The 55,958-nt window shown below is 69.1% G+C and carries 58 protein-coding genes, 2 pseudogenes and 2 riboswitches (2 of these 62 only partly in view); of the genes and pseudogenes, 36 read left to right on the top strand and 24 right to left on the bottom strand.

Annotated elements, in window-relative coordinates; genetic code table 11:
* From ABD655_RS11900 to ABD655_RS11885, 4 genes are all read left to right on the top strand, one after another.
* On the top strand, positions 1–806 hold the 3' portion of the coding sequence (locus ABD655_RS11900) for a D-arabinono-1,4-lactone oxidase (RefSeq protein ID WP_344714188.1). Its footprint begins 505 nt before the window's first position; 806 of the gene's 1,311 nt are visible here — the last part of the coding sequence; its start codon lies off the left edge, out of view; its stop codon occupies positions 804–806.
* Positions 807–892: 86 nt separating this feature from the next.
* Positions 893–1,462 (top strand): LemA family protein, encoded by a 570-nt coding sequence (locus ABD655_RS11895; protein WP_257522847.1) that lies wholly within the window; start codon positions 893–895, stop codon positions 1,460–1,462.
* Positions 1,463–1,566: 104 nt separating this feature from the next.
* Positions 1,567–2,457 (top strand): M48 family metalloprotease, encoded by an 891-nt coding sequence (locus ABD655_RS11890; protein ID WP_344714184.1) that lies wholly within the window; start codon positions 1,567–1,569, stop codon positions 2,455–2,457.
* A gap of 51 nt (positions 2,458–2,508) precedes the next feature.
* Positions 2,509–3,603, top strand: coding sequence for a DNA glycosylase AlkZ-like family protein (locus ABD655_RS11885; RefSeq protein WP_344714183.1), 1,095 nt, complete (start codon positions 2,509–2,511; stop codon positions 3,601–3,603).
* Positions 3,604–3,631: 28 nt separating this feature from the next.
* On the opposite strand, the gene ABD655_RS11880 is transcribed toward ABD655_RS11885, so the two are convergent.
* On the bottom strand, positions 3,632–4,564 hold the full coding sequence (locus ABD655_RS11880) for a hypothetical protein (protein WP_344714182.1): 933 nt from the start codon (positions 4,562–4,564) through the stop codon (positions 3,632–3,634).
* Complete coding sequence (locus ABD655_RS11875; RefSeq protein ID WP_344714180.1) at positions 4,561–5,868, bottom strand: winged helix-turn-helix domain-containing protein; 1,308 nt, start codon at positions 5,866–5,868, stop codon at positions 4,561–4,563. The genes ABD655_RS11880 and ABD655_RS11875 overlap by 4 nt, the downstream gene beginning before the upstream one ends.
* A gap of 143 nt (positions 5,869–6,011) precedes the next feature.
* Between ABD655_RS11875 and ABD655_RS11870 the strand changes: the two genes are divergently transcribed.
* Positions 6,012–7,205: an AI-2E family transporter gene (locus ABD655_RS11870; protein WP_344714178.1), complete on the top strand. Its 1,194-nt coding sequence runs from the start codon at positions 6,012–6,014 to the stop codon at positions 7,203–7,205.
* Positions 7,202–8,428 carry a threonine ammonia-lyase gene (ilvA, locus tag ABD655_RS11865; protein ID WP_344714177.1) on the top strand — a complete coding sequence of 409 codons (1,227 nt, stop codon included), beginning with the start codon at positions 7,202–7,204 and terminating at the stop codon, positions 8,426–8,428. Before ABD655_RS11870 ends, ilvA begins: the two co-directional genes overlap by 4 nt.
* Positions 8,429–8,451: 23 nt before the next feature.
* Here the strand turns inward: ilvA and greA are convergent, their stop codons facing one another.
* Entirely contained in the window at positions 8,452–8,943 is a 492-nt protein-coding gene (greA, locus tag ABD655_RS11860; RefSeq protein ID WP_344714175.1) for a transcription elongation factor GreA, read from the bottom strand.
* A gap of 84 nt (positions 8,944–9,027) precedes the next feature.
* Complete coding sequence (locus ABD655_RS11855) at positions 9,028–9,420, bottom strand: DUF4307 domain-containing protein (protein WP_344714173.1); 393 nt, start codon at positions 9,418–9,420, stop codon at positions 9,028–9,030.
* An 87-nt stretch (positions 9,421–9,507) separates the two neighbouring features.
* On the opposite strand from ABD655_RS11855, the gene ABD655_RS11850 reads away from it, so the two are divergent.
* Positions 9,508–9,846 (top strand): hypothetical protein, encoded by a 339-nt coding sequence (locus ABD655_RS11850; RefSeq protein WP_344714171.1) that lies wholly within the window; start codon positions 9,508–9,510, stop codon positions 9,844–9,846.
* 32 nt (positions 9,847–9,878) lie between these two features.
* Here ABD655_RS11850 and trhA read toward each other — a convergent pair whose 3' ends face one another.
* The gene (trhA, locus tag ABD655_RS11845) at positions 9,879–10,568 is read right to left on the bottom strand and encodes a PAQR family membrane homeostasis protein TrhA (protein WP_344715836.1); all 690 of its coding nucleotides are present in this window, start codon (positions 10,566–10,568) and stop codon (positions 9,879–9,881) included.
* A 130-nt stretch (positions 10,569–10,698) separates the two neighbouring features.
* Here trhA and ABD655_RS11840 point away from each other — a divergent pair, with 130 nt between their 5' ends.
* The 5 genes and pseudogenes from ABD655_RS11840 to ABD655_RS11820 all read left to right on the top strand — a co-directional run bounded on the left by ABD655_RS11840 (position 10,699) and on the right by ABD655_RS11820 (position 15,218).
* Positions 10,699–11,478, top strand: a complete 780-nt coding sequence (locus ABD655_RS11840; RefSeq protein WP_344714169.1) for an isoprenyl transferase — start codon at positions 10,699–10,701, stop codon at positions 11,476–11,478.
* A gap of 24 nt (positions 11,479–11,502) precedes the next feature.
* Positions 11,503–11,601: pseudogene (locus ABD655_RS11835) on the top strand (isoprenyl transferase); the annotation flags it as partial.
* 177 nt (positions 11,602–11,778) lie between these two features.
* Positions 11,779–12,906 (top strand): aminotransferase class V-fold PLP-dependent enzyme, encoded by a 1,128-nt coding sequence (locus tag ABD655_RS11830; protein WP_344714168.1) that lies wholly within the window; start codon positions 11,779–11,781, stop codon positions 12,904–12,906.
* Between the two features lie 195 nt (positions 12,907–13,101).
* Positions 13,102–14,457, top strand: a complete 1,356-nt coding sequence (gene phoH2 / locus ABD655_RS11825) for an RNA 5'-3' helicase PhoH2 (protein WP_378721086.1) — start codon at positions 13,102–13,104, stop codon at positions 14,455–14,457.
* 155 nt (positions 14,458–14,612) lie between these two features.
* On the top strand, positions 14,613–15,218 hold the full coding sequence (locus ABD655_RS11820; protein ID WP_344714166.1) for a hypothetical protein: 606 nt from the start codon (positions 14,613–14,615) through the stop codon (positions 15,216–15,218).
* A gap of 92 nt (positions 15,219–15,310) precedes the next feature.
* On the opposite strand, the gene ABD655_RS11815 is transcribed toward ABD655_RS11820, so the two are convergent.
* Genes ABD655_RS11815 through xseA form a run of 7 tightly spaced genes read right to left on the bottom strand, consistent with a single transcriptional unit; the run spans position 15,311 to position 21,834 of the window.
* The gene (locus tag ABD655_RS11815) at positions 15,311–15,967 is read right to left on the bottom strand and encodes a response regulator transcription factor (RefSeq protein WP_344714165.1); all 657 of its coding nucleotides are present in this window, start codon (positions 15,965–15,967) and stop codon (positions 15,311–15,313) included.
* Positions 15,964–17,481 (bottom strand): sensor histidine kinase, encoded by a 1,518-nt coding sequence (locus ABD655_RS11810; RefSeq protein ID WP_344714163.1) that lies wholly within the window; start codon positions 17,479–17,481, stop codon positions 15,964–15,966. The genes ABD655_RS11815 and ABD655_RS11810 overlap by 4 nt, the downstream gene beginning before the upstream one ends.
* A gap of 47 nt (positions 17,482–17,528) precedes the next feature.
* Positions 17,529–18,923, bottom strand: a complete 1,395-nt coding sequence (locus ABD655_RS11805; protein ID WP_344714162.1) for a class II fumarate hydratase — start codon at positions 18,921–18,923, stop codon at positions 17,529–17,531.
* Positions 18,924–18,953: 30 nt separating this feature from the next.
* Positions 18,954–19,568 (bottom strand): carbonic anhydrase, encoded by a 615-nt coding sequence (locus ABD655_RS11800; RefSeq protein WP_344715830.1) that lies wholly within the window; start codon positions 19,566–19,568, stop codon positions 18,954–18,956.
* Positions 19,569–19,600: 32 nt separating this feature from the next.
* Complete coding sequence (locus tag ABD655_RS11795; RefSeq protein WP_344714161.1) at positions 19,601–20,257, bottom strand: DUF4245 family protein; 657 nt, start codon at positions 20,255–20,257, stop codon at positions 19,601–19,603.
* A 13-nt stretch (positions 20,258–20,270) separates the two neighbouring features.
* Entirely contained in the window at positions 20,271–20,507 is a 237-nt protein-coding gene (locus tag ABD655_RS11790; RefSeq protein ID WP_344714160.1) for an exodeoxyribonuclease VII small subunit, read from the bottom strand.
* A gap of 52 nt (positions 20,508–20,559) precedes the next feature.
* Positions 20,560–21,834, bottom strand: a complete 1,275-nt coding sequence (xseA, locus tag ABD655_RS11785) for an exodeoxyribonuclease VII large subunit (protein WP_344714159.1) — start codon at positions 21,832–21,834, stop codon at positions 20,560–20,562.
* A 117-nt stretch (positions 21,835–21,951) separates the two neighbouring features.
* On the opposite strand from xseA, the gene ABD655_RS11780 reads away from it, so the two are divergent.
* The 3 genes from ABD655_RS11780 to ABD655_RS11770 all read left to right on the top strand — a co-directional run bounded on the left by ABD655_RS11780 (position 21,952) and on the right by ABD655_RS11770 (position 24,310).
* A complete protein-coding gene (locus ABD655_RS11780) occupies positions 21,952–22,992 on the top strand; it encodes a 4-hydroxy-3-methylbut-2-enyl diphosphate reductase (protein ID WP_344715828.1) in 1,041 nt (346 codons plus the stop codon).
* The gene (locus tag ABD655_RS11775; RefSeq protein ID WP_344714158.1) at positions 22,989–23,642 is read left to right on the top strand and encodes a DUF6264 family protein; all 654 of its coding nucleotides are present in this window, start codon (positions 22,989–22,991) and stop codon (positions 23,640–23,642) included. Before ABD655_RS11780 ends, ABD655_RS11775 begins: the two co-directional genes overlap by 4 nt.
* Before the next feature lie 119 nt (positions 23,643–23,761).
* Positions 23,762–24,310, top strand: a complete 549-nt coding sequence (locus tag ABD655_RS11770) for an MOSC domain-containing protein (RefSeq protein ID WP_344714156.1) — start codon at positions 23,762–23,764, stop codon at positions 24,308–24,310.
* A gap of 15 nt (positions 24,311–24,325) precedes the next feature.
* Here the strand turns inward: ABD655_RS11770 and fbaA are convergent, their stop codons facing one another.
* Positions 24,326–25,354, bottom strand: a complete 1,029-nt coding sequence (fbaA, locus tag ABD655_RS11765) for a class II fructose-bisphosphate aldolase (RefSeq protein ID WP_344714154.1) — start codon at positions 25,352–25,354, stop codon at positions 24,326–24,328.
* A gap of 182 nt (positions 25,355–25,536) precedes the next feature.
* Between fbaA and glpX the strand changes: the two genes are divergently transcribed.
* Positions 25,537–26,526, top strand: coding sequence for a class II fructose-bisphosphatase (glpX, locus tag ABD655_RS11760; RefSeq protein ID WP_344714153.1), 990 nt, complete (start codon positions 25,537–25,539; stop codon positions 26,524–26,526).
* A gap of 197 nt (positions 26,527–26,723) precedes the next feature.
* Positions 26,724–26,933, top strand: coding sequence for a UDP-N-acetylmuramyl pentapeptide phosphotransferase (locus ABD655_RS11755; protein ID WP_257502382.1), 210 nt, complete (start codon positions 26,724–26,726; stop codon positions 26,931–26,933).
* Here ABD655_RS11755 and ABD655_RS11750 read toward each other — a convergent pair.
* The gene (locus ABD655_RS11750) at positions 26,904–28,274 is read right to left on the bottom strand and encodes a DNA recombination protein RmuC (RefSeq protein ID WP_344714150.1); all 1,371 of its coding nucleotides are present in this window, start codon (positions 28,272–28,274) and stop codon (positions 26,904–26,906) included. The genes ABD655_RS11755 and ABD655_RS11750 overlap by 30 nt on opposite strands.
* Before the next feature lie 53 nt (positions 28,275–28,327).
* Here ABD655_RS11750 and ABD655_RS11745 point away from each other — a divergent pair, with 53 nt between their 5' ends.
* Both ABD655_RS11745 and ABD655_RS11740 read left to right on the top strand, forming a co-directional pair.
* Complete coding sequence (locus ABD655_RS11745) at positions 28,328–28,768, top strand: helix-turn-helix transcriptional regulator (protein ID WP_344714148.1); 441 nt, start codon at positions 28,328–28,330, stop codon at positions 28,766–28,768.
* A 10-nt stretch (positions 28,769–28,778) separates the two neighbouring features.
* Positions 28,779–29,189 (top strand): VOC family protein, encoded by a 411-nt coding sequence (locus ABD655_RS11740; RefSeq protein WP_344714146.1) that lies wholly within the window; start codon positions 28,779–28,781, stop codon positions 29,187–29,189.
* A 141-nt stretch (positions 29,190–29,330) separates the two neighbouring features.
* Here ABD655_RS11740 and ABD655_RS11735 read toward each other — a convergent pair whose 3' ends face one another.
* On the bottom strand, positions 29,331–29,972 hold the full coding sequence (locus ABD655_RS11735) for a 3'-5' exonuclease (protein WP_344714145.1): 642 nt from the start codon (positions 29,970–29,972) through the stop codon (positions 29,331–29,333).
* A gap of 135 nt (positions 29,973–30,107) precedes the next feature.
* Here ABD655_RS11735 and ABD655_RS11730 point away from each other — a divergent pair, with 135 nt between their 5' ends.
* The 10 genes and pseudogenes from ABD655_RS11730 (at position 30,108) to ABD655_RS11685 (ending at position 39,224) form a co-directional block, all read left to right on the top strand.
* Positions 30,108–30,857 carry a class I SAM-dependent methyltransferase gene (locus ABD655_RS11730; protein WP_344714143.1) on the top strand — a complete coding sequence of 250 codons (750 nt, stop codon included), beginning with the start codon at positions 30,108–30,110 and terminating at the stop codon, positions 30,855–30,857.
* Positions 30,858–30,902: 45 nt separating this feature from the next.
* Positions 30,903–31,976: a redox-regulated ATPase YchF gene (gene ychF, locus ABD655_RS11725; RefSeq protein WP_344714141.1), complete on the top strand. Its 1,074-nt coding sequence runs from the start codon at positions 30,903–30,905 to the stop codon at positions 31,974–31,976.
* Positions 31,977–32,090: 114 nt separating this feature from the next.
* A complete protein-coding gene (locus tag ABD655_RS11720) occupies positions 32,091–32,303 on the top strand; it encodes a hypothetical protein (protein WP_344714140.1) in 213 nt (70 codons plus the stop codon).
* On the top strand, positions 32,300–32,863 hold the full coding sequence (locus ABD655_RS11715; RefSeq protein ID WP_344714138.1) for an alpha/beta fold hydrolase: 564 nt from the start codon (positions 32,300–32,302) through the stop codon (positions 32,861–32,863). Before ABD655_RS11720 ends, ABD655_RS11715 begins: the two co-directional genes overlap by 4 nt.
* An 84-nt stretch (positions 32,864–32,947) precedes the next feature.
* Positions 32,948–34,597 (top strand): ABC-F family ATP-binding cassette domain-containing protein, encoded by a 1,650-nt coding sequence (locus ABD655_RS11710; RefSeq protein ID WP_344714136.1) that lies wholly within the window; start codon positions 32,948–32,950, stop codon positions 34,595–34,597.
* Positions 34,598–34,954: 357 nt separating this feature from the next.
* Positions 34,955–35,959 (top strand): AI-2E family transporter, encoded by a 1,005-nt coding sequence (locus ABD655_RS11705; RefSeq protein WP_344714135.1) that lies wholly within the window; start codon positions 34,955–34,957, stop codon positions 35,957–35,959.
* Between the two features lie 206 nt (positions 35,960–36,165).
* Positions 36,166–36,570: a RidA family protein gene (locus tag ABD655_RS11700; RefSeq protein ID WP_344714133.1), complete on the top strand. Its 405-nt coding sequence runs from the start codon at positions 36,166–36,168 to the stop codon at positions 36,568–36,570.
* A gap of 151 nt (positions 36,571–36,721) precedes the next feature.
* Positions 36,722–38,068, top strand: a complete 1,347-nt coding sequence (gdhA, locus tag ABD655_RS11695; protein ID WP_344714132.1) for an NADP-specific glutamate dehydrogenase — start codon at positions 36,722–36,724, stop codon at positions 38,066–38,068.
* Positions 38,067–38,207: pseudogene (locus ABD655_RS11690) on the top strand (metallophosphoesterase family protein); the annotation flags it as partial. The gene gdhA and the pseudogene ABD655_RS11690, both read left to right, overlap by 2 nt.
* Before the next feature lie 93 nt (positions 38,208–38,300).
* Entirely contained in the window at positions 38,301–39,224 is a 924-nt protein-coding gene (locus ABD655_RS11685; RefSeq protein ID WP_344714131.1) for a S1C family serine protease, read from the top strand.
* Between the two features lie 12 nt (positions 39,225–39,236).
* On the opposite strand, the gene ABD655_RS11680 is transcribed toward ABD655_RS11685, so the two are convergent.
* The gene (locus ABD655_RS11680) at positions 39,237–39,572 is read right to left on the bottom strand and encodes a hypothetical protein (RefSeq protein ID WP_344714130.1); all 336 of its coding nucleotides are present in this window, start codon (positions 39,570–39,572) and stop codon (positions 39,237–39,239) included.
* A 135-nt stretch (positions 39,573–39,707) separates the two neighbouring features.
* Between ABD655_RS11680 and ABD655_RS11675 the strand changes: the two genes are divergently transcribed.
* The 3 genes from ABD655_RS11675 to ABD655_RS11665 all read left to right on the top strand — a co-directional run bounded on the left by ABD655_RS11675 (position 39,708) and on the right by ABD655_RS11665 (position 41,316).
* Positions 39,708–40,556, top strand: a complete 849-nt coding sequence (locus ABD655_RS11675; protein ID WP_344714129.1) for an Fpg/Nei family DNA glycosylase — start codon at positions 39,708–39,710, stop codon at positions 40,554–40,556.
* Positions 40,557–40,593: 37 nt separating this feature from the next.
* Positions 40,594–40,719 carry a hypothetical protein gene (locus tag ABD655_RS11670; protein WP_344714128.1) on the top strand — a complete coding sequence of 42 codons (126 nt, stop codon included), beginning with the start codon at positions 40,594–40,596 and terminating at the stop codon, positions 40,717–40,719.
* A gap of 84 nt (positions 40,720–40,803) precedes the next feature.
* The gene (locus tag ABD655_RS11665) at positions 40,804–41,316 is read left to right on the top strand and encodes a hypothetical protein (RefSeq protein ID WP_344714127.1); all 513 of its coding nucleotides are present in this window, start codon (positions 40,804–40,806) and stop codon (positions 41,314–41,316) included.
* A gap of 21 nt (positions 41,317–41,337) precedes the next feature.
* Here the strand turns inward: ABD655_RS11665 and ABD655_RS11660 are convergent, their stop codons facing one another.
* Positions 41,338–41,916 carry a carboxymuconolactone decarboxylase family protein gene (locus ABD655_RS11660; protein ID WP_344714126.1) on the bottom strand — a complete coding sequence of 193 codons (579 nt, stop codon included), beginning with the start codon at positions 41,914–41,916 and terminating at the stop codon, positions 41,338–41,340.
* 116 nt (positions 41,917–42,032) lie between these two features.
* Positions 42,033–43,553: a DHA2 family efflux MFS transporter permease subunit gene (locus tag ABD655_RS11655; protein WP_344714124.1), complete on the bottom strand. Its 1,521-nt coding sequence runs from the start codon at positions 43,551–43,553 to the stop codon at positions 42,033–42,035.
* 129 nt (positions 43,554–43,682) lie between these two features.
* On the opposite strand from ABD655_RS11655, the gene ABD655_RS11650 reads away from it, so the two are divergent.
* Complete coding sequence (locus ABD655_RS11650; RefSeq protein WP_344714122.1) at positions 43,683–44,324, top strand: DUF1345 domain-containing protein; 642 nt, start codon at positions 43,683–43,685, stop codon at positions 44,322–44,324.
* 49 nt (positions 44,325–44,373) lie between these two features.
* A complete protein-coding gene (locus tag ABD655_RS11645) occupies positions 44,374–46,437 on the top strand; it encodes an ABC transporter ATP-binding protein (protein WP_344715827.1) in 2,064 nt (687 codons plus the stop codon).
* 9 nt (positions 46,438–46,446) lie between these two features.
* On the opposite strand, the gene ABD655_RS11640 is transcribed toward ABD655_RS11645, so the two are convergent.
* The 6 genes from ABD655_RS11640 to ABD655_RS11615 are packed head-to-tail and all read right to left on the bottom strand — an operon-like array spanning position 46,447 to position 53,285.
* Entirely contained in the window at positions 46,447–47,412 is a 966-nt protein-coding gene (locus ABD655_RS11640) for a glycosyltransferase family 2 protein (protein WP_344714120.1), read from the bottom strand.
* A complete protein-coding gene (locus ABD655_RS11635; protein WP_344715826.1) occupies positions 47,409–48,560 on the bottom strand; it encodes a cysteine desulfurase family protein in 1,152 nt (383 codons plus the stop codon). Before ABD655_RS11635 ends, ABD655_RS11640 begins: the two co-directional genes overlap by 4 nt.
* Positions 48,561–48,574: 14 nt before the next feature.
* Positions 48,575–49,426, bottom strand: a complete 852-nt coding sequence (gene nadC, locus ABD655_RS11630; RefSeq protein WP_344714118.1) for a carboxylating nicotinate-nucleotide diphosphorylase — start codon at positions 49,424–49,426, stop codon at positions 48,575–48,577.
* Positions 49,426–51,189, bottom strand: a complete 1,764-nt coding sequence (locus tag ABD655_RS11625; RefSeq protein ID WP_344714116.1) for an L-aspartate oxidase — start codon at positions 51,187–51,189, stop codon at positions 49,426–49,428. Before ABD655_RS11625 ends, nadC begins: the two co-directional genes overlap by 1 nt.
* Positions 51,189–52,538, bottom strand: a complete 1,350-nt coding sequence (gene nadA, locus ABD655_RS11620) for a quinolinate synthase NadA (protein ID WP_344714114.1) — start codon at positions 52,536–52,538, stop codon at positions 51,189–51,191. The genes ABD655_RS11625 and nadA overlap by 1 nt, the downstream gene beginning before the upstream one ends.
* Before the next feature lie 27 nt (positions 52,539–52,565).
* Entirely contained in the window at positions 52,566–53,285 is a 720-nt protein-coding gene (locus tag ABD655_RS11615; RefSeq protein WP_378721206.1) for an NUDIX hydrolase, read from the bottom strand.
* Positions 53,286–53,428: 143 nt separating this feature from the next.
* On the opposite strand from ABD655_RS11615, the gene ABD655_RS11610 reads away from it, so the two are divergent.
* Positions 53,429–54,613, top strand: a complete 1,185-nt coding sequence (locus ABD655_RS11610) for a MarP family serine protease (protein WP_344714112.1) — start codon at positions 53,429–53,431, stop codon at positions 54,611–54,613.
* Positions 54,614–54,663: 50 nt separating this feature from the next.
* A riboswitch (glycine riboswitch) is annotated at positions 54,664–54,760 on the top strand.
* A riboswitch (glycine riboswitch) is annotated at positions 54,761–54,874 on the top strand.
* A 45-nt stretch (positions 54,875–54,919) separates the two neighbouring features.
* A protein-coding gene (gcvT, locus tag ABD655_RS11605) for a glycine cleavage system aminomethyltransferase GcvT (protein WP_344714110.1) crosses the window boundary here: on the top strand, positions 54,920–55,958 show its 5' portion. Its footprint extends 74 nt past the window's final position; 1,039 of the gene's 1,113 nt are visible here — the first part of the coding sequence; its start codon is at positions 54,920–54,922; the stop codon falls past the right edge of the window.

Genomic DNA, 55,958 nt, shown 5'->3' with positions numbered 1-55,958 from the left:
TCGGCGCGCTGGGCATCCTCGTGGAAGTGACGCTCCAGTGTGTCCCCGCCTTCCTGCTGCACGCGGTGGAACGCCCCGATCCGCTGGATGCGGTCCTGGACTCCCTGGACGCCCTGGTCGCGGCATCCGATCACTTCGAGTTCTACTGGTTTCCGCACACCGATCGGGCGATGACCAAGACGCACACCCGCCTGCCCGAGAGCGCCGTGCGCGACCGGCTGCCACCGCTGCGCAAATGGGTCGACGACGTCGCGCTCGGCGGTGTCGCCCACCAGGTCGCCTGCAGTATCGCGCGGACCGTGCCGGCCACCGCGCCGGCGATCAACCGGCTCTCGTCCAAGGTGTGGAGCGACCGCGAGTTCACCGATGCGTCGTCCCGCGTCTTCGCGACGGAGCGACTCGTCCGCTTCCGCGAGATGGAATTCGCGCTGGCTGCCGAGAACGTCCGACCCGCGTTCGATGCGGTGCGGACGCTGATCGAGGACCGGGCGTGGCGCATCGCCTTTCCCGTCGAGGTCCGTTTCGCCGCAGCCGATGACCTCTGGATGTCCACCGCGCATGGGCGCGCCTCCGGCTACATCGCGGTGCACCGCTACTGGCGAGACGATCACACGGAGTATTTCGATGCGGTGGAGCAGATCATGGTCGGGTTCGACGGCCGCCCGCACTGGGGCAAGCTGCACTCGATGGATGCCGCATCGCTGCGCGGCCGCTATCCCCGGTTCGACGAGTTCGCAGCGCTCCGCGATCGTCTGGATCCGAACCGGATGTTCCGCAACCCGTACCTCGAGCGTGTGCTGGGGTGAGTATGGGCTGGGAGTCGTGAGACGGCTCTCATGATGCGCGGTGTGCGTCGCTAGGATGAGAAAAACCTCGAACGGAGTCGCACGCTATGTGGGAATGGTTGATCCCTGTACTGATCGTGGTGGCGCTGGTCGTCATCGTCGGCATCTACTTGTGGGCGACGTACAACTCGCTCGTCGCGCTGAACGTGCGCGTCGACGAGGCGTGGAGTGACATCACGGTGCAACTCAAACGTCGAGCCGACCTTCTGCCCAACCTCATCGAGGCGGTGAAGGGCTATGCGGCCCATGAGAAGGCCGTTTTCGAGAATGTCACGCGTGCACGCGCAGAGACGCTCACGGCGGGTGGCCCTGCCGAGGCCGGCGTGGCCGAAGGCCACATGCAACAGGCGCTGAAGTCCCTCTTCGCGGTCGCAGAGGCGTATCCCCAGCTGCAGGCGAGCCAGAACTTCCTCCAGCTCCAGCAGTCGATCGTCGACACCGAAGACAAGATCCAGGCGTCGCGCCGCTTCTACAACGGCGGCGTGCGCGAGCTGAACACGAAGATCAAGGTCTTCCCGAACAATCTCTTCGCACGCAACCTCGGTTTCCACGAGCGCGAGTTCTTCGAGGTCGTGGACGGCGCGGCGATCTCAGAGCCGCCTCGAGTTCAGTTCTGAGGCGAGCCGGATCACTGCGGGCGAAGCCCGCATTGATGCGGCTCCGCCTCAGGGTCGAGTAGGCCGCGAAGCGGCCGTATCGAGACCTCTGGAGAGCGTGACAGATGTATAGCGCGATAGCCCGCAACAAGCGCAACACCTGGTTCATCCTGATCGCCTTCGTGCTCCTTCTGGGGGCGATCGGCGTGCTGGCGGGGTGGCTGGCCGGGAACAACTGGTGGATCACCGCGTTCATCCTCGTGTTCGCAGCGGGGTACGCGACCTTCCAGTACTTCTTCGCCGACCGGGAGGCCCTCGCGATGGCGGGCGCCGTCGAGGTGGACCGCGCCGACGCGCCCCGCTACTACCGGATCGTGGAGAACCTGTGCATCGCGACGGGCACCGTGATGCCGAAGCTGTACGTGGTCGACGACCCGGCACCCAACGCCTTTGCGACGGGTCGCAAGCCCGAAGAGGCCTCGATCACCGTGACGACGGGTCTGTTCGAACTGATGACCGACCGTGAACTGGAGGGCGTGCTCGGACACGAGCTGGGGCACATCCGCAATTACGACATTCGCGTCTCTCTGATCGTCTTCGGCCTCGTCGTCGCGGTGGGCCTCCTGGCCGATCTGTTCCTCCGCTTCGCCTTCTTCGGCGGTGCTCGCCGCAGCGGCGGCAACGCCCAGGCGCAGCTTCTCTTCGTCATCTTCGGCATCGTCGCGGCACTGATCGCGCCGCTGCTGGCCGGTGCGGTTCAGGCTGCCATCTCACGCCAGCGGGAGTACCTCGCCGACGCGACGAGCGCGATGACCACACGGGATCCCGACGGGCTCGCCTCAGCACTGGGCAAGCTTGCCGAGTACGGTCGCCCCCTGAAGAAGGCCAACACGTCGATGGCGCACCTGTGGATCGCGGATCCGCTCAGGCCGAATGCGCTGGCACGGATGTTCGCGACCCATCCGCCGATTCCGGACCGGATCGAACGGCTGAAGACCATGGGCGGGACGTTCTAGGTCGACGGCCCCTTTCCTCGCCAGGTCGGCGCCGCCCGCTAATCTCCATCCATGCATCGCCTCACCCGTGAAGAGGGACGCCGCGTGGCGCTGTGCGCACAGCTGCTCACCGCTGATCGTCCGGGAGGGATCGTCGAGGCCGTCGACGGGTTGACCCTGGTGAACATCGACCAGACCGCGGCCGTGGCTCCCAGCGCCGATCACATTCTGTGGAGCCGGGTCGGATGGCCATACCAGGCCGCGGATCTCGCGCGGGCCGTGGAGGAGGACCGCGCGATCTTCGAGTGGGCGGGCTTCTACCGGCCGATGGCCGACCTGCCGCTCTACCGGCCGCTCATGCGGGCGTGGCCACCGTACCGGCAGCACCGGGAGTGGCTGGCCGCGAACGATGGCTTCCGCCATGACGTGGTCGCACGGCTGATCAGCGAGGGGCCGCTGCGCACAGGCGAGATCCCGGACACCAGCCAGGTGGCTTGGAAGTCCACGGGGTGGACGAACAACCGCAACGTGGCCCAGATGCTCGACTTCCTGGTGATATGCGGCGAGGTGGCGATTTCCGGGCGGCAGGGCAACGAACGACTGTGGGACGTCGCGGAGCGCGTTTACCCGACCGAGACCGTGGAGCTCTCCGCGGACGATGCCGCCCGCCTCCGCGCCGAGCGGAGGCTCGGCTACCTCGGGCTCGCGCGTGCGAAGGCGCCGAGCCAACCGGTCGAGCCTCTGGACGTCGGGGCGGTGGGGGAGGAGGCGCTCGTGGACGGCGTCGACGGCAGCTGGCGTGTCGATCCGACGTTGCTGGATCCGGCCGGGCGTTTCGAGCCCCGCACCGCGCTGCTGTCGCCGTTCGACCGGCTGGTCTTCGACCGCGCGCGTGCGCACGACCTGTTCGGCTTCGAGTACGTCGTCGAGATGTACAAGCCGGCCGCCCAGCGCCGCTGGGGGTACTTCGCGCTGCCGATCCTGCACGGCGATCGCCTGATCGGGAAGCTGGATGCCGCGGCCGACCGCAAGGCGGGCCTGTTCCGCGTCGCGGCCATACATGAAGACGAGCCGTTCCCGGCCGAGGTCGCCGAGGCCGTCAACCTCGAGGTGCGGGATCTGGCCGCCTGGCTCGGGCTGGAGGTGACCGGCATCCCGGGATCCTGACTTCGGCGACGCGAGACCGCCGATTGAGTCAGCCGACCGCGAGCAGCATCTCGTCGCCCTGGAAGGTCACCGTCCCGCGCAGCGCCCAGTCGTCCGCGCGGTAGGTGAAGGTCGCCGTCTCACCGTCGGGCGTGACGCCGGTGGCCGTGGCGATCACGACGCCACCGGTTGCGGCGAACGTGCGATGGTCTGCGGCGAAGGTGAGCACGGGCACCTGTTCGACCCGGAAGACGAGCGAGCCGAGCATGGCGAGGTCGGCCGCCCACGGTATCCGCAGGCCGCAGTTCAGCGGCACGGTCGGCGCCGGCTGTGTGCACGCGGCCGCGTACGCGTCCAGCTCCTTCTGCCCCGCCGCGCTCGCCTCGGGGGTGAGGGACGCTTCGATGCGAATGGTGATGGCCCCGTCGGTGCTGAGCGGAACGGATGCCGCCCCGGTCAGCAGTCCGCGCGGCGCCGCGTGAACCGGGTACTCCGCGGGAAGAAGCAACACGGAACTGCCGGTCGGCGCAAGGGCGTCTCCGACCCACACGGAGTCGCCGAGCGGAGCGTCCGTGCCGGCCAGGACCGTCACCTCGAGCGAGGCGAGGTAATCGCCGGTCAGCTTCCACGTGCCGCCGTCGTCTCGCAGCGCGAACGACACATCGCGGCGCTCCCCGGCGATCAGCGCCGACGCGCGCACCTTCGTCATCTCGGCGTCGGGTGCGATGTCCTCGACGCGGGGCTCCGCAACGAACGCGTCGGCACCCGCGAACGCGTCGGTCAGGATCCGCTCCGCATCCTCGTCCAGGTCCGTGCCGCGCATCGCGTCGATCGCGGCGAAGTCACCCGCGGAGAGGGCGGCGAGGTAATCGCGAGCGGCATCCTCCACGCTGGGCGGTCGGGTGAGCGCCCACCACGCGATCGCGCCGACCAGCGCGACGGCGACGCCGGCGGCGATGCCGACAACCGCGGTGCGCTTCACGAACCCACGCTAGCCCCCACCCGCTCGTCCGGAGCCGGTTCGTCCTGAGCGAGAGCGATCGGTGCCGCGGCACCGGCCTCGTGACGACGAGCGTGCGGCATCGCGCCGGCCAGATCGTCGGTCGCGTCCCCCCACCGTGATACCGAGACCGCATCCAGCCCCTGCCATCGCGCGGCATCGCGCAGCACCGCGGCCAGGCGTTCCGCGGCATCCGGCGGGCGGCCAGGCTCCCACCACGCGGACTGGACCAGCAGCGTCGACGCGGAGCGATCTGCCTTCAGGTCCACGCGTCCGACGATGTCATCGCCGATCAGCACCGGGAGCGAGTAGTACCCGTACCGCCGACGCGGGGCAGGAGTGTAGATCTCGATGCGGTACTCGAAGTCGAAGAGGCGCTCCGCGCGGTCACGAAACCAGACGACCGGATCGAACGGTGTCAGAACCGCCGCGGCGTCCACACGCCGCGGCACGGACGCGCTGCGGTGGATCCATGCCTTGGCGGGTCGTCCCGCTGTGTGCCATCCCTGCACGGTGACAGGTCGCAGAACACCGGCGTCCTCGAGGTCGTGGATCGCGGTCATCACGGCGCGGCGATCCTTCACCCGCCAATAGTCGGCCAGGTCCGATGCCGTGGCCACCCCGTAGGCCTTGGCCGCCCGCGCCATCAGTTCGGAGATGGCTTCATCGCGCGGGACGGATACGGCGAGCACATCGGCGGGCACGACGTCCTCGGCCAGGCCGTAGCGGCGCTCGAAACCCCGGCGTCCGGCGATCGCCACCTCGCCGAAGAGCCAGAGGTATTCCAGTGCGTTCTTCACCACATCCCAGTCCCACCACGGTCCGCGGGCCGTCGCCTTGGCATCGTGCTCGATCTGCGCCGGCCGGAGGGGGCCACGGTCGGCCAGCTCGGCACGAACCCAATCCACGATCTCAGTGTGGTTCTGGTACCAGCCGTCACGGCCGCTCCCGTATTTCGCGCGCATGTCGTCCATCCGGAACCGGAACAGACTCCAGTCGGCGGCGGGGATGAACGACGCGACGTGCGCCCAGTATTCGACGTACGGCGGCCGCCGGGAGAACAGCAACCTGTCCAGCGCGGCGGTGTCGTACGGTCCCAGACGCGAGAACAGCGGCATGTAGTGGGAGCGGGCGAAGACGTTGACCGAGTCGATCTGCAGTGTGGCCATCCGCGCCAGCGCGAGATTCAGCTGCCGCGTTCCGGCCACCGCAGGCGGCCTCTGAGCGAAACCCTGCGCGGCGAGGGCGATGCGGCGTGCCTCCGGCCGGCTCAGCGTCTCCTTCACGGCGCCCAGCCTACTGGCGGCATCCGACATGCCGACCGGGGTCGGTTCGCGTCGCCGTCCGGGGCGATATCGATACGGCCGCTGTGCGGCCCGAGTCGTGATCTCGATACGGCATCGACCCGGCTCGACTCTAGACTGGCGGGATGAGCGGCCCTGAAAATCAGCCTCGAGGATCGCTCTTCGATGCGCTGCGCGACCGCAATCGGGTCGTCACGTCGGAGCTGGCGGGCACCATCCCCCGGGGGCTTCGGGTGGCCACGGCGTACGCGTGGCGTTTCCTCGTGGTGGCGGCGGCCGTGGGCGTCGCGATCTGGCTGGTCATCCAGCTGAAGCTGCTGGTCATCCCGCTGCTGATCGCCATCCTCGTGACCGCGCTGCTGTGGCCGGTGTTCGCGTGGATGCTGCGACACCGTGTACCCCGCTGGCTTGCGATCACGATCTCGGTCCTCGGAACGCTGGCCATCGTCGCGGGACTGCTGTGGCTGGTGATCTGGCAGGTGACGCGGCAGTGGTCTTCGGTGCAGACTCGCACCGTCGAGGCTATCGAGCAGTTCCGTCAGTACCTGATCGAAGGACCGCTGCATCTCACGGCGCCTCAGATCGACGATCTGCTCGGGCAGTCGCTGACCCTGGTCCAGGAGCAGGCGGAGCTGCTGCTGTCGGGGGCGCTTGCGCTCGGCACGACGCTCGGTCACGTCGCCGTCGGTGCCCTGCTTTCCGTGTTCATCCTCCTGTGCCTGCTCGCAGACGGCGGGGGAATCTGGCGGTGGACCACCCGGCTGTTCCCACGGCGGAGTCGAGCGGCCGTGGACGGCGCCGCACGGGCCGGCTGGGTCATGGTCGTCAACTATGCGCGTACCCAGCTTCTCGTGGCGACCATCGATGCGATCGGCATCGGCCTGGGGGCCTTTCTGCTCGGTGTGCCGCTGGCCATCCCCGTCGCGGTGCTGGTATTCCTCGGAGCCTTCGTTCCCATCGTCGGTGCCGTGGTGACCGGCGCGCTGGCCGTGTTCCTCGCACTGGTCTACAACGGTGCATGGATCGCGTTGTGGATGCTGGTGGTCGTCCTGGCCGTGCAGCAGATCGAAGGCCACGTGCTGCAGCCCCTTCTGATGGGCTCGGCCGTCAAGGTCCACCCCCTGGCGGTCGTGCTGGTCGTGGCGGGCGGCGCGCTGATCGCCGGCATCCCGGGCGCCCTGTTCGCCGTCCCGCTGGCCGCTTTCGTCAATGTCTTCGCCGTCTACATCACCGGTCGAGCGTGGGAGGGCGGCGGGCGTCCGTCATCCGATGACCTGATCTGGACGACCGTGCCACGCCCAAGGAAGGTTCGTTCGTGAGTATCCCCACGCTGGCGGAGTTCGAGGACGCCGCCGCCTTCCTCGATGGTGTGATCACCCGCACGCCCATCGACCAGTCGCTGCACCTGTCGGAGCTGATGGGCGTCCCGGTGCACCTCAAGCTGGAGAATCTGCAGCGGACGGGGTCCTTCAAGATCCGTGGCGCGACCTACCGGCTGTCCCGGCTGACCGCCGAAGAGCGCGCGCGCGGAGTCGTGGCGGCATCCGCCGGCAATCACGCGCAGGGCGTGGCCCTGGCAGCGCAGGCACTGGGCATCTCGGCGACGATCTTCATGCCGCTGGGCGTGCCCGTCCCCAAACTCCTGGCAACCCGCGGTTACGGCGCCGACGTGATCCTGGAAGGGGCCACCGTCGAGACGCCGCTGCGCCTGGCCGCGGAGTTCGCCGAGCGCACGGGCGCCGTGCTCATCCCGCCGTACGACCATCGCGACATCATCGTCGGCCAGGGCACGCTGGGTCTGGAACTGTTCGACGAGGTCCCCGGTCTTGACACCGTGCTGCTCGGCATCGGGGGAGGGGGCCTGATCGCTGGAGTCGCAGCCGCGGTCAAAGCCCGTGCGGCCGCGGTCGGCCGCACCGTGCGGATCATCGGCGTGCAGGCGGAGAACTCCGCCGCGTACCCGGCGTCGCTCGCGGCCGGGCATCCGGTCGAGGTCAAGACGCTGCCGACCATCGCCGACGGGATCGCGGTCGCCCGACCGGGTGATATCCCGTTCGAGATCATCCGCCAGCTCGTCGACGAAGTGGTCACGGTCACCGACGATGACATCGCCCGCGCCCTGCTCATGCTGCTCGAGCGCGCGAAGCAGGTCGTCGAGCCCGCAGGCGCGGTCGGGGTGGCGGCCATCCTGGCCGGCAAGGTGAAGCCGGCCGGCCCGACCGTGTCGGTGCTTTCCGGCGGCAACATCGACCCCCTGCTTCTGCAGCGGGTCGTCTCCCACGGACTCGCGGCATCCGGTCGTTACATGAGCCTGCGGATCCCGCTGCCCGATCGCCCCGGGCAGCTCGCGCGCGTGTCCGAACTGCTCGCTCAAGCCGGGGCCAACGTGATCGAGGTCATGCACACCCGGCACGGTCAAGGACTGCAGATCAGCGAGGTGATCCTGCAGCTGAGCGTCGAGACCCGTGGCGAGGAGCACCGCGCGCACGTCATCGCGGTCCTGTCCGGTGCGGGTTTCGCTCCGGTCGTCGTGCCGGACTGAGGTCCCGACGGCCGGCGCGGGCCCTACTGGCCCGTGTACGTGTCGACCTTGACAACCTCGACGGCGATCTCACGGCCGTTCGGCGCGGTGTACGACGTCTTCGCGCCCTCCTTCAGACCGAGGATCGCCGCACCGAGGGGCGAAGCCTCGCTGTACACGTCGAGTTCGGAGTCGACCGCGATCTCGCGGTTGCCGAGCAGGAAGATCTCCTCGCCGCCGGCGACGAGGGCTGTCACGACGGTGCCGGGCTCAACGACGCCGTTGCTCTCAGGCGCCTCGCTGACCGTGGCCGTCTTGAGCAGGTGCTGAAGGGTGCGGATGCGGGCCTCCTGCTTTCCCTGCTCGTCCTTGGCTGCGTGATAGCCGCCGTTCTCCTTGAGGTCGCCCTCTTCGCGTGCAGACTCGATGCGCTTGGCGATCTCCTCGCGACCCGTCGTCGAGAGTCGCTCGAGTTCGGCGACGAGGCGGTCGTATGCGTCCTGGGTCAGGAACGTCACCGGTGCGTCGTTGGACACGTATGTCTCCTTCGGTCAGCGGGGCCGGTATGGCAAAACGCCCCGGCTCCGGCCAGGGCGTATGTCAACTTCGGTCAGGTCAGACTACGTCACCCAGCAGGAGTTGACCAAACCTGTCGTGGACGGCGCGGTCGTCGGGATCGTCTCGTGGAAGGCCCGCGAACGCAGCTCGGAGGCGGGGTATTCGACGATCTTCCACCCCACCACGCCATGCTCCTCGTCCTGTGCCTCCAGCGCGCACGCGATCGAACGTCCCTCGGGCGCCGTGATCTGGAACGCGATCTCGACCGCGTGCGAATCCACCACGGTGAAGCCTGTCGTGTCCGCGCGCACGTCATCGATGGTGCTCGCCACCGTCATCCACGCGAAAAGGCCGACGAGGGTGGCGCCGATCGCGGCGACGATGCCGATCGTCCAGAGCCTGCGGGGTGATCGCGTGCGCCCGTAGCGCTCGTCGAGCATGTCCTGCGTGGTCATCGGAGCCCTGTCGAAGATCGTGCGTCGCCGTGAAGATTAGGCTGGAGTCTCCAGGCTATGCGCTCTCGCGCGGAACGAGGACACCCCATGCTCGAAGCGTTCACCGCCCTCGCATCCATGGCCCTTTCATCGACCGCCACACCGACGCCGGAGCCGACGGTCGATCCCGCGCTCGTGACACCCGGGCCGTGGGGCTTCGTGGTGATCGCGCTGCTCGCGTTCGCGGTGGTCGCGCTGATCTGGGACATGATGCGCCGCATCCGCCGGGGTCGCGTGCGTGCCGACATCACCGCAGAACTGGATGCCGAAGAGCAGGCCGCCGACGCGGTCCGCGCCACCGATGTCGACGACCAGGACATCGACTTCGGCGCACCGGGGGAGGACGCCACCGAAGGACCGTCCGCCCCGAAGCCGCCGCAGGCCTGAGCCGCGGCATCCGCATCTCTCAGCGCCGGGAATCAGCCGTGGTAGGCCGGGTTCACCGCGATGAGCAGGCAGGCCGTCCAATGGCAGAGGAATGCCAGCACGGTGCACAGGTGGAAGATCTCGTGGAAGCCGAAGTGCCCGGGCCACGGATTGGGGCGCTTGAGCGCGTAGACGACCGCCCCACCGGTGTAGAGCACTCCGCCGACGAGAACCAGCGTCATCATGGCGGCGTTGGCCTGGAACAGGTCGATCATGTACATCACGGCCGCCCAGCCCAGCACCAGGTACAGGGCCACGTAGAGCCACCGAGGCGCGTCGATCCAGAACACGCGGAACAGGATGCCGAGGATCGCCCCGCCCCATACCAGCGAGAGCAGGATGATCGCCTTGTCGGTGGGAAGGGCAAGCACGGCGATCGGCGTGTAGGTGCCGGCGATCAGCAGCAGGATGTTCGCGTGATCGATCCGCTTGAGGACGGCCAGGGTCCTCGGTCCCCAGTCGAAGCGGTGATAGAGCGCCGAGTTGCCGAACAGCAGCAACGACGTCGCCATGAACACGGCGCACGCCCATTTCGCCGGGGCGCCCTGGGCAAGGACGATCAGGACGATGCCCGCGGCGATCGCGACCGGGAAGGTCGCCGCATGGAGCCAGCCCCGCCACGTGGGGCGGATCTCCATCGTCGCGTCGACCGTGGCGGCCTCGAGAAGGGGGAGCTGCGGCATGTCGGCGCCCTCGTCCGCGGGCGCGACAGCGCTCGCGTCGGATCTCTTGCGTCGGGCCACATTCCGAGCCTACGCGCCGCCGCATGCCGCACTCGGCACGTGCGCCGCACGCGGCGGGTAGCGTAGGCGTGTGACCGCGTCGAGCGAAGGCAGAGGGCCTCTCTACCGGCTGTACATCAATCGGCTGCGCAGGCAACTCGCGGCGGCCCCGGTGCCCCGCCATGTCGCCATGATGATCGACGGCAACCGCCGTTGGGCGCGCCAGCTCGGTTACGAGTCCGCTGCCCACGGCCATCGGGCGGGTGCCGCGAAGATGCGCGACTTCCTCGAATGGTGCGATGACGTCGGCGTCCAGGTCGTCTCGCTCTATCTGCTCTCGACGGACAATCTGCGCAAGCGGGATACGCAGGAGCTGGCGGATCTGATCGACATCATCGCCGAGCTGGCCGACGGACTTTCGCACGAGCGGGATTGGCGGGTCCAGCACATGGGCCGATCGCACCTGCTGCCGCCGGATCTGGCCGGCGTGCTCGCCGCTGCCGAGGAGCGGACCAAGAATCACACCGGTCTCCACGTCAACCTGGCGGTGGGATACGGCGGGCGCGGCGAGATCGTCGATGCGGTCCGCAGCATCATCGCCAAGCACGACGAGGACGGCGGGTCGCTCGAGGAGCTCGCGGCCAGCCTCACCCCAGAGCAGATCGGCGAGCACCTGTACACCGGGGGACAGCCCGACCCCGACCTGGTGATCCGCACGTCGGGGGAGCAGCGGCTGAGCGATTTCCTGCTGTGGCAGTCCGCGCACAGTGAGTTCTATTTCGTCGAGGCGCTGGGGCCGGACCTGCGTGAAGTCGACTTCCTCCGTGCGATCCGTGATTATGCGACGCGGGATCGCCGGTACGGCAGCTGACCGCCGGCACTCTCACACAGTGAGTTCTCTTTCGTCGAGGCGCTGGGCCCGGACCTGCGTGAAGTCGACTTCCTCCGTGCGATCCGTGACTATGCGACGCGGGATCGCCGGTACGGCAGCTGACCGCCGGCACTCTCACACAGTGAGCTTCTCTTTCGTCGAGGCGCTGGGCCCGGACCTGCGTGAAGTCGACTTCCTCCGTGCGATCCGTGATTATGCGACGCGGGATCGCCGGTACGGCAGCTGACCGCCGGCACCCCGGGTGCAGGTGGACCCGCTTACACGTGCCAGAATGTGACGGTGACGGTGACGGACCTGGACTCTTTCGTGGCCTCGTTCGACGCCGAACCCGGGTATCTGGATTGGGCCGCCTACGGGCCTTTGGCTCCGGCGGTGCGCGACGAGGTCCGCGCCGACGCAGAGCTGCTCGGCTCGGGACGACGCGCCGGATTCGACCTTGTCGGTGAGCATCTTCTGCAGGCGCGCGAACTGGCCGCGGCCCTGCTCGATGCCGACGTCGAACAGGTCGTCCTGCAGCCATCCACGACGCACGGCCTGATGCACGCCATCTACGGCCTCTCGGGTGGGCTGATGCTCTCGCGGGCGGAGTTCCCGAGCCTCACCGTCACCGCGACGCGTGCCGCTGACGCGCTCGGCTCGCTCAGCCTGCAATGGCTCGAGCCGGCCGACGGGTTCGTCACGCCGGAGGTCGTCCGCGACGCGCTCACGGACGACACGCGCGCGCTCGCGGTCAGCCTGGTCGATTTCCGCACCGGCTACCGCACGGATCTCACCGCGCTTCGCGAGGTGATCGGCGACCGACTGCTCATCGTCGACGCGATGCAGGGTTTCGGGGTTGTCGAGGCCGACTACGCCGCGGCGGACGTGGTCTGCGTCAACGGGTACAAGTGGCTGCGCGCGGGCCGCGGCGCTGCGTTCGCCTGGTACGGCGAACGCGCGCTCGAGCGGATCGCCCCCGTTCTCTCCGGCTGGGCGGGAGTCGACGGCGACCTGCCGCTGGACGTTGTGCCTCAGCCCGCGGCATCCGCCCAAGCGTTCTCCGTCAGCCGTCCCGACCCGCTGGCCGCGTCGCGTCTGGCGACGGCGCTTCGCCACGTGAGCGGCGTGGGCCTCGAGCGCATCGCTGGACAGCTCTCGGAGCGCGCCGGCGACATCATCTTCTTCGCCGACCGCTACGACATCCCGGTCATCACGCCGCGGGACCCCCAGCGCCGCGCGGGCATCGTGACACTCGCGCCTGCGCCGCAGGACGTCGGCCCGCTGGCCGCCTCCCTCGCGAACCACGGCATCACCGTCACGGTCCGATCCGGTCAGATTCGCGTCTCCCCGCACGTGGGCACGGGGGCGGACACGCTCCGCCTGTTCGGCGACGCCCTGGCCGCGTTCTCATCCGCGCGCGTGTGGTGAGCTACTGCACGTCCATGGGAAATTCACCGGGCCGCAACATCGCCCCAGCGTGTCGGTGACGTGACTGTCGTTCGCCGGTCGTAGCGTTCAGTCATCGGGCAAGGTGCCCGGTCGGGTCGGCCTCACGGATCGCGACTCGTGACCCCTGGTCGACTCGTGACTGCCGGGTGATCCCACCCGGGTCGGGAGTGGGTTGTGACCACACGAGCACCAGACCAGCAGCACCGTCAGGACATCGACGAGGTCGTCCAGCAGTCGACAGACCTGCGCACGTACGTCCTTGACACATCCGTGCTGCTGAGCGATCCGAGGGCGTTCTTCCGCTTCGCCGAGCACAATGTCGTGATCCCCGTCGTGGTGATCACCGAACTCGAGGGAAAGCGGCATGACCCTGAGATCGGCTACTTCGCGCGCCAGGCGCTGCGGCACCTGGACGAGCTGCGCGTGGAACACGGCAGGCTCGACTTCCCGGTCCCGGTCGGAGAAGACGGCACCCTGCGCGTTGAACTGAACAACACCGACGCCGGAGTGCTGCCCTCCGGTATGCGGCTCGGCGACAACGACAGCCGCATCCTGGCCGTCGCGATGCACCTGGCCCAGGACGGGCAGGACGTCACGATCGTCTCCAAGGACCTGCCGATGCGGGTGAAGGCGGCCTCGCTCGGGATCACCGCGGAAGAGTATCTGGCCGAGCAGGCCGTCGACTCCGGCTGGACCGGAATCGCCACCATCGATGTGACCGGCGACGACATCAGCGACCTGTACGAGACCGAGATCGCGTCGGGCGACGAGGTGCGCGGGCTTCCGGTCAACACCGGCCTGATCATCCACTCCGAGCGCGGCTCAGCCCTGGGGCGCGTCATCGGAGAGGGTCAGTATCGGCTCGTGCGGGGGGACCGCGACGTCTTCGGATTGCATGGGCGTTCCGCCGAGCAGCGGATCGCGATCGATCTGCTGCTGGACCCGGAGGTGGGCATCATCTCGCTCGGCGGCCGAGCGGGCACCGGCAAGTCGGCCCTCGCCCTGTGCGCCGGGCTGGAATCCGTCCTGGAACGGCAGCAGCAGCGCAAGGTCGTCGTCTTCCGACCGCTGTACGCGGTCGGAGGGCAGGAACTGGGATACCTCCCCGGAGACCAGGGGGAGAAGATGAACCCGTGGGGTCAGGCCGTCTTCGACACCCTGGGATCGGTCGTTTCCAGCAACGTCGTCGACGAGGTCATCGAGCGCGGACTCCTCGAGGTCATGCCGCTGACGCACATCCGTGGTCGCTCCCTGCACGACTCCTTCGTGATCGTCGACGAGGCCCAGTCGCTGGAGCGCAACGTCCTGCTGACGGTTCTGAGCCGGATAGGTCAGAACTCCCGTGTCGTGCTCACTCACGACGTGGGACAGCGCGACAACCTCCGCGTGGGCCGTCACGATGGGGTCGCATCGGTGATCGAAACGCTCAAGGGGCACGGGCTTTTCGGCCACGTCACGCTCGTCCGCTCGGAGCGCTCGGCCATCGCCGCCCTGGTCACCGACCTGCTCGAGGCAGGGGAGCTCGCCTGACCCCCTGACCGGCGACGCAGACATGTGAGAGGCCGGGATACCGCATCCCGGCCTCTCACATGAGAAGAGTCTCATGCGTATCTCCTCTTCTGCTCATCCGCGTCTGTCACCATTGAAGAGGGCGCGAATATCGCGACGGGACCGGAGGATTGCACGTGGACGGTCGGACGCGGCTTGCGATCGGTGGCATGGCCACCGTCGCTGCGAGCGTGGCCGTCGTGTGCCTGGTCGCCATGAGCAACGCGGTCGCCTTGGCGGATTCCGCCGGAGCGCCCATCGGTGCGCGTCCCGTCATCGTGCCCTTGGCAGCGGCCATGCCCACCCCCGGCCCCAGCGCGTCTTCAGCTCCCTCCACCACCGCGGGCACAGTGTCTGTGGAGCCGGAGACGGTCCCGGCGCCGGATCCTCAGGACGTCGCGAGCCCGCAGATTCCGCAGACACCCGCCGGCGAGCCGTCGGTGCTGCTCGAGGACCAGCTGGCCGCCGAGGTCGCGGCATCCGGATCGTGGGATTCCGTGCGTGCCTGGGCAGAGCTGCGCGGGTGGACTCCTGCGCGCGTCGAGGCGTGGATCGCCCAGCTCGCGGCCAGGATAGAGAGCGAACGAGGCGTCGCCCCCGACCGACAGAACCGCCCGGATTCGAGCTACGGTGCTCACTGGGACCACCAGATTCCCGTTCGATCGGATAATCCGTCCGGAGACGACCTTTCTGGGTCGATGTCCGGATTGAAGAGAGAGCAATCGCGCGTTCCCCCAGGCTGACGCGATTGCCTGGTCGGCTTCCCCCAAGCCGGTCTCTCCTCCCAGCCCCCGGTGTCCCCCAACACCGGGGGCTTCTTCGCGCTCGGCAGAGGTCACTCCCAGCGGTAACCTGCGCCGCGGACCGTGACGATGTGCGCGGCGCCGAGCTTGCCTCGCAGATATCGCACGTACACGTCCACGACGTTGGAGCCGGGGTCGAAATCCAGGCCCCACACACTGCTCAGGAGCTGCTCACGGCTGAGCACGCGACCGGGGCTGCGCAGGAACTGCTCGGCCAGCGCGAACTCCCGCGCGGACAGCTCGACCTCGCGGCCGCCGACCGTGGCGCGGCGGGCGAGGATGTCGAGCGCGACGTCGCCGTGCGAAACGGCCACTCCGGCAGAGGTCGTGCTCTCGCGCAGCCGGGAGCGCACGCGGGCGAGCAGTTCCTCGAACGGGAACGGTTTGGACACGTAGTCGTTCGCCCCGGCATCCAATCCCTCGACCGTGTCGCGGGTGCTCGAACGGGCCGTCAGCATGATCACCGGAACGCCGGAACCCTGCGCCCGCATCTGGCGGAGCACCTCGAAGCCGTCCATCGTGGGCAGACCGACGTCGAGGAGCACCAGGTCGATGTCGCCGACGAGGCTCCGCTCGAGCGCCTCGGCGCCGTCCTCGACGATCAGGGTCGTGTACCCCGCGGATTCCAGACCGCGGCTGACGAAGTCGGCGATGCGCGGCTCGTCCTCGACGATGAGGATCTTCTTCATCCTGCCGCCTCCCGTTGCAGCACCACATCGCCCGCGCGAATCGGCGCCGGCAGTTCGGTCGTGGGCAGAGGCAGCGAGATCGTGAAGGTCGCACCGCCACCGGGAGTGTCCGTGACCGCGCACAAGCCGCCGTGCCCCTTCGCGATCGCGTCGACGATGGCAAGCCCCAGTCCCGACCCGCCCACCGACCGCTTGCCGTGGGCCCGATCGAAGCGGCGGAAGATGCGATGGCGCAATGCGGGAGGGATGCCGGGGCCGTGGTCGGCGACCCACAGCTGAGCGCCCGACTCGTCCAGGCGACTGCCGAGCTCGATGGGTGAGCCCGCCGGCGTGTACTTCGCCGCGTTGTCGGCCAGCTGCAGCCACGCCTGCAGCAGACGATCCCGGTCGCCGTGGATATGCCCCTCGGCATAGGCTGCGACGCTCCACACGTGGTCCGGGATGACGGATACGAGCCCGCCGACACGGGCGGTGAGGGCGGCGAGGTCTATGTCGGTCATGGTGAGGCCATCGCCCTCGACCGCCGCGAGCAGGTCGATGTCATCGACCAGGCGGGTCAGCCGGTCAAGCTCGGCCATGCTGATCTGCCGAGTGCTGGCGACGTCAGCCGCGTCCCCGGGGTTCATCAGCTCGAGGTGCCCGCGCACGATCGTGATGGGCGTCTTCAGCTCGTGCCGCACGTCGTCCAGCAGCTGGCGCTGCACGTCGACAGAGCCTTCGAGACGATCGAGCATCGAGTTGACGGTGCGGGTGAGGTCGGAGATATCGTCGTTGCCCTGCGGTGACAGTCGTGCCGACAGGTCATCGAGGGTGACCGCATCGGCCGCATCCCGCAGATCCCGGATCGGGGACAGCAGGCGCCCCGCGACGAACCAGCCCACCACCCCGATCGCGATGAGGACGGCGACCGCTGCGATCGAGTAGGTGGCGATGGCTGCCGTGACGGGGGCGAGCTCCGCACCGAGGTCGACAGCACGGACATAGATACCCGTCTGCGTGTCGCCGGCCATCGTCACGGGGATCGCGATGTATCGGAGCGACCCCTGGTCGGTCGCGACCGTGCCGATCACGGTCTCGCCCTCGCGCTCGACATCGTCGACCACCCGTTGGATCAGCTGCTCGTTCTTGGAGATGTCGAAGCCCGACAGCGTCGACGGCTTGAACCGGGCTTTCCCGTCCACGATGGCGACCGCGCCTTCGTTGCGGGCGGGGACCAGGCGCGCCACCGCCGCGTGCAGGTACTCCTCGACCGAGGCGAAGGCGTCGATATCGAGCGGTTCGCTTGCTGTCGCGGTGCCGGAGCCGCCGGCATCCGCGGCGCCCGCATCGTCATCCGCCACGGTATGCAGCCGCGCCACCTGCGCGGTGAGGCGATCCCGCACCTCCCCGAGCACCCTCTCGCGCTGCACGAGGAAGGTCACACTGCCCACGACCGCCAGCCCGATACAGGCGACAGCAAGGATCGCACCCAGGATCCGGGTGCGGGCCGAGAGCGGTCGGGTCGCGCGAGCCACCCCCCGATTATCGCGCCGAAGCGGCACTTACGGGGGTCTTCGCCGAATCAGCCAGGATGGGTCATCGAGAGCAGGTCGAGTTTCTCGTCCAGCTGCTCCAGGGTCAGCTCGCCGCGATCGACATATCCGAGCTCGATGACCGCCTCACGGACGGTGATCCCGTTCGCCACGGAGTGCTTGGCGATCTTCGCGGAAGCCTCGTAGCCGATGAGCTTGTTGAGCGGGGTGACGATCGACGGGGACATGCCCGCGTATGCCGCGGCGCGCTCGACGTTGGCCTCGAGCCCGTCGATGGTCTTGTCGGCCAGCACTCGCATGGTGTTCGCCAGCAGACGGATGGACTCCAGGACAGCGGTGCCCATCACCGGGATCGCGACGTTCAGCTCGAACGACCCCGATGCGCCCGCCCACGCCACGGTGGCGTCGTTTCCGATCACGCGTGCGCACACCATCAGTGCGGCCTCGGGAACCACCGGGTTGACCTTGCCCGGCATGATCGACGAGCCCGGCTGCAGATCGGGGATGTGCAGCTCACCCAGACCGGTGTTCGGGCCTGAACCCATCCAGCGGATGTCGTTGTTGATCTTGGTCAGCGACACGGCGATCGTGCGGAGCGCACCGGATGCCTCGACCAGACCATCGCGATTGGCCTGCGCCTCGAAGTGATCCTTCGCCTCCGTGATCGGCAGCTCCGTATCGGCCACGATGAGTTCGATCACGCGCTGCGGGAAGCCCAGAGGCGTGTTGATACCGGTTCCGACGGCGGTGCCGCCCAGGGGCACCTCGGCGACGCGGGGGAGGACGGACTGGACGCGTTCGATGCCGAGCCGCATCTGTCGCGCGTACCCGCCGAACTCCTGACCGAGCGTGACCGGCGTCGCATCCATGAGGTGCGTGCGGCCGGACTTGACGACCTCTCTCCAGGCCTCGGCCTTCGTCTCGAGCGCGACGGCGAGGTGGTCCAAGGCCGGGATCAGGTCGTCGATGAGCTCCTGGGTGACAGCGAGGTGCACCGACGTCGGGAAGACATCGTTGGACGACTGCGACGCGTTCACGTGGTCGTTGGGGTGTACCGACGAGCCGAGGTCTCGCGTGGCGAGTGTCGCGAGCACCTCGTTCATGTTCATGTTCGACGAGGTGCCGCTGCCGGTCTGGTACACGTCGATCGGGAACTGGTCGGCGTATTCGCCGGTGATGATGCGGTCCGCTGCGCGGGCGATCGCGTCGGCGATCGTCGGGTCGAGTGTGCCGAGCTCCTTGTTGGCCAGCGCCGCGGCCTTCTTGATCCGGGCCAGAGCAACGATCTGGGCCGGGTCGAGGGCGTCGCCGGAGATCGGGAAGTTCTCGACCGCGCGCTGCGTCTGCGCCGCGTACAGCGCGTCCTTGGGCACCCGCACCTCACCCATGGTGTCGTGCTCGATGCGGTACTCGATGTCGCTCACGTCGTCGTTCCTCCAGATCGCAATGGTTGTTCAGGCGCCGTCTGCGACGATGCCCATGGTGATGTCGGGCACAGCCGTGCCTTCGGCGAGGCGATAGTTCGCGCCCACGATCGCCAGGTGCCCCCCGGCGACGGCTTCGCTGATCAGCTCAGACGAATGCAGCAGCTCCGCCACCGTATCCCGCAGGTGCTCACGCCCGACCCGATCGGCGTCGATCCGCTCGGGGAGGGCGCCGTGCACCTTCGACTCACGCTGGACGCGGCGCACGGCGGGCACGATCGGGGCGATCTGCCGCCAGATGCGGGGGGGAAGATCCGGCGCGTCCGCCTCGACGCTCGCGATCGCCGCGGACACGGCGCCGCATTCGTCATGCCCCAGCACGACGATCAGGGGAACGTGCAGGACCGCGACGGCGTATTCGAGACTGCCGACCACGGAATCGGAGATGACCTGACCCGCATTGCGCACGACGAAGAGGTCGCCGAGACCCTTGTCGAAGATGATCTCGGCCGAGAGGCGGGAGTCCGAGCAGCCGAACAGGGCCGCCCGCGGGCGCTGGCCGTGGGCGATCTCGGTGCGGCGGTGCACATCCTGCCGAGGGTGGCGGGGCACCCCGGAGACGAAACGCGCATTGCCGCGCTGCATCTCCTGCCATGCCTTGAGTGGGGTCGGCTCGGTCACTTGCTCTCCCCGCCCGCGGCGTCATCGCGGAGGGCGAGGACCTGCTCGGCCACGGACGCCGCGGCCAGCTCGAGCGACTCGTCGTCGGTCGACCCGTAGATCAAGATCGTGTCGTTCCCGGCCTGAGTGCTCAGCGCGGCGGAGATGTTGCCGGCACGTGCAGGATCGGGGATCTTGTACCGGTCCCACTCGAGTCCCTCGATCGTGACCGTGCTCTGGACCGAGGCGCCGCTCAGCACACGCGTCGGCCACGCCGGATCGGCGTCGAAGCCCTGCGCGACGCGGAGGAAGCCGGACACCTCGTCAGGAACGTAGACGATCGTCCAGGCGGCGGTGGAATCGCCCTCGATGGACGCGCGGTTCACGAGCCATTCCTCGGGCACGTCGGGGACGATCACGGTGCGGCCCTCTGCCGATTCAATGTTCTGCGCGATCGCCGCGACGTCGATCGGTTCGGCCGGGGGCCGCTCGCCGCGGGGAACGGCGAAGATGATGATGACGACGACGGCGAGGGTGGCCAGCAGCGCGGCGATCAGATTGCGGGTGTTCTGGCTCGCCCGGTACACGCGGGATGACTCCGCTTTGCGTGCGGTGGCCTCATCGGGCGTTTCCGGGCGCCCGAGCTCGGCGACGATCTTCGGGTTCTGCGCCATCAGTGCCGCCCCATCAGGAGTCTGCCTCGGCGGGGCCTGTCGATCGGGCCGCCTCCAGCCGGCGCTTCGCGCCCAGGAGCCACTCCTCACAGCGTGCCGCGAGGGCCTCGCCGCGCTCCCACAGCGCCAGCGAATGCTCGAGCGTCGGAGCGCCCTGCTCGAGTTCGGCGACGACGCGCACAAGTTCGTCGCGTGCCTGCTCGAACGTGAGGCTCGCGACGTCGGCGATGCCTTCGCTCGGTGCGTTCATGGTCTCCATCTTAGAGTCGGGCCGGGGCGGTGCTCGCTGAGTGCCGACCGGGCTAGGGCTCCTCGACCGGCCCTTCGGAGCGTGCGGCGAACGAGCCACGCCCCACCGTGACCAGCACCGGGACACCCGGCTGCGCCTGTGCCGCGTCGCGGACGATCACGCCGTCCGTGAGGTGTGCGATCGCGTAGCCGCGAGCGAGCGTGGATGCCGGTGACAGCGTGCGCAGTGCGGCGCGCAACTCGGCGGCCCGGCGCGCCTGCGCCTCGAGTCGTCGGTCGAGGGTGTCGCGGCCGCGGCTTACCAGCAGCCACAGGTGCTGGGAGCGGGCGTCGATCATCGACTCGGGGGCGCGCAGCACGGGGCGGGAGCGCAGCTGCTCGAGCTGCGCGATGTCATGACCGACGCGCTGCGACAGCCGCATCGTCAGCCGCGAGCGCAGCTGGGCGACTGCGGCACGCTGCTCGACGACGTCCGGCACGATGCGCTTGGCGGCATCGGTCGGCGTGCTGGCGCGCAGGTCGGCGACATCGTCCAGCAGCGGGTGATCGTTCTCGTGCCCGATCGCACTGACGACAGGGGTGGATGCCGCGGCAACCGCGCGCAGCAGGCGCTCGTCGCTGAAGCCGAGGAGGTGCTGCGGATCGCCTCCTCCGCGCGCGATGACGATGACGTCGACGGTGGGGTCGGCATCCAGGGCCTTCAGTGCCCCGATCGTCTCCGGAACGCACCGGTCACCCTGGACGGCGGCGTACGCCATGCGGAAGCGCACCTGCGGCCAGCGCATCTCCGCGTTGTGGCGGACGTCCTTCTCGGCATCGGATTTCTCACCGGTGATGAGCCCGATGACATGGGGGAGGAAGGGGATGGGCTTCTTGCGCGCGCGGTCGAAGAGCCCCTCGGCGCGCAGCTTCGCGCGCAGACGCTCCAGCTTCTCGAGCTGATCGCCGAGTCCGACGTGCCGCATGGAGGACACCGAGAAGCTGAAGTCACCGGTCTTGGTGAAGTAGTCGGCCTTGACGCACGCGATGACATGATCGCCGACCGCGAGATCCGCGGGCAGGCGTTGCCGGGTGCTGGACCAGATGCGGAACGAGATCGTGGCATCCGTCGCGAGATCCTTCATGCGGCCGAAGACGTTGCCCGTGCGCACGTTCCATGACGTGATCTCGCCCTCGACCCAGACCGACCCCCAGGTTTCGATGAACCCGCGGATGGTGTCGTTGAGGCGTGCGACGGAGGTAGGGGCATCGGCCGTGGACTCACGCGGGCGCACCGAGTCGGGCGGCGGGGCCTCGCCGGGGACGGGGGCAGCCTGGAACGTCGTCATCCGGACCTTTCATATCGAGCGGAGCCTGCGCTCTGCTGCCTCGGCGAGTCCCGGGTGCACGGCCGTCCCACAGGGCCGTCCCCGTAGACTCGAGGCGTGAGCACACCGCTTGTCCGCATGCCCGTCCCCCGCGTTCCGCGGCGGCGCGAGCGCCTCCAGGATATCCCCGTCCCCGGACAGAAGAGGGTCCTGCTCGCCGCCCCCCGCGGCTATTGCGCCGGAGTCGACCGCGCCATCGTCGCGGTCGAGAAGGCTCTGGAGCGCTTCGGCGCGCCCGTGTACGTGCGCAAGCAGATCGTCCACAACATCCACGTGGTGACCGAGCTCGAGGCGGCCGGGGCCATCTTCGTCGACGAGGTCGATGAGGTTCCCGAAGGCGCCCACGTCGTCTTCAGCGCGCACGGTGTCTCGCCGGCCGTCGTCGCCGAGGCCGCCGATCGTCAGCTCCAGGCCATCGACGCGACCTGCCCCCTGGTGACGAAGGTCCATCGCGAGGCCGTCAGATTCGCCCGCGACGACTTCGAGATCCTCCTCATCGGCCACGAGGGACACGAAGAGGTCGAGGGCACCGCCGGTGAGGCGCCCGACCACGTCACGATCGTGAACTCTCCCGATCACGCCGACACCGTTCTCGTGCGCGACCCGACGAAGGTCGTGTGGCTGTCGCAGACGACGCTCTCGGTCGACGAGACGATGGAGACGGTGCGGCGATTGCGCGTGCGTTTCCCGCATCTGCAGGATCCGCCATCGGACGACATCTGCTACGCGACCCAGAACCGCCAGGTGGCCATCAAGAAGGTGGCCCCGGGCGCCGATCTGGTGATCGTCGTCGGATCCGCGAACTCCTCCAACAGCGTGCGTCTGGTCGAAGTCGCCCTCGAATACGGCGCGAAAGCCGCATACCGCGTGGACTATTCCCATGAGCTGCAGCAGGAGTGGCTCGACGGCGTGGCCACGGTGGGCGTCACCAGCGGCGCTTCCGTGCCCGAAGTGCTGGTGCAGGAAGTCCTCGCCGACCTCTCGGATGCCGGCTACCGCGATGTGCAGGAGGTCAAGACGGCCGAGGAGGACCTGTTGTTCTCCCTCCCCAAGGAGCTGCGACACGATGCCGAAGGGCAGCGCGACGCGCGAGCCCTCGGCGGGCGGGTGACCACATGAGCGACCCCGTCGATCGCACCGCCTCGCACGGCACCGAAGAATTGCGGCCCAGGCCGCACGGCACCGAAGAATTGCGGCCCAGGCCGCACGGCACCGAAGAATTGCGGCCCAGGCCGCAATATGGCGAGTACGCCACCCCCGAGGAGCAGCGCGCGCGCATCCAGCAGCCCGACCTGACGCGGCTGCTGGACACCGGCCAGGATCCGGACGCTCTGCATGGCGCTCCCGCGGGCACCGCGGTGGCTGCGGCCGTGAAAGACGAGGCGCCGATCCGGAGGGGCCGGTTCGTGGACCGTGTCGCCACGATCGCCCTGCTCGTCTACGGTCTGGTCAACGTCGTCACCGGCATCCCCGGCATGATCAACTACGAATCGTACGTCGGGACGGTCTTCAGCCTCCTCGGCGTGGACGCCCAGCTCTCCGACCCGGCGGCGGGACGCCCGTGGGGCCTGGCGGCCGCGCTCCTGCTGGCCATCGGCTGGCTCGCGACCGCGTACCTGTCGTGGCGCAGCCTGCGGCGAGGCCGGGTCACCTGGTGGATACCGCTGGTCGCGGGGATCGTCTTCACCTTCGTCAGCGGCATTCTGCTGATGGTCCCCATCGTGTCGGATCCGACCGTGTGGAACGCCATCCTCGACACCGCGCGCTGAGGCGCGCGCCCGTCCGATCGCTCCGCAGTCGCGATCTGCGGTTCCGCGAGGCCGCTTCTCGCGAGAAGTGACGGCGGAGCGCCGCATGCGGTGCGCGTCGGGTCGCCTAGGATGACCGGATGCCTCGCCTCGTCGCCGTCTGCGTCGTCCATCAGCTGCGTCCCGACCGGGGAAACGGGGTGACGGCGATCGACAAACGGCCCGTGGAAGGCCGCGTCCGGATCGGTCGCTACGGCGTGCGCGCCGACGTCCAAGCCGACCGCAAGCACCACGGCGGGCTCGACAAGGCCCTCTACGCGTACGCCCAGGAGGATGCCGCGTTCTGGGCGGGTGAGCTCGGCCGCGACCTTCCGTCCGGTTTCTTCGGTGAGAACCTGCGCACCGAAGGCATCGACGTGAACGCCGCCCGCATCGGCGAGGTATGGCGCATCGGCGACACCGTCACCGTCGAGGTGACCATGCCCCGAACGCCGTGCCAGACTTTCGCGCGCTGGGTCGGTGGAGACGACCAGCGCGGATGGGTCAAGCGGTTCTCGGCCGAGCGCCGCCTCGGTCCCTACCTGCGCGTGCTGCGCAACGGCTTCGTCCAGGCGGGCGACCCGATCGAGGTGGTATCCCGTCCCGACGGTGCGCCGGGCCTGCTCGACGAGTATCTCGACCCGGCGTAGACCGCGCGGTTCGGGTCAGCTCGTGGACTTGCCCGCGGAGCCGAGCTGCTGGGTGGACTGCACGACGCGCGCGGCCATCGCGGACTCCGCGACCTTGCCCCATGCGCGCGGGTCGTAGGCCTTCTTATTGCCGACCGAACCGTCGACCTTCAGGACGCCGTCGTAGTTGCCGAACATGTAGCCGGCGACCGCGCGAGTGAACGCGTACTGCGTGTCGGTGTCGATGTTCATCTTGATCACGCCGTTGGACACCGCGAGCGCGATCTCCGCGTCGCTGGATCCGCTGCCGCCGTGGAAGACGAGGTCCAGCGGCTTGGGGCCGGTGCCGAATTTGGCCGCGATCCCTTCCTGGATCTCGCCGAGCAGCTCAGGGCGGAGCTTGACGTTGCCGGGGGCGTAGACGCCGTGGACGTTGCCGAACGTGAGCGCGGCGATCCAGCGGCCCTGGTCGCCCAGGCCGAGTGCCTCGACGGCCTGGGTCACGTCAGCCACGGTCGTGTAGAGGGCGTCGTTGGAGCCCTCGTGCTGCACGCCGTCCTCCTCGCCGCCGACCACGCCGATCTCGACCTCGAGGATCGCGTGGATCGCCTTCATGCGGGGGAGCAGTTCCTTGGCGATCTCGACGTTCTCGGCCAGGGGCACCGCGGATCCATCCCACATGTGCGACTGGAAGATCGGGTTGCCGCCGTCGGCGACGACCTTCTCGGACTCGGCGATCAGGGGCAGAACGAAGTCCTCGAGCGCAGGTTTCGGGCAGTGATCGGTGTGCAGGGCCACCGTGATCGGATAGCTCTTGGCCGCCTCGTGCACGAACCGTGCGAACGCCAGCGCGCCCGTCGCGCGAGCCTTGACGCTTTGGCCGGCGAAGTAGTCGGCGCCACCCGTCGTCACCTGGATGATGCCGTCGGAGCCGGCTTCGGTCAGTCCCTGAAGAACCGCGTTCACGGTCTGCGAGCTCGAGACGTTGAACGCGGGGTAGGCGAATCCGCCGGCCTTCGCGCGGTCCAGCATCTCGGCATACTGCTCTGGGGTGGCGACGGGCATGACAGCTCCTTGCTCGTGTGCGGGGGTACCCCGTCACTCTATCGAAGCGTGTGTGGAGAACTGAGGGCCCGACCCCGGTCCCGGGGGGCGACCCATGCCAGGCGCGCAAGAATCGCGATTCCTTCGCGCCGCCGGGCCCCGCTGGCCCGGTCGGCGGGCGGCCCGCTGGTTAGGCTGAGAACATGGTGAGCCTTACCGCCGACATGAGTCCGCTGCATCCCGACCGAAACCTCGCGCTGGAGCTGGTGCGCGCCACCGAGGCGGCCGCGATCCGCGCTGTGCCGTTCATCGGACGAGGTGACAAATTGGCGGCGGATGGCGCGGCCGTCGATGCGATGCGCGCCTTCTTGACGACGGTGAACTTCGACGGGACGATCGTCATCGGCGAGGGCGAGAAGGACGAAGCGCCGATGCTGTTCAACGGCGAGAAGGTGGGCAACGGCCGCGGCCCGCAGTGCGACGTGGCGGTGGATCCGATCGACGGCACCTCGCTGACCGCCGCCGGCCGTCAGAACGCGCTTTCGGTGATCGCCGTGTCCGACCGGGGGACCATGCTGGACGCCTCGACGGTGTTCTACATGGACAAGCTGGTCACTGGGCCCGCCGGCGTCGGTGTGGTCGACATCCGGCTGCCGATCGGCGAGAACATCCGACTGCTGTCCAAGGCGCTCGGCAAGCCGGTGGATGAAATGGTCGTGTCGGTGCTGAACCGGCCGCGCCACGAGCAGCTGATCGCCGACATCCGCGCAGCCGGGGCAGGTACCCGCCTGATGTCCGATGGCGACGTCGCCGGCGGCATCAACGCCGCGCGTCACAACGCCCGCACCGACATGTGCGTGGGCGTCGGCGGCAGCCCCGAGGGAATCGTCACCGCCTGCGCGATCAAGGCGCTGGGCGGGCACATCCAGGGGATCCTCTGGCCGCGCGATGACGATGAGAAGCAGAAGGGCGCCGACCACGGTCTGAAGACCGACGGCTACGTGTACGAAGCGGATGAGCTCGTCACCGGTCGGAACACGATCTTCGTGGCCACCGGCGTCACCGACGGCCAGCTCGTCGCGGGCGTCAGTCGCGAGGGCGACTACGTCTACAGCGAGAGCGTCGTGCTGCGCGGTACCTCGGGCACTCTTCGCCGCATCGTCTCGGAGCATCTCACCTCGAAGTGGCTGTAGCTCCGGCATCCGCCTGATGAGCCGGCTGCCCGGGGCGCAGTCCGGCCGCCGGTTCCGAAGCGTGGGACAGACGTTCTGCGTGGGACCGCTGTTGCATATGTGACGCAGTCGTGATGCCGGTTGCGGACGATCTCTGGCAGAATCGAACAGGTGTCAACGAGGACGCATGCGTGTACTCAGACACTAGGGGGTTGACGATGTCAGCACAGGTTGGCGGTCCCAAGCCGCAGACAGGCGCCATCGCCGTCGTGGCGAACGCCACTGACCCGGCTCGGCGCCCCGACGTGCTGTTCCGCGTGCGTCGTGACGAGGACCATCAGGTCTCGGCATGGTGGATGGTCGGCGCCTTCGTGGCCGTGTCCGCTGCGGCGATCGCTCTATTGAGCTTCGTTCCCGGCGGCGCCTGATCCGACGCGGTCCGCGAAGGGCGCGATGCGTTCGCGCACTTCGCCGAGGTCGGCGCTGAGGTCAGCCGGCAGAAGTGTCTCATCGGATGCCGGTTCCCGAGCGTCTTCGGCATCCAGCGCGCCGTCCAGCAGTTCCGGCGCCCGGAGCCGTCGCGGTGACTTCTCGACGACGACCGGCGCACCCAGGGCGTCGAGTTTGGTCTGGTCGATGCCGGGGAAGCGCCGCGCGGTGACGAGCACCCGCGACTCGAGCGAGCCGGCGAAGCGGTTGTAGCTGTCCACGGTGCGCTCGATGGCACGACGCAGGTCGTCGGCGTGACCTGCGAGCTTGCCCAGGCGCTCGTACAGCTCGTTGCCGAGGACGAACAGCGCGCGAGCCTCCTGCGAGACGTCCTGCTGCGTCCAGGTGAACGCGACCGTCTTGAGCACGGCCCACAGGTTCACCGGGGAGGCCAGCGCCACGCGCTTGCCGAAGGCGTAATCCAGCAGCGAGGGATCCTCCTCCAGGGCGGCGGCCAGCAGCGACTCACTCGGCACGAAGCACACCACGAACTCGGGGCTGGAGGCCAGGCCCGCCCAGTACGCCTTCTTCGCCAGCGCATCCACGTGCCCGCGCAGCGCCTTCACGTGCTTGTCGAGCAGCAGCTTGCGCCGCGCGCCCTCCGCACCGACCGCCGTCAGCGGGATCGCGCTCGCCTCGAGGTAGGCATCGAGCGGCACTTTCGCATCGACGGCGATCGCCTTGTCACCGGGCAGACGGATGACCATGTCGGGGCGGCCGGCCCCGGCATCCGAGGTGATCGATGTCTGGGTGTCGAAATCGACGTATCGCGTGAGACCGGCAGCCTCGACCACCCGCCGCAGCTGCGTCTCGCCCCAGACTCCCCGCGTGCTGCCCGAGCGCAGGGCGCTGGCAAGCGACTCGGTCGTGGCGCGCAGCGCCTCGTCGGACTGCTGCGCGCGCCGCAGCTGCTCGGCCAGCGAGCCGAACTGGGCGTGGCGGTCGCGCTCGAGATCATCGACCTTCGTCTGCATCGACTGCAGCGTCTCGTGCACCGGCGCGAGCGCGCGCAGGACGGCCTGCTCGCGGCGCTCCCTCTCCTCTCGCGACGCCTGATCGGCGCGCGCCTGAGCGGCCAGCTCTCGATAAAGGAGGTGCTGGTGCTCGAGCTGGGCCTGCACCCCCTGCCGAGTGGCCTCGCTGGCCGCAATGCGGGCGCGCAGTTCTGCGGTGCCGTGGGCTGCGCGCGCGGCGACCCGGGCGCCGCCGGCGAACCAGCCCGCGAGCAGGCCCACGGCGAGGCATCCGATCACGAGGACGGAGACGGTGAGTGCATCCATGAGTTCAGGATGCCCCGGACATGCGACATCGGCGCGATGCTACCGTGGAAAACGTGACCCCACAGGAGATCGAGAACCTCGCTCACCTGCGCCGGGCGCGCGATCTGATCGACCGTGACTACGCCCGGCCGCTCGATGTGCCGACCATGGCGGCGAAGGCGCTGATGTCGCCCGCGCACTTCTCGCGCCAGTTCCGGGCCGCGTACGGAGAGACGCCCTACAGCTATCTGATGACCCGGCGGATCGAGCGCGCCATGGCCCTGTTGCGCGCGGGGACCAGCGTCACGGATGCGTGCATGGCCGTGGGCTGTACGTCGCTGGGTTCCTTCAGCTCGCGATTCGCCGAGATCGTCGGAATGACCCCTTCGGAGTACCGCAAGCGCGAGCACGATGCCGTACGGGCGATGCCCTCGTGCGTCGCGAAGTTGCACACGCGTCCGGTGCGGGACGCATCGAGCAGAATCGGAGAAGTGCGCGAGCACAGCGCGGCGTAGCGTCGCCGCCATGACAATCGCACTCCAATTCACCAACGTCACCGTCAACGATGTCGACGAGGCGATCGGCTTCTACCGGGACGCTCTCGGTCTCGATGTGCAGAACGATGTGTCCTCGGGGGGTCACCGCTGGGTGACCCTCGGGACGCCCGCACAGCCCGGCCTCGGCATCGTCCTGTCCGACCCCCACGCCGGCCGCTCCCAGGCTGATGGGGACACGATGCAGGAACTGCTCACCAAGGGCGTGCTGCCGATGCTCGTCTTCAACACCGACGACCTCGACGCGACGTTCGAGACCGTGCGGGCCGCCGGCGCGGAGGTGCTGCAGGAGCCGATGGACATGGGCTGGGGTCAGCGGGACTGCGCGTTCCGCGATCCGTCCGGGAACATGGTCCGCATCGCGCAGGCCGCGGCGGCCTGACCCGTCCGGGCCGTGTGCACAACGTCGCCGATACCATCGCGGCGCGCGCCCGGCTCCCCGCAATAGCGGGGATCCGCTCCGGCGGGTGTGTCGGATCGGCGACGTTGTGCACGCGGCGCCGTCGGACCGAACCCCCGGGCGTCAGGCGACGGTTGCGAACAGCTCGGGCGCCAGCGTCGGCTGCGCCTCGGCAACCGCCTCGGGCACCGGCTCGGGCATGAAGATCTGTGACGTGCGGACTCCCGCCGCGTCGGCCAGCGCAGCGATGTCCTCGGCGTCGACGCGACGGGCGGCGTCGATCATGATGTGCGCGCACGCGAGCGCGTCCGCGGTCGCATCGTGATGCGGGAAGTCGATGAACCCGGCGGCCGCGGCCACCGAGGGCAGGCGGTAGGAATCGAGGTCGTAGAGCTTGCGCGCGACCTGCAGGCTGCAGACGTAGCGGTACGGCGGGTAGACGTCACCGGTCGCCTCGCAGGCACGACGGAGCACCATCATGTCGAAGCCCGCGTTGTGCGCGACCAGCACGTCCGCGCCGGCGAACGCGGCGAGATCGTCGAGCTGCTCGCTCCAGGTCTTCGCGTCCACGACGTCCTCGGCGCGAAGTCCGTGGATGCGCGTGTTGAGCTCGAAGAAGCGATCATGCCCCGGCGGTGGCTGGATCAGCCATCCGGCGGTGGCGACCACAACGCCGTCTCGGACCCTGGCCAGGCCGACCGCGCACGCGGACGCATTGCTGGAGTTCGCCGTTTCGAAGTCGATTGCGGTGAAGTCCAAGGGCACGCGTCCAGCGTCGCCGCGGGCGGCCGCCGCGGGACGCAGGCGCGCCGGGGAGGCGCGGATGGGCCGGGGACCCGGGAATACGGCTGTGTGTCCCGACGGCAGAGATCCGGGGGGACCCGCGTTAGGGTGCTGCACATGGCCAGCAACGAAGAGATGTCGACCTCCTTCGGATCCGCCGCCGGGACGTACGAGTCCGGTCGCCCCGACTACCCCATCCAGGCCGTGGATTGGATGCTGCAGCCCGTCGTCGGCGGTGAGCGCAGCATTCGGGTCGCCGATGTCGGCGCCGGCACCGGCAAGCTGACCCGGTCGGTGGTCGAGCTCGGCGCCGAGGTCGTGGCCATCGATCCCGATCCGAAGATGCTCGCCGTCCTGCGCGAGCACGTGCATGGGGTGCCGACGTTCGTGGGCACGGCCGAGAGACTCCCGCTGCCCGACGCGAGCCTTGATGCCGTGCTGCTCGGCCAGGCGTGGCACTGGGTCGAACCGGCGGCCGGCTCAGCCGAAGCGGCGCGGGTACTGCGATCCGGGGGACTGCTCGGCCTGATCTGGAACGTCCGCGATGATTCCGTGGAATGGGTGCGCCGTATGACCGGGATCATGCACGGCAGCCGCGCCGAGCAGATGCTCGCGCAGGGCGACCCTCCCGTGGCGGCACCCTTCGGTCCGGTCGAGAGCGCCTCCTGGCGATGGTCCCGCGCGATGACGCGGGAGTCGCTGCTGGCGATGGCCCGCTCGCGCAGCTACATCATCACCGCGAGCCCCGAGGAGCGCACCCGCATCGAGGCGGGCCTGCTTCTCCTGTTCGACGAACTCGGCGCCGTGGGCGATGCAGTGATCCAGCTTCCCTACGTCACGCGCGCGTATCGGTCGATCCGGCCGTAACGCAGCGCCGGGCTCCCGGACCGCCTCAACGTAGACTGGACTCCCGTGGCTCTCACTATCGGCATCGTCGGCCTGCCCAACGTCGGCAAGTCCACCCTGTTCAACGCGCTGACCAAGAACGACGTGCTCGCGGCGAACTATCCCTTCGCGACGATCGAGCCCAACATCGGTGTCGTGAGCCTCCCGGACCCGCGTCTGGAGAAGCTGGCCGAGGTCTTCGGGTCCGAGCGGATCCTCCCTGCGACGGTCTCGTTCGTCGACATCGCCGGCATCGTCCGCGGCGCGAGCGAGGGGGAGGGGCTCGGTAACCAGTTCCTCGCGAACATCCGCGAGGCGGATGCGATCGCACAGGTCGTGCGCGGGTTCACCGACGACGACGTCGTGCACGTCGACGGCGGCGTGAACCCGCAGAACGACCTCGAGACCATCAACGCCGAGCTCATGCTGGCCGACCTGCAGACCCTCGAGCGGGCGATTCCGAGGATCGAGAAGGAGGTCAAGGGCAAGAAGTCCGAGCCGGCCGTCCTCGACGCGGCGATGGCTGCCAAGGACGCGCTGGAGCGCGGCATCCTGCTCTCGCACTCCGGACTGGATCTCGCGCCGATCAAGGAGCTGGGGCTGCTGACCGCGAAGCCGTACATCTACGTCTTCAACGTCGATGAGGCGGTGCTGACGGATGCCGCGGCCAAGGCCGCCCTCGAGGCACTGGTCGCGCCCGCCCACGCCGTCTTCCTCGATGCGAAGATCGAGTCCGAGCTGATCGACCTCGACCCGGAGGACGCTGCGGAGCTGCTCGCCTCGACGGGTCAGGAGGAGTCCGGCTTGATTCAGCTCGCGCGCATCGGTTTCGACACGCTGGGCCTGCAGACCTACCTGACGGCGGGTCCGAAGGAAGCGCGCGCCTGGACGGTCGGCAAGGGCTGGAAGGCCCCGCAGGCCGCCGGCGTCATCCACACGGACTTCGAGAAGGGCTTCATCAAGGCGGAGGTGATCTCGTTCGCTGACCTGGTGGACGCCGGGTCCGTCGTCGAGGCCCGTTCTCGCGGCAAGGCCCGTCTGGAGGGCAAGGACTACACCATGCAGGACGGCGACGTCGTCGAGTTCAGGTTCAGCTCCTAACCGGAGGACGCGCGCTCCGCGGCCCGCGATGCGGGGGCCGAAGCCGCTGCCATCGAGGCCCCGTGCCACCCGACGGCGGCCCTGTCCGCCACAGACGAAGAAGGACGGTTGTGCATGGAGATGGGTTCGCTGGACGGCTGGGTGTCGTCGGTTCTCTCCGGTATCGCGATCCTGATCGGAATCGTGCTGGCTGTGTCAGGAATGTCCTGGCGCCCCGGATCGCTCGCCGAAGCCGGATCCTGGTCGCTGGAGCACACGTCGGATAGGTTCCAGGATGCGCTGATGTCCGTTCTGCGCGAGTGGGATGATCTGAGGAGCCGACGGTGACCCGACTTGAGACGTTCGACCCCGACGATCGCGCCATCCCCTATCTCGATCAGGGCGATGGGCCTGCACTGGTGCTGCTCTCGGAGCGCGGAGCCGACGGGGGCGGGCTCGGCACGCTCACGAGCATCCTCGTGGAGACAGGCTTCCGCATCGTGCGCATCGGATTCCGCGGTGCAGCCGACGATGTGACGCTGCAGGATCTCGCGCAGGACGTGCTCGATGTGCTCGACCACCTCGAGATCCGCGACACGTGGATCGGCGGACACGCGTTCGGGGGAACGGTGGCGCGCACGCTGGCCCTCGCGCACCCCGACCGCGCAAACGGGGTGCTTCTGCTCGGCGTCGAGGTCGCGCAGATCCCCGTGCCGCAGCACATGCCCGTGCTGGTCGTCCAGGGAGCGGGCGACGAGATCACACCGGCAGCGAACGGTCTGCAGCTCCAGGCATCCGCGCCCGGACTGGTGAGCGTGACACTGCTCGAGGGCGCCGGACACATGTTCCCGGTTACGCATGCCGGGCAGACCGCCGAGATCATCGAGGAATACCTCGACTGGGACTGAACGCCGATCACCCGTGTTCCGGCCCGATCGGCACCCACGCCCTCGACGCGGGAGCGACGCTACGCAGGATGACAGGATCGATCGATGACCGCGACACTCGTCGCCCGGAACCTGGCCGGAGGGTACGGTCACCGCACCCTCTTCGACTCGCTCGACGTGACCGTCGCCCCGGGTGATGTCCTGGGCGTCGTCGGAGCGAACGGCGCCGGCAAGTCCACGCTGCTCCGGCTCCTCGCCGGCATCGACGAGGCACAGGCCGGCACCATCGCACTCGCGCCCACCGACGCGTTCGTCGGCTGGCTGCCTCAGGAGCACGAACGGGTCACCGGCGAAACCGTCGCCGAACACATCGCCCGCCGCACGGGTTGCACCGAGGCGACCAGGGACATGGATGCCGCAGCATCCGCCCTCGCCGAACCTGCACCTCCCGACGGGATCGACCCCGGCGATGCCTACTCGTCCGCCCTGGACCGGTGGCTCGCCTCCGGCGCCGCCGACCTCGAGGAGCGGCTGCCGGTCGTCCTCGCCGATCTCGGGCTCGAACTGAGCACTGACGCACTGATGACCTCGCTCTCCGGTGGCCAGGTCGCCCGCGTCGGATTGGCCGCGCTGCTGCTTTCCCGGTTCGACATCGTTCTGCTGGACGAACCGACCAACGACCTCGACCTCGACGGTCTCGAACGGCTGGAAGCCTTCGTACGCGGTCTTCGGGGCGGAGTGGTGCTCATCAGCCACGACCGTGAGTTCCTCGCACGGTGCGTGACGCGCGTGCTGGAACTCGATCTCGCGCAGGCGTCAAACCGCGTGTACGGCGGCGGCTATGACGCGTACATGGAGGAGCGCGCCACGATCCGCCGGCACCAGCGCGAGCAGTATGACGAGTTCGCCGGCAAGAAGGCCGACCTCGTCTCGCGGGCGAGAACTCAGCGGGAGTGGTCGAGCCAGGGTGTGCGCAACGCGATGAAGAAGGCGCCGGACAACGACAAGATCCGCCGCAAGGCCGCCACGGAATCGAGCGAGAAGCAGGCGCAGAAGGTGCGCCAGATGGAGAGTCGGATCGCGCGACTCGACGAGGTCGAGGAACCGCGCAAGGAGTGGCAGCTCGAGTTCAGCATCGGCTCCGCACCCCGATCCAGTTCGGTGGTCTCGACGCTCAGCTCCGCGACGTACCAGCAGGGTTCCTTCACTCTCGGCCCGGTGTCACTGCAGGTGAACGCGGGAGAGCGCATCGGCGTCACCGGGCCGAACGGTGCGGGCAAATCGACGCTGTTGCGCGCCCTGCTCGGCAGGCAGCTCCCGGACGAGGGAACCGCGAGCATCGGCGCGAGCGTCCAGATCGGGGAGATCGACCAGGCGCGTTCCGTGCTGGCCGGCGCGCAGGTCCTCGCGGCGGCGTTCGAGGAGCAGACGCCCGACCTGGGACCGGGTGACGTGCGCACGCTGCTGGCCAAATTCGGGCTCAAGGCCGACCATGTGAATCGACCGGTGGATGAGCTGTCGCCGGGGGAGCGAACCCGGGCCGGGCTGGCTCTCCTGCAGGCGCGGGGCGTCAATGTGCTCGTGCTCGACGAGCCCACCAACCACCTCGACCTGCCCGCGATCGAGCAGCTCGAGCAAGCGCTCGCGTCCTACGACGGGACGCTGCTGCTGGTGACCCACGACCGCCGGATGCTCGCCACGGTGCAGACCGACCGGAGATGGCACGTCGATGGCGGGGTGGTGACCGAGCTGTAGCGCTGAGCCCTGCAGGTCGGCGGAGTTCATTGGATCTGCGTGATGAGCGCGTGTTTCTGGCACCGTATGTTGATGCCGTCATCCGTAGCGGATCACGGCATCCGACGAGGGAGCAATCCCCGTCCGTCCGTTCGCGACGCGGCCACGAGCGGGCGGAATCGCGTGGAGCCGCGAGATCGAGAGCGGCGCGTGGACACCACCAGCGGAGCGGAATCCCCTGACCCCGGCGACGCCGCGGAGATCCCTCTGTCGCCGCCGCCTGAGCCGCCGGAGGCGCCTACGCCGCCGATCGTCCGAACCGTTCGCGCGGGCTTGGACCATCCGGTTCGAACGCCGTTCGTCGCGACGCTGGCCGTGATGGCAGCGATCGTCCTGGGGATTGCGATCGGATCGTTGGCCTTGATCCTGGTCTGCGTGGTGCTGGCGATCTTCATCGCACTCGGGCTGAACCCGGTCGTTCTGGCGCTGGAGCGGCGCGGCATCCCGCGCGGCTGGGGGATCGCGATCGTGTTCGCGGTGTATCTGCTGCTGGTGATCGTGTTCGTCCTCTGGGTGCTGCCCGCGGTCATCACCCAGATCTTCGAGTTCGCACAATCGGTTCCGGCCGGCTTGGAGGAGTTCGCGCAGTCCGCCTGGGTGCAGAGCCTCGACCCGGCTGTCGCGGCGTTCCTCGACGACGCCCTCGACAGCGTTGCCGCGTTCCTGTCCGATCCGCAGAGCCTCGCGGTGCTGTTCGGTGGCGTCCTCGGCTTCGCCGCCGACACCGTCAGCGCGATCTCGTCCGGCATCATCGTCGTGGTCCTCACGCTGTACTTCCTCGGATCGTTGACGGCGATGAAGCAGACCCTCTACCGCCTGACCGCGGCGCACTCGCGGCACACGGTCGAGAGTCTCGCGGAGCAGATCACGGGTTCGATCGGCAGTTTCGTGCTCGGTGCGGTGGTCCTCGCGGGTGCCAATGCAGCCGTCGTCGTCCTGCTGCACATGGTGCTGGGCCTGCCGTACCCGGCGCTGATGGGCGTGATCGCTTTCGTGGTGACCCTCGTGCCTGTCATCGGATCCGTTCTGTTCTGGGTGATCGGCACCGTGCTCGCCCTGTTCACCAGTCCCACCGCCGCACTCCTGTTCGCGATCCTGTACCTGGTCTACATCCAGATCGAGGCGTACGTCGTGACCCCGAGGGTGATGTCACGCGCGACCGCGATCCCCGGCGTGCTGGTCATCCTGGGCGCCCTCATCGGCGGAACACTCTTGGGATTCCTCGGGGCACTTGTCGCGATTCCGATCACGGCAGCGATCCTGCTGGTCGTGCGAGAAGTGGCGATGCCGTTGCAGGATGCGAAGACCCGGCCGACGAATTAGAGCCGTCGCTTCCGCCGCCGCGCGTGCGCACAGATCGGCTGCCTTCCCGTCAGAAAATCCGCGCGCGAATAGGATCGGATGCCGGCGAGTGTCGCAGAAGGGCACCAGGATCCGCGGCCCAGGGAAGTACGCATCAGCGCGCACCCGCGGGGTCACCAGCACCGTCCCGTTTCAACGTCCGACCTTGTCGGCAGAAGGATCTCTCCGTGACTGAACACACCGGTCCGTTTCGCGCGGATGCCCTCGGGCCGAGCACGTACGCGCACGGGACCGTCCTCCCACCCGGCGGTCGGATGATCCTGCTCGCAGGGACATCGCCGCTGGACGCGACCGGTGCTCTCGTGGCTCCGGGCGACGTCGCCGAGCAGATGCGGGTCACGGTCGAGAACGCCCGCGCCGCCCTGCGGCACGTCGGGGCGGACATCGGCGCCATCGTCCGAGCGCGCATCTACGTGGCGTCCTCCGAACGAACAGACCTGTTCGCGGCCTGGCAGGCCTTCACCGCCATCTTCGACGGTAGCGAGTTTCCGAGCACCCTGGTGGGCGTGACGGTGCTGGCGTACCCGGATCAGATGGTCGAAGTCGAGTTCGACGCCCTCGTCCCGGCGTAGTCGACACCCGCGGGAACGCGACCTGCACGCACCGTGAGGGGCGGCACGAGCAGCTGCCGGGGTGGCCCGATGCGGTGTCGGAGGCCAGTGCGCGATAGCGTCGACGATGGTGTGCGCGAGATTCGAGCGTCCGCCGGAATGGAGATCTGCTGTGGCTGTGCTCGACGACCGTCTTGTTTCCGTGTTCGATGAGGTCGTCGGCAGGAATCAGGGAGAGACGGAATTCCATCAGGCCGTCCGTGAGGTGCTGGAGAGTCTCGGACCCGTCGTGGCCAAGCACCCGGACTACGCCGACTCCGAGGTGATACGCCGGCTCTGCGAGCCCGAGCGTCAGATCATCTTCCGTGTGCCGTGGGTCGATGACAGCGGCCGCGCCCAGCTGAACCGCGGTTTCCGTGTGGAATTCAACTCGGCGCTCGGACCCTTCAAGGGCGGATTGCGGTTCCACCCGACCGTGTACCTCGGCATCGTGAAGTTCCTGGGCTTCGAGCAGATCTTCAAGAACGCACTCACCGCACTGCCGATCGGTGGCGCGAAAGGCGGCTCCGACTTCGATCCGAAGGGGCGGTCCGACGCCGAGGTCATGCGCTTCTGCCAGTCGTTCATGATGGAGCTGTATCGGCACCTGGGCGAGTACACCGACGTGCCCGCGGGGGACATCGGCGTGGGGGGCCGCGAGATCGGCTACCTGTTCGGCCAGTACAAGCGCATCACCAACCGCTACGAGTCCGGCGTGTTCACCGGCAAAGGTCTGACCTGGGGTGGTTCGCAGGTGCGGACCGAGGCCACCGGCTACGGCCTGGCGTTCTTCGTCGACGAGATGCTCCGGGCCGAGGGCGGCTCGTTCGAGGGCAAACGGGTCGTCGTCTCCGGCTCCGGGAACGTCGCCATCTACGCCATCGAGAAGGTGCGCCAGCTCGGTGGACTTGTGATCGCGTGCTCGGACTCTTCGGGATACGTCGTGGACGAGGACGGCATCGACCTGGACCTGCTGAAAGAGATCAAGACGGCGCAGCGTGGACGGGTCACCGACTATGCGGCCCGCCGGAACCGCGCGGTGTTCAGCGCGACGGGATCGATCTGGGACGTGCCGTGCGACATCGCGCTGCCGTGCGCGACGCAGAACGAGCTGGACGAGTCCGCGGCGCTGACCCTGGCACGCAACGGCTGCGTCATCGTCGCGGAGGGCGCCAACATGCCCTCGACGCCCGCGGCGATCCGCGTGTTCGCGGAGTCGGGCGTGCGCTTCGCGCCCGGCAAGGCTGCGAACGCGGGTGGTGTTGCCACCAGCGCGCTGGAGATGCAGCAGAACGCGTCTCGTGATTCCTGGACCTTCGAGTACACCGAGCGGCGCCTCGCGGAGATCATGCGGTCCATCCACGACCGGTGCCTGCACACCGCCGACGAGTACGGCAACCCCGGCAATTACGTCGCGGGCGCGAACATCACCGGGTTCACCCGGGTCGCCGACGCGATGCTCGCCCTCGGCATCGTGTAGCCGGCGCGGCATCGGGGGCGTCCGCTTCGCAGTCATCCACGTGACCGGCGACGCGCAGCGGCGGGACGCACGAACGGATGCCGCGTTTCCCGACGCTGACGTGCTGGTCTTCGGCCACAGCCGCATCCCGTGGGACACGCGGCTCTGACCCGCGGCGGGGCGTCGGATGCTGTCACCGTGCGCTCTGCGCGAACGCGGCCATGCGGCGTCCGCGCGGTGCTGGAATGGTCGCATGGACCAGGACGACGCCCTTGACGCGTACTCCTCCGCGGTGGTGCGGATCGCAGAGACCCTCCTGCCCTCCGTCGCCGCTGTCTCCGTCCGCACGGCCCGCGGCGAGGGTGCCGGGAGCGCCTCGGTGATCTCCACGGACTCGCACCTGCTGACCAGCGCGCACGTCGTCGCCGGCGCCGACCGCGCGGAGGTGGCCTTCTCGGACGGGTCGGTGCTCCCCGCGCGCGTCGTGGGCAGCGACCCGCTGTCCGACCTCGCCGTGCTCCGCGCGGACGGCGAGGTCCCGCCCCCGGTGCCATGGGGCGATGCCTCCACGCTCCGTGTCGGACAGCTCGTGGTCGCGCTCGGCAACCCGCTGGGGCTGGCGGGCAGCGTCACGGCGGGCATCGTGTCGGCGCTCGGGCGCTCCCTGCCGACGCGCGCGGGGCGGGTGGTCGACGAGGTGATTCAGACCGACGCCTCGCTCAATCCCGGCAACAGCGGCGGTGTTCTCGCCGACAGCGCCGGACGCATGGTGGGCGTCAGCACGGCAGTCGCCGGGATCGGGCTGGGACTGGCCGTTCCGATCAACGCCACCACGCGCGAGATCATCGACGCGCTCATCGCCCGCGGCAGGGTCCGGCGGGCGTGGCTCGGCGTGGCGGGCGCGGAGATCAATCTGACACCCGAGCTCGCGGCGAGGATCGGTTCCCGCACCGGAATGCAGGTCGCCTCCGTGGTCGCCAACAGTCCAGCGGCCACGGCCGGTGCCCGGCCCGGCGACATCGTGATCTCCGTCGACGGCACACCGGTGACCAGCGCCACCGGCATCCAGCGCCTCATGGTCGAGCACGCGATCGGTCGTCGCATCGAGATGACCGTATGGCGCAACGGCGCTCTCGTGGACATCGTCGTCGAGCCCGAGGAACTCCGCGTCTCCTGAGCGGCCGTCCGGCTACGACGCGTCGTGATCGAACGGGATCTGCGTGGGGGGCGCCTCCGGCGAGAACGTCACGGAAGTCTGCAGATTGCGCGTGCGTCGTTTCAGGTCCGCGACGACCTCGCCATCGGCGTCCACATCGCGGACGTCTTGCGCCGGGGTGAGATAGAGCTGGCTGGCCGGACCGAGCAGGAACTCGGCCTTTTCCACGCGACCGTCGGCGACGACGACCGGAACGACCACCACGTCGGCGGTCTTCGCGTCGGCCAGCGCACGGGCGTACTCGACGAGTGCGTCGCCTACTTGGTCGGCGACCAGCACCGAGTCTCCCGTGTAGTGCAGACGCAGCATCCTTCCATGGTGGTCGGTGGCCGTCATGGAGCCAAGGGGTTGTCTTGCGAAGCGCGCAGGCCTAACCTCCGCACGCACAGCCGACCGGTCAGGTGCGGATCGAGCGCAGGTCGGGTCCCGTGGAATCATGGGCCCATGCCGGAGTCACCCGAGGTCCAGGAGCTGACGTCGTTCCTGCGCGCACATACGAACGGACGCGTGATCCGGACCGCCGACGTGCTCCTGCCCAAGGCGCTGAAGACGCAGCATCCCGCGCCCGCCGATCTGGCCGGCCGTCGCATCACCGATGTGACCCGGCTCGGCAAGATGATCGATATCGCGACCGCCGACGAGGTTGGAGGCATGCTGCACGTGATCGTGCACTTCGGCCACGACGGCTGGGTCCTGTGGCACGACCTGGCGCCAGAGGGCCTCAAGCGCGCGGGGGATGCGACGCTGATGGCTCGTTTTCGGCTCGAGGACGGATCCGGCTTCGATCTGACCGACGCCGGGCAGTGGAAAGCGCTGACGGTGCACATCGTCCCGCTGGTCACCGATGTGCCGGCCGTGGCGAAGCTCGGCCTCGACCCGCTTTCCGGCGACTTCGACGAGGTGCGGTTCGCGAGCGTGCTGGCCGGACGGAAGAAGCAGATCAAAGCGCTGCTCCAGGACCAGACGGCGTTCGCGGGCATCGGCAATGCGTATTCGGACGAGATCCTGCACGCCGCGAAGATCTCGCCGCTGACCCACGCGGCCGGCCTGAGCACCGCCGAGGTCGCACGTCTGGCCGAGCAGACCCATCAGATCCTCGCGAACGCGACCGAAGCGCGGCGCGGGATCGCACCCTCGGAGCTCCGCGCCGCCAAGCATGCGGCCCTGCAGGTCCACCGCAGGACCGGTGCGATCTGCCCGGTCTGCGGAGATCAGATCCGCGAGCTCACGTTCTCGGGGGCCGCGGCGCAGTACTGCCCGACGTGCCAGACCGGCGGAGTCGCGCTGTCGTGATGCGCCGGCCGGGCAGCGGCCCGACTACGATGAGGCCATGACCACTTCGCAGCAGCCCGCCGCCGTCACCCTCGAGCCCATCGCCGAGGACAAGAACCTCCTTACGGTGGCCGAAGCCGGCGGCTCCTGCTGCGGCGGCTCGGCCTGCGGTACGGCCAACTGACGCGCACCCCGCGACACCGCGCGCCGACGAAACCCCGCCCGCAGGACAGCATCCCCGTCTGACACTCTGTAAGGGGAGGCGGGGATGAGCGACGAAGAGCTACTGGGCACGAGCCCGCGTGTCTCCCGCATCCTCATGTCGGAAGAGGCCGTCTACGGGCTCATCCTCGTGTCCGGCATGATCGTCGTCAGCTACAACCTGACGGGCACATCGTTGAGTGCGCTGGTAACTGTCGTCGTGACGGTGCTGGTCTTCTTCGCCGCGCACGTCTACGCCGGTACGCTCGCGCGGCTCGCCGTGACCGAGGGGAAGGCCGGCCTGCGGCAGAGCCTGGCTGCTGCCGCCCGCCATTCTCTGGGGATGCTGGTGATCTCGCTTGCGCCGATCGCCGTGCTCCTGCTCGGGGTCACCCGGGTCGTCGACGATGACGTGGCGGTCTGGACCGCTCTGATCGTGGATACGGTCGCACTCGGGCTGTTGGGTTGGCTTGCGGTCCGGAAGTGGACGCGCCACTTCTGGCTGCGGCTGGCGAGCGCGCTCACCACCGCCGCATTCGGGCTCGTGATCGTGGTGCTGAAGGCGTTCATCCACCACTGATCGTCGCCGGGGCCGCAGCGCTCAGCTGGGCACCGGGGACAGGAGCGCGGTCGCCAGCCGAGGACTCAGGCCGGGCACGTCCTGCACCGGCACCGCCAGGGCGCGCAGCGCGCGGCTGAGGTAGTTGCGCGCGGCCGCGGCCAGTGCGATGTCGACGATCTGACGGTCGGTGAACCCGTGGTCGCGAAGGACCTGCGAATCGGCATCCGTCATCGACGCCACATCGGTCGAGATCTTCGCGGCGAAGCGCATGACCGCGACGTCCGCCTCGTCCAGGCCGGCCGATTCGAAATCGATCGCGACCCGTTCGAGCTGATCCTCTTCCAGCGCCTCCGCGCGAAGCGCCTTGCGGCCGTGCGCGAGCAGGCAATGCGGCGACGGAATTCCCCGCGCCGCGGCGAGGGTCGCCAACTCGTACGTGCGCACTCCGATCGAGGGCACGATCGCGTTGATCAGCGACTCGAACGCGGAGTGGGCGTCGGGATTGATGGCCATCGCCTGCGTCACGCTCGAAACGAAGCCATCCTCTCGCAGGTCTGCTTCGTACATCTCGGCAACAGGGCCGACGGCGCCGGCGACGGCGGGCGGGTGAACGATCACAGCCGGGGTTCCTCCTCACGTGCCTGCCGGCCAAGCCGGGGCAACGCTCAGCATGGCATGCGGGCGGCGCTCAGACGAGAGTGAATCCGCCGATCCGGCCCGCGACGTCGGAGCGGTCAGTGGATGCCGAGGGGAGCGGACGGCGCGTCGACGGGCTTGCGGATCAGGAAGGCTCCCACGATGAGCGGCAGCGAGGCGAGCGCCGCGATCGTGAACGCTGCCTGCGCCCCTGCCGCGCCCGCGGCGGCTTCAGACGCGCCCGCGGCGATCGACGACGCGCTCACGCCCGACATGATCGTGATCATCAGCGCGATGCCCGCGGCGCCCCCGACCTGCTGGACCGTGCTCAGCACGGCGGAGCCGTACGAGTAGAAGCGCGGCTGCAGCGAGGCCAGAGACGCCGTGAACAGAGGCGTCAACGACAGCGCGAGCCCGGTGGACAGTGCCGTGTGGCCGAGCGCGATCATCCACACCGGGGTGAATTCGTTGAACGTCGTGAAGGTCCAGAGCATGACGACGGACAGGAGTGAGCCGGGGACCAGCAGAACCCGGGTGCCCAACCGGTCGTAGATCCGGCCGATCAGCGGAGCGGCAAGCCCCATCGCGAGCGCACCGGGCAGCACGATCAGACCGGTGTCCAGGGCGGTGACCTTGAGGACCGTCTGCAGGTAGAGCGGCACGACGGTCAGCGTTCCGAAGAAGGCGAGCGAGAGCAGCGCCATCTGCACGATCGACAACGAGAAGTTCAGCGACCGGAAGACACGCAGATCGAGCAGGGCGCGATCGGTGCGCTGCAGCAGCAGCTGACGCCAGACGAACAGCCCGAGTGCGACGGCCCCGATGCTGAACGATGCGATCAGCGTCGTGGTCGAGAGGGCGTCGGCCGCAGCGGCGGCGGCAGCACCGCCTGCGCTCGCGGCCGGCCCGCCGATCTGGCTGAGACCGAAGACGAGGCCGCCGAACCCGAGGGCCGACAGGATGATCGACGGCACGTCGATCGCGACACGCGTCGGCTCACCCAGGTTGTGGATCCAGAGCGCTCCGACGCCGAGGGCGACCAGTGCGATGGGCAGCACGATGCCGAAGATCCATCGCCAGCCGACGGTATCCAGAAGCAGGCCCGACAGGGTCGGACCGATGGCGGGGGCGAGCGACATGACCACGCTGACGCGACCCATCATCCGCCCGCGCGAGTGCGCGGGGACCAGAGTCATCAGGGTCGTCATCAGGAGCGGCATCATGATCGCCGTACCCGATGCCTGAACCACCCGCCCCACCAGGAGCAGGGGGAATCCCGGAGACACGAACGCGACCAGCGTGCCGAGGGAGAACAGGCTCATCGCGGTGATGAAGACGGCGCGCGTGGTGAATCGCTGCAGCAGGAATCCCGAGATCGGGATGACGATGGCCATCGTCAGCATGAACGCTGTGGTCAGCCACTGCGCAGCGACGGCGGTGATCCCGAGGTCGCTGATGAGGTGGGGAATCGCCACCCCCATCGTCATCTCGTTGAGGATCGCGACGAAGGCGGCCCCGAGCAGGAGCCAGATGATCCGGCTGTCCGCGCGGCTGAGAACCCCGCCGGTCGGCGGTACGCGGACGCCCTCGGTGCGTGCAGAGATATCGGTGGCGGCCATGGGGAGGTCTCCTCGAGGACGGACGTGCAGGACAGCCATCCATCGGCGGGTCACACGAAACAGGGCGAACTCTCAACCTAACTGGCCCGTCGGGCGCCGCATTCCCGCGCGGCGTGAAAACATGCGGTTATGCCACGCCGTCTCAGCCGAGTGACCCTGTACGCGCGACTGCTCGTCGGGGCCGTGGTGGGAGTGGCGGTCGGGGCGATCACGACACCCTTTCTGGGCATCGCGGCAGGCCTGCTGGCGGGCTGGGCCGCCCTGTGCGTCGTCGGGGTCGCCTGGCTGCTGCTGACGGTCTGGCCGATGGATGCCGTCCAGACGCGCCGACATGCGACCACGGAGGATCCCGGTCGCCCTCTCGCGAGGGCGATCGCGGTACTCGGCAGCGTTGCGAGCCTGGGGGCGGTCGCCGTCGTGCTCCTGGAGACTCGGAACACGTCGCAGTTCGAGTCGTTCCTCCTGGCCGGTATCAGCGTCCTCAGCGTCGCGTCGTCGTGGGCCCTGATCCAGGTGGACTACATGCTGCGGCTCGCGAACGTGTACTACCGCGAGCCGGTCGGCGGGATCAGCTTCAACCAGGCCGAGGATCCGATGTACACCGACTTCATCTATGTCGCCGTCGGGCTGGGCATGACGTACCAGATCGCCGATACGAATCTGAGCACGAGCGAGATGCGCCGCATCGTCATCGGCCAGACCCTGCTCGCCTACCTGTTCGGAGCGGTCATCCTCGCCACGGTGATCAACCTCGTGACCGGGCTCGGGTGAACATCCCGCCCTCGCCCGTGCACCCGTGCGTAGGCTTGCAGGCGTGAGCATGGGCGGGCGAGGCGGCGGACCGGCGGCACGATTCCGCCCGGTCGACATCGAGGCGCAGAAGAAGCTCAACGCCGACGCCCCGCGCATCCCGCACCTGGGACGCCGCGTCATCGGCCTGTTCCGTCCGTATCGGATGCGGATCGCGCTGACCGGAATCCTCGTGATCGCGGGTGCCGCGATCGCCGTGGTGCCCGCCTTGATCGTGCAGCGGATCTTCGATGACGCGCTCTTCCCTGTCGACGGCAGCGGGCCGGACCTGGCGCTGCTGCTGCGGCTGGTGCTGATCATGGTCGGGCTGTTCGTGCTCTCCTCCGGACTCGGCGTGCTGCAGACGTGGTTCACCTCGACGGTCGGCAACCGCGTCACCGGGGACCTGCGCGTGAAGCTCTTCGAGCACCTCCAGGCGATGGAGCTGGGCTTTTTCACCCGCACCAAGACCGGAGTCATCCAATCCCGGCTGCAGAACGACGTCGGCGGCGTCTCGGGTGTGCTCACCAACACGGTGACCAGCATCCTCGGCAATGTCGTCACGGTGATCGCGTCGCTGGTGGCCATGATCATCATCGACTGGCGGCTGACGATCATCGCTGTCGTGATGATGCCGATCCTGGTGGTCGTCCAGCGGCGCGTCGGGCAGGTGCGCGCGCGCATCGCGGGCGAGACGCAGGAGTCCCTGTCGGAGCTGACCTCCATCACCCAGGAGACGCTGAGCGTCTCGGGCATCCTGCTGTCGAAGTCCTTCAACCGGCAACGGACGGAGTCCGCCCGCTACGGCGCCGAGAACGTCAACCAGGTGCGCCTGCAGGTGCGCCGCGCGATGAGCGGCCAAGGATTCTTCGCGGTCGTGCAGGTGCTCATGGCCAGCGTCCCCGCGGTGATCTACCTCGTCTCGGGCTATCTCATCACCGGCGGAACCGACGCGATCACCGCCGGCACGGTCGTCGCGTTCACCACGGTGCAGGCTCGGCTGCTCATGCCGCTGATGGGCTTGATGCGCGTGGCGCTGGACGTGCAGACCTCCGGCGCCCTGTTCGCCCGCATCTTCGAGTACCTCGACCTCGTTCCGGCGATCAGCGACGCGCCGGACGCGATACCGGTCTCGGCGGCGCCGGGCCCGATCGGCCGCATCGAGTTCCGGAACGTCATCTTCCGCTACCCGGATGCCGGCATGGACGCCTCGCCCACCCTCCGCGGCGTATCGTTCACCGCCGAGCCCGGGCAGCACGTGGCGTTTGTCGGCCCTTCGGGAGCGGGAAAGACGACCGTCCTCTACCTGACGCCGCGCATGTACGAGGCGTCCGGCGGCGAGGTGCTCTTCGCGGGAGAGGACGTCCGCAGGCTGACGCAGGAGTCGATCATCGACCACGTCGGCATCGTCTCGCAGGAGACCTACCTCTTCCACGCCACGATCCGCGAGAACCTCCTCTACGCGAAGCCGGAGGCGACCCAGGCGGAACTGGAGGAGGCGTGCCGCGCCGCGAACATCCACCACATCATCTCCGGGTTCGACGAGGGCTACGACACGATCGTGGGGGAGCGCGGCTATCGGCTGTCCGGGGGAGAGAAGCAGCGCATCGCAATCGCGCGCGTCCTGCTGAAGGACCCGCCCGTGCTTCTGCTCGATGAGGCGACGTCGGCGCTGGATACGGTCTCGGAGCGCGTCGTGCAGGAAGCCCTGGACGCCGCCGCCCGGGGCAGGACCACGCTGTCGATCGCGCACCGCCTCTCGACCGTGATCGGCGCCGACGTGATCCACGTCGTCGACGCCGGTCGCATCGTCGAGTCGGGCACGCACTCGGCGCTGATCGCCGAAGGCGGGCTGTACGCAGAGCTGGCGGCCCAGCAGCTCGCAGCGTCGCGCATCCTCGAGGTCGAAGCGACCGAGCCGCTCGGCTCCCTGCCGATCCGGCGTGCCGACCGCGCGCCGGGCGAGCCCACGCCGGTCGCTGCGGACGATCCGCTGGTCCTGCTCGCCGGCTCGCTGTCGCTGACCGGACCGCTGCCGGTCCTCGCGGACGACCTGGCCGACGACGAGGCGTGGCCCCGTCTCAGCGACCACTAGCCTGCCGGACTACCAGAGTCTCGCGGCGTCGACGACGGTGGCGGATGCCGCGTCCAGGGCCGTGCGTGCGCTGCCGGCGCGCGCCCACACCTCGCGGGTGAAGGCTCCGAGCGCGCGGCGGTACGCGGCATCCGGATGGGTGCGTGCGATCTGCGCGAGGCGGGGGACGTCCATGCGCAGGAGCTGTCCGACCCGCGCCTGCGCGGCCAGCGGATGCCCCGACGATTCCAGGACGCGCAGTCCCGTCTCCATCGCTTCGAGGCAGTCCAGCAGCACGTCCAGGTGCGCCTCGCGCTGGGTGATCGAGGATCCGTCCGCCCGGACGCGCCAGTGCGCCACAACGTCGGGCACCGTGTCGAACCGACGTGCCGCCGCGTACATCTGCTGCGCCACGATCTGATCCTCGTACAGGCGTCCTTCGGGAAATCGCAGACCGGTGCGTCGCCAGAAGTCCGTGCGGCTCACCTTGGACCACGCCACGATGTTGCCGGACGCCTCGGGGTGCTCGTCGATCGTCGTGCCGCGCCGTTCGGGCGCGCTGGAGGCGCGCACCCACGACTGCACGTCGCTGATCACGTAGCCGCCGGCGGCGTCCGGCCGCAGCCGCGCGTAGGCGCCGAGAGCGAAGTCGCTGCCGCTCTGATCGAGCACGCCCACCAGTCGCTCCAGCGCATGCGGCGTGAACACGTCATCGGCATCGAGGAAACCGAGGAAGGGCGTCTCAACCAGATCGAGACCGGTATTGCGGGCCGCGCCGAGTCCCGCCTGGTGCTCGTGCCGCACGAGCCGAAACCGCGGATCGGCGGCGGCGGCCTCGGCGAACACATCCGCCGTGGCATCCGTCGACGCGTCGTCGATGAGGATCGCCGTCCAGTCGGTCATGCGCTGCGCGCGCAGCGACGCGAGAGCCTCGGACGCGTACCGGGCGATGTCGTAGCCGGGCACGATGATGGTGACCGCGGCGGGGGTGCTCACCCGCCCGATTGTACGGCGACGACGGATGCCGCGACCGCGTCTGCCACGGCATCCAGAGGTTCCTCGAGGCGATGCGGGAAGGTGAACCGCACCGCGGTCTGCGCCTCGTCGGGCGGCACACCCATCGCCAGCAGGACGTGCGAGGGCTCGTCGCTGCCCGCGGCGCAGGCAGAGCCGCTCGAGGAGACGACGCCGCGGCGCTCCAGCTCGAGCAGGACCGCTTCGCCGCTCGTCCCGGTGAAGGTGAAGCTCGCCGTTCCCGGGAGGCGGTGGGCCGGGTCACCGGTGAGGCGCGCGGTCGGGACCTGGGCCAGCACGCGGGCGATGAACCGGTCGCGCAGGTCCGCGACCCGCGCGGAGGCTTCGGCGCGCTCCGCCTCAGCGAGCTCCAGCGCAGTGGCGAACCCGACGGCGCCGGCCACGTCCTCGGTGCCGCTCCGGCGGCCGCGTTCCTGCCCGCCGCCGTGCAGCAGGGGCTCCAGCGGAACGCGCGCGCGCACGGCCAGCACGCCGGTTCCCTTCGGCGCGCCGAGCTTGTGCCCGGCCAGCGAGACCGCGTCGACCCCCAGCTCCGCCGCGTTCAGCGGCAGCCATCCGGCAGCCTGCACCGCGTCGATGTGCACCGGCACACGCCGGCCGGTGGTGCCGACCGCCGCTGCGATGGCGACGATGTCCTGCACCGTGCCGGTCTCGTTGTTCGCGTAGCCGAGCGAGACCACAGCGGTGTCCTCACGCACCGCCGCCGCGACATCGGCCGGCGCGACCCGCCCGAACCGGTCGACCGGAAGCAGGGTCACCTCGAAACCGTGGACGCGGGCCAGGTAGTCGGCCGACTCGAGGATCGACTCATGCTCGATCGCTGTGCTGATCAGGTGACGGGCGTTGCGCCCGGACTGGGCGGCGATCGCGATGCCCTTGACCGCGAGGTTGTTCGCCTCGGTGCCACCGGAGGTGAAGATGACGTCGCTGGGCCGCATCCCGAGCACGAGGGCCACGCGAGCACGTGCGTTCCGCAGCGCGTCCGCGGCGGCTTCGCCGACCGTGTGGTGGCTGGACGGGTTCCCGAACCAGCGCGTCAGGAACGGCATCATCGCCTCGAGCACCTCGGGCCGGACGGGCGTCGTGGCGGCGTTGTCGAGATACAGCATGCTCACGGCGCCCCCTATGAGACGCGGATGTCGAGGCCGAGGTCCAGCGCACGCGCCGAGTGCGTGAGCGCGCCGACCGAGATGACATCCACGCCGGTCTCGGCGATCGCCCGCACCGTCTCCAGGGCGACGCCCCCGGATGCTTCGACCGTGGCTCTGCCGGCGACCTGCTCGACGCCGCGGCGCAGGTCATCGAGCGAGAAGTTGTCCAGCATGATCGTGCCGATGCCCGCGGCGAGGACCGGCTCGATCTGATCGAGACGGTCCACCTCCACCTCGACGTGGGTGGTGTGGGACAGGCGTGCGATCGCGCCCTGCAGCGCCGCCGTCACCGACACGCCCTTCTGCGCCAGCACCGCAAGGTGATTGTCCTTGGCCATGACGGCATCCGAGAGCGAATAGCGGTGGTTGTGGCCCCCGCCGTTGACGACCGCGTGCCGCTCGAAGGCGCGCAGACCCGGCGTCGTCTTGCGGGTGTCGGCGATGCGGGCGCCCGTATGGGCCACTTCGGCGACGTATCGTGCGGTCAGCGTCGCGATCCCCGACATCCGCTGCACGAAGTTCAAGCCGATCCGCTCGGCCGTGAGCAGCCCGCGAGCCGGGCCGGACACGACGGCCAGGACATCGCCCGGTGTGAAGGTGTCGCCATCGGCGACGCGCAGCTCCACGGCGATCGCCGGATCAGTGAGGCGGAAGGCAGCGCGGAACACGTCGCCCCCGCTGAAGACTCCGGATTCGCGTGCGACGAGTTCGGCACGCCCGGTCGCCGTCGCGGGGATGAGCATCTCGCTGGTCAGGTCGCCCCACGGGGCGTCCTCTTCGAGCGCGGCACTGACGACGCGATCGATCGTCGTCCTGGTGAGCATCAGGCGACCCTGCCGGCCAGCACGGCGGCGGCGGCGACCGGAGGGCGGTCGGGTGCCGCGGCGTCGCGGCGGAAGTGCGCTCCGACCGACTCGCGGCGGCGCAGGGCCGCGCCGACCAGCTCTCCGGCGACCACGAGGAGGTTCTCGTCCTCGAACTCGGCTTCGCTGCGCGGGGCGCGCCGGTGTGCGCGCCAGGAGGCCAGAACGGATGCCGCGTGCTCGAGCCCTGCCGCGTCGCGGACGAGTCCGGCGTCCTCCCACATCAGCTCCTGCAGCGCGGCGCGGCTGAACAGGGGGACGGCGTCGTCGTCACCGAAGGTGTTGAGAGGTCGCGACCCGTCGACGCGCTCAGGGATCGTGACGGTCGCGTCGGGGCCGCCGCGGTCCCGGCTCGCCGGCCAGGAACCGGATGCCGCGTCCGACGCGATGGCGTCGCCCGCGCGTGCACCGAAGACAGCGCCTTCCAGGAGGGAGTTCGATGCCAGGCGGTTCGCTCCGTGCACTCCGGTGCGCGCGACCTCGCCGACCGCATAGAGGCCGCGAAGGCTCGTCCGCCCCGCCAGATCGGTCGTCACGCCGCCCATCAGGTAGTGCGCGGCGGGTGTCACCGGAATCGGTTCCCGGGACCAGTCCAGGCCCCGCTCGCGCACGGCGCGGTCGATCGTCGGGAACCGGCGGGCGAGGAACTCCGCGACCGCTTCCGGCGTCGCCCGCAGATGCGTGGCGTCGAGGAAGACCGGACGTCCGTCCTGCGCCTCCATCTGCCGTGCGATCGCACGCGCCACGACATCGCGCGGCGCCAGTTCGCCGTCGGGGTGCGCGTCGAAGGCGAAGCGGCGTCCGGTCTCGTCGATCAGAGTCGCCCCTTCACCGCGCACGGCCTCGGACACGAGGAACGATCCACCCCCGGCGGTCTCGGCGGCGCTGCCTTCCGATACCGCGGCGACAGCCTTGCCCGCCAACCCGGCGGCGCCGGACTTGCCTTCCAACACCGTCGGGTGGAACTGGAAGAACTCGAGGTCGGTGACCTCCGCGCCCGCGCGCAGCGCCGCGGCGATGCCGTCTCCGGTCGCCACCGCGGGATTGGTGGTGTGCGCGTACAGCTCGCCGGCACCGCCCGTCGCCAGCACGACGGCGTCAGCGGCGATCCGCTCGCGGAACGCGACGTCCGATGACCCGGCAACCGGTCCCGGATCGCCGATCAGCAGGTCGACCCCGGTCACGCGCTCACCGGCCCGCACGAGATCCACCAGGAACGCGTGCTCGATCACCCGTACGCTGCTGGCCCGCAGCTGCGCGACCAGCGCCTTCTCGATGGCAGTGCCGGTGGCATCTCCGCCGGAGTGCAGGATGCGCGGGTAGGAATGGGCGGCTTCGAGCCCCTTCACGAAGGCGCCCTCGGAGTTGCGATCGAACTCGACGCCGAGGGTGATGAGCTCGCGGATGCGTGCCGGGCCCTCGTCGACGAGCACGCGCACCGCCTGAGGGTCGCTGAGTCCGGCACCGGCGGTCAGCGTGTCGCGGACGTGATCCTCGGCGCGGTCGTCCTCGAACATGACGCCGGCGATCCCGCCCTGCGCGTAGCGGGTGTTGGCGTGCTCGAGCACGTCCTTGGTGACCAGGGTGACCCGGCAGCCGTGCTGGAGCGCGTGCAGGGCGACCGTGAGGCCGGCGATGCCGCTGCCGACGACGATCGCGTGGACCGCATCCTGCCGCGACCCTCGCGGTGCCGCGCCTTCGGGCGATTCCGGGGGCGATGCCATCACGAGGCGTTCTCCCATCCGGATGCCGGTGCGGCCGGCGGCTTGGCCGCCAGCATCCGTTCGAGGGCGAGCCGGGCCGGACCGGCGACGTCCTGAGGCACCGTGATGCGGTTGAGGACGTGACCGGCGACAAGACCCTCGAGCACCCATGCCAGGTAGCCCGGGTGGATGCGGTACATCGTCGAGCAAGGGCACACCACCGGGTCGAGGCAGAAGATCGTGTGCTGGGGGTTGTCCGCCGCGAGCCGCTGCACGAGGTTGACCTCGGTTCCGATCGCGAACGTCGTGGGTTCCGTGGCGCCCTCGATCGCGCGGCGGATGTAGTCGGTGGATCCGGATTCGTCGGCGGCATCGACGACGGCCATCGGACACTCGGGGTGCACGATCACGCGTACGCCCGGGTGCTCCGCGCGGGCCTTGTCGATCTGCTCGACCGTGAAACGGCGATGCACCGAGCAGAAGCCGTGCCAGAGGATCACGCGCGATTGCTCGAGCTCCTCGGGTGTGGCCCCGCCCAGGGGCTTGCGCGGGTTCCACATGGGCATCTGCTCCAGGGGCACGCCCATCGCCTTCGCGGTGTTGCGGCCGAGGTGCTGATCGGGGAAGAAGAGCACGCGGCGTCCGCGCGCGAACGCCCACTCCAGAACGGTCTGCGCATTCGAGGACGTGCAGACGATGCCCCCGTGGCGCCCCACGAAGCCTTTGATCGCGGCGGAGGAGTTCATGTACGTGACCGGGATCACGGGGACCAGGCCCTCGGCATCCGGAGCGTCCATGTCCCCGTAGACCTCGGCGAGCTGCTCCCAGCATTCCTCGACCTGGTCGATGTCGGCCATGTCGGCCATGGAACAGCCGGCGGCGAGGTTCGGCAGGATGACCGCCTGCTCGGGCCCCGAGAGCAGGTCGGCGGTCTCGGCCATGAAGTGCACGCCGCAGAAGACGATCGCCTCGGCCTCGGGGTGAGCCTTGGCGGCGTTGGCCAGCTGGAACGAATCACCGACGTAGTCGGCGTGACGTACGACCTCTTCGCGCTGGTAGAAGTGGCCCAGAATCTTGACCCGGTCGCCGAGCCTCTCCTTGGCCGCCCGCACACGCACGTCGAGTTCCTCCGCGGATGCGTCGCGGTATTCCACCGGCAGCTCGCCCTGGCGGGGAGACCCCGTCGGGATGACATCACCCATCGAGGACCCGGGGCCGTAGCCCGGGCGCGCGTCGAAGTTCCACGGCCCCGCAGCGAGGTCCGTGTTGCACGTCTCCGTGGTCGATGCGCCGGCCACGATCGCCTGGATCGTGTGGTCGACGGATGGGTCGGCCGAGCGAGGCTGGAGGGTGAGGATTGTTGCGGACATCGCGTGCTCGTTTCGATCTCGAGAGGTTCAGTGACGGACGACGAGCGGCCCGCGGTCTGCGAGTTCGACGTCCTGGTTGTAGCGGTACAGCCGCGCGGGTCGGTGGCTGCCGGTGCGGAAGCGGTCGGTCGGGATCAGCGTCCCGGAGTTCTCCACCTGGCGGCGGAAGTTCGCGGGGTCCAGACGTCGCCCCAGGATCGACTCGTAGACCTCGCGCAGCTCCGCGAGGGTGAAGGCGTCGGCCAGGAGCCCGTGCGCGATCCGGCTGTAGCCGACCTTGTTGCGCAGCCGCCAGAGGGCGTACTCGACGATCTCGTTGTGATCGAAGGCCAGGCGCGGCAACTCGGCGGCGTCGAACCACGAGACGTTCTCCACGACATCGTTGGGGATCTCGTCGGGGCGGACCAGCGCCCAATAGACGATCGAGACGACTCGGGCGGGGGAGCGGTCGACGGCGCCGAACGCGTACAGCTGCTCGAGGTAGCTCGGCGCGATTCCCGTGGTCTCGGCGAGGGTGCGGGATGCCGCGGCATCGAGGCTCTCGGTGGGGTTCAGCCAGCCGCCCGGAAGCGCCCAGAGACCCTCGTGGGGGTCGCGCGTGCGGCGGACCAGGGGCAGGACCACGGTCTGGTCATCGAGCGGATCGCGGCGCAGCGTGAAGATCACGGTGGACACCGCGACGCGCGTCGCCTCTTCCGGTGCGGTGGGTGCACTCGAGGGGGCGGGGCTCAGACTTGTTTGTGTCATCATGACCATTACCTCGGTTCGATCTTAGTGTCACTCTGACCCGAAGTGCAAATTTCTTCCCGAGGTGTCATCCCACAGCGCGCACCCAGGGGCTGCGGAATGTGCAGGAGCTACGCTGAACGCCCGGGTCGGCGTCGAAGGAGATGGGGGAGAGCGTGCTCGTCATCGACATCGTGCTGATCGGGCTGCTCGTCCTCGCGCTCGTCGTCGGCCTCCAGCGCGGGCTGCTCGCGAGCCTCGGCGTCCTGATCGGTATTGTGCTGGGTGGGCTGGCGGCCTTCTGGCTCGTGCCGATCGTGAACGATCTCTGGCCGTGGCCGAGCACCCGCGTCCTGGCCGTGGTCGTGCTGGTGCTCGTGCTGCTGGTGGGCGGGGCCACCGCCATCGGGGCGCTCGGCGCCGCCCTGCGTCGCGGTGTCGACCGGACGCCGCTTCGGGTCCTGGACCGCCTGCTCGGCGGCGGGCTCGCGGTGCTCGCCGGCGCGCTGTCGCTGAGCCTGATCGGCTCGAGCGTCGCGGCGACCGGGACGCCCGTCCTGTCGACCGCGCTGAAGTCCTCGCAGGTGCTGCGCACGATCTCATCGGTGACACCCGCGCCGGTCGCGGAGGCCCTCGCTCGCGTGCGGTCGGCGGTGATGGATGACGCGCTCCCGCGGCTGGGCGACCTGCTCGAACTCGACATCCAGCCCAGCGCTCCGCCCGTGGCGCTGGATGATCCCGTGCTGGCCGAGGCCGCGGCATCCGTCGCCCGCGTGTCGGGCATCGCCTTCGCGTGCGGCACGAGTGCCACGGGTTCGGGCTTCGTGATCGCACCGGACCGCGTGGTGACGAATGCGCACGTCCTCGCCGGAGTCGAGACGCCCATCGTCGAGCTGCCCGGCCAGCCCGCGCGCGAGGGCCGGATCGTCTACTTCGACCCGATCGATGACCTCGCCCTGGTCGCCGTCGACGGACTCGACGCCGACCCTTTGCCGGTGGTGCCCCCGCTCGCACCGGGAACGGCCGGAGTGATCCAGGGCTACCCGTTCGGCGGACCGTTCGTGATGGTGAACGCCGAGGTGCTCTCGTCGGGCTCGGCGGCCGTGCCCGACATCTACGGTGAGTCCTCGGCACTGCGCGAGATCTACGCCCTCGCGGCGCAGGTGAATCCCGGCAACTCGGGCGGACCCCTGCTGACGGCGGACGGAGCGGTGGGCGGGGTGGTCTTCGCGCGCGCCGAGGCCGACGCCGACCGAGGCTACGCGATGACGACGGCCGAACTCGAACCGGTCCTGGCCGGGGCCGCGGCATGGACGGATGCCGTTTCGTCCGGGCGCTGTGCGGGCTGACCGCCACGGGGACGCGGACGCTATGCTGGCACGGCAAGTCAATAAGGCCAACAACCCGGACGGGAGAGCCTCGGCAGCACGTGAGCCGAGCACCGAAGGAGCAAGCCTCCCCGCCAATCTCTCAGGTATGCGTACCGCCCGGGCTCGGCCGCTCTGGAAAGCGATTCCTCCGGGGATCCGCCGACGGTGAAAGTCCCGGCATCCGCTCATTGCAGAGGGATGCCGAGGCGAAGCTCTCAGGCCCATGACAGAGGGGGAGTTCACAGGCGCCGATCGGCGTCTGCCCGTACGAGACCGGGAGAACTCATGACGCAGCCCCGTTACACACCCCTCCGCGATCGCCACGAGACGCTCGGCGCCTCGTTCACCGACTTCGGCGGCTGGGCGATGCCGGTCCGGTACACCTCCGACCTCGCCGAGCACCACGCCGTGCGTACGGCGGCGGGTCTGTTCGACATCTCGCACATGGCGGAGTTCTTCGTCTCGGGCGCCGGGGCAGGGGAGTACCTCGACTACGCGCTGGCCGGTCGGCACTCCACGCTGACCGTCGGCAGGGCGAAGTATTCGCTGCTGCTGGCCGAGCACGGCGGGATCGTCGACGACCTGATCGTCTACCGTCTCGAGGACGAGATGTTCCTCGTCATCGCCAACGCCGGCAATCGCGACGCCGTGGCGGCGGCGCTCGCCGAGGCGGCTGAGGGCAGAGACGTGCGGGTGGTCGACGCGACCGAGGACTACTCCCTCGTCGCCGTCCAGGGTCCGGCGGCGCGCGCCGTGCTGGATGCGACCTCCGGGCTGCGCGGATTCACCCTCCCGCTGAACGAGCTCACGTACTACGCCGCGGTCGCCGCGAGCTTCGAGGACCGACCGGTGCTGATCGCCCGGACCGGCTATACGGGCGAGGACGGGTACGAGCTGCTCATCCCGAACGACTCCGCCGCGGCGCTGTGGGACGCGCTGCGGGCCGCCGGCGAGCCGCACGGGCTGGTGCCCGCGGGCCTTGCCGCACGGGACACGCTGCGACTGGAAGCGGGCATGCCGCTGTACGGCCACGAGCTCTCGCGCGAGATCCTGCCGGCGCAGGCAGGCCTCGCCCGCGTCGTCGCTCTCGACAAAGACGACTTCGTCGGCCGAGCCGGACTGGTCGATGCGAGCGCAACGGAGGCGCCCGTGCTCGTGGGACTCGTCGCCGAGGGCAAGCGCGCCGGCCGCGCCGGCTACGCCGTGCTCGACCATTCCGGCGCCGTGGTGGGCGAGATCACCAGCGGCGCGTTGAGCCCGACCCTCGGGCATCCGATCGCCATGGCGTTCGTCTCACCCGCGCTGAGCGCCCCCGGCACGACCC

The organism is Microbacterium terregens, assembly GCF_039534975.1.
Classification (GTDB): Bacteria; Actinomycetota; Actinomycetes; order Actinomycetales; family Microbacteriaceae; genus Microbacterium; species Microbacterium terregens.
The sequence above is the reverse complement of the archived record's forward strand: the minus strand, read 5'-3'. Positions and strand labels throughout refer to the sequence as shown.

Bases quoted from the DNA above. Each gene is read 5' to 3' on its own strand.
- ABD655_RS11740 (WP_344714146.1), top strand. From the start codon at position 28,779: ATGACAATCGCACTCCAATTCACCAACGTCACCGTCAACGATGTCGAC.
- nadA (WP_344714114.1), bottom strand. From the start codon at position 52,538: ATGTCCGCAACAATCCTCACCCTCCAGCCTCGCTCGGCCGACCCATCC.
- ABD655_RS11770 (WP_344714156.1), top strand. From the start codon at position 23,762: ATGCCTCGCCTCGTCGCCGTCTGCGTCGTCCATCAGCTGCGTCCCGAC.
- ABD655_RS11870 (WP_344714178.1), top strand. From the start codon at position 6,012: ATGAGCGGCCCTGAAAATCAGCCTCGAGGATCGCTCTTCGATGCGCTG.
- ABD655_RS11815 (WP_344714165.1), bottom strand. From the start codon at position 15,967: ATGAAGAAGATCCTCATCGTCGAGGACGAGCCGCGCATCGCCGACTTC.
- xseA (WP_344714159.1), bottom strand. From the start codon at position 21,834: ATGACGACGTTCCAGGCTGCCCCCGTCCCCGGCGAGGCCCCGCCGCCC.
- glpX (WP_344714153.1), top strand. From the start codon at position 25,537: ATGGTGAGCCTTACCGCCGACATGAGTCCGCTGCATCCCGACCGAAAC.
- ABD655_RS11890 (WP_344714184.1), top strand. From the start codon at position 1,567: ATGTATAGCGCGATAGCCCGCAACAAGCGCAACACCTGGTTCATCCTG.
- ABD655_RS11685 (WP_344714131.1), top strand. From the start codon at position 38,301: ATGGACCAGGACGACGCCCTTGACGCGTACTCCTCCGCGGTGGTGCGG.
- ABD655_RS11680 (WP_344714130.1), bottom strand. From the start codon at position 39,572: ATGCTGCGTCTGCACTACACGGGAGACTCGGTGCTGGTCGCCGACCAA.
- ABD655_RS11885 (WP_344714183.1), top strand. From the start codon at position 2,509: ATGCATCGCCTCACCCGTGAAGAGGGACGCCGCGTGGCGCTGTGCGCA.
- ABD655_RS11705 (WP_344714135.1), top strand. From the start codon at position 34,955: ATGGCAGCGATCGTCCTGGGGATTGCGATCGGATCGTTGGCCTTGATC.
- trhA (WP_344715836.1), bottom strand. From the start codon at position 10,568: ATGCCGCAGCTCCCCCTTCTCGAGGCCGCCACGGTCGACGCGACGATG.
- ABD655_RS11775 (WP_344714158.1), top strand. From the start codon at position 22,989: ATGAGCGACCCCGTCGATCGCACCGCCTCGCACGGCACCGAAGAATTG.
- ABD655_RS11665 (WP_344714127.1), top strand. From the start codon at position 40,804: ATGAGCGACGAAGAGCTACTGGGCACGAGCCCGCGTGTCTCCCGCATC.
- ABD655_RS11850 (WP_344714171.1), top strand. From the start codon at position 9,508: ATGCTCGAAGCGTTCACCGCCCTCGCATCCATGGCCCTTTCATCGACC.
- ABD655_RS11615 (WP_378721206.1), bottom strand. From the start codon at position 53,285: ATGACACAAACAAGTCTGAGCCCCGCCCCCTCGAGTGCACCCACCGCA.
- ABD655_RS11610 (WP_344714112.1), top strand. From the start codon at position 53,429: ATGGGGGAGAGCGTGCTCGTCATCGACATCGTGCTGATCGGGCTGCTC.
- ABD655_RS11780 (WP_344715828.1), top strand. From the start codon at position 21,952: ATGCCCGTCCCCCGCGTTCCGCGGCGGCGCGAGCGCCTCCAGGATATC.
- ABD655_RS11800 (WP_344715830.1), bottom strand. From the start codon at position 19,568: ATGCAGCGCGGCAATGCGCGTTTCGTCTCCGGGGTGCCCCGCCACCCT.
- ABD655_RS11795 (WP_344714161.1), bottom strand. From the start codon at position 20,257: ATGGCGCAGAACCCGAAGATCGTCGCCGAGCTCGGGCGCCCGGAAACG.
- ABD655_RS11790 (WP_344714160.1), bottom strand. From the start codon at position 20,507: ATGAACGCACCGAGCGAAGGCATCGCCGACGTCGCGAGCCTCACGTTC.
- ABD655_RS11855 (WP_344714173.1), bottom strand. From the start codon at position 9,420: ATGACCACGCAGGACATGCTCGACGAGCGCTACGGGCGCACGCGATCA.
- ABD655_RS11650 (WP_344714122.1), top strand. From the start codon at position 43,683: ATGCCACGCCGTCTCAGCCGAGTGACCCTGTACGCGCGACTGCTCGTC.
- ABD655_RS11675 (WP_344714129.1), top strand. From the start codon at position 39,708: ATGCCGGAGTCACCCGAGGTCCAGGAGCTGACGTCGTTCCTGCGCGCA.
- nadC (WP_344714118.1), bottom strand. From the start codon at position 49,426: ATGCTCACCAGGACGACGATCGATCGCGTCGTCAGTGCCGCGCTCGAA.
- ABD655_RS11755 (WP_257502382.1), top strand. From the start codon at position 26,724: ATGTCAGCACAGGTTGGCGGTCCCAAGCCGCAGACAGGCGCCATCGCC.
- fbaA (WP_344714154.1), bottom strand. From the start codon at position 25,354: ATGCCCGTCGCCACCCCAGAGCAGTATGCCGAGATGCTGGACCGCGCG.
- ABD655_RS11625 (WP_344714116.1), bottom strand. From the start codon at position 51,189: ATGGCATCGCCCCCGGAATCGCCCGAAGGCGCGGCACCGCGAGGGTCG.
- ABD655_RS11645 (WP_344715827.1), top strand. From the start codon at position 44,374: ATGGGCGGGCGAGGCGGCGGACCGGCGGCACGATTCCGCCCGGTCGAC.
- ABD655_RS11655 (WP_344714124.1), bottom strand. From the start codon at position 43,553: ATGGCCGCCACCGATATCTCTGCACGCACCGAGGGCGTCCGCGTACCG.
- ABD655_RS11710 (WP_344714136.1), top strand. From the start codon at position 32,948: ATGACCGCGACACTCGTCGCCCGGAACCTGGCCGGAGGGTACGGTCAC.
- ABD655_RS11670 (WP_344714128.1), top strand. From the start codon at position 40,594: ATGACCACTTCGCAGCAGCCCGCCGCCGTCACCCTCGAGCCCATCGCC.
- ABD655_RS11720 (WP_344714140.1), top strand. From the start codon at position 32,091: ATGGAGATGGGTTCGCTGGACGGCTGGGTGTCGTCGGTTCTCTCCGGT.
- ABD655_RS11750 (WP_344714150.1), bottom strand. From the start codon at position 28,274: ATGGATGCACTCACCGTCTCCGTCCTCGTGATCGGATGCCTCGCCGTG.
- ABD655_RS11730 (WP_344714143.1), top strand. From the start codon at position 30,108: ATGGCCAGCAACGAAGAGATGTCGACCTCCTTCGGATCCGCCGCCGGG.
- ABD655_RS11895 (WP_257522847.1), top strand. From the start codon at position 893: ATGTGGGAATGGTTGATCCCTGTACTGATCGTGGTGGCGCTGGTCGTC.
- ABD655_RS11635 (WP_344715826.1), bottom strand. From the start codon at position 48,560: ATGCTGTATCTCGACAACGCCGCCACGACGCCCGTCCGGCCCGAGGTG.